Here is a 55,932-nt window from a genome sequence, read left to right as displayed (position 1 = left end):
TGCTCGGGCCGAACGGGGCGGGCAAGACCACCACCATCGAGATCATGGAAGGGTTCCGGATGCGCTCGGCGGGCCGGGTCCGGGTGCTCGGAACGGACCCGGCGCTCGGCACGGAGGCCTGGCGTGCGCGCATCGGGGTCGTCCTGCAGTCCTGGCGCGACCACGGCAAGTGGCGGGTGCGGGAGCTGCTCGCGCACCTCGGGACGTACTACGCGCCCTACTCCACCGGCACGGTCCGGCGGCCGTGGGACACCGATGAGCTCATCGCGGCGGTCGGCCTGACCGCCCAAGCGAGCCAGAAGATCAAGACGTTGTCCGGCGGACAGCGGCGCAGGCTGGACGTGGCGATCGGCATCGTGGGCCGTCCAGAACTGCTGTTCCTGGACGAGCCCACGGCGGGCTTCGATCCGGAGGCCCGGCAGGAGTTCCATGCACTCGTCCGCCGTCTCGCCGGTGAACACGAGACCACGATCCTGCTCACCACGCACGACCTGGACGAGGCGGGCAAGCTCGCCGACCGCATGATGATCCTCGCCGGGGGACGGATCATCGCGGACGGTTCGCCGGACGACCTGGCACGACGGATCGCGGGGGAGGACGAGGTGCGCTGGACGTGCGGCGGGCGGCACTTCGTGAAGACGACCCCCGAATCGACGGCGTTCGTCCGCGGGTTGTTCTGCGAGTACGGCGACGCGGTGGGCCAACTGGAGGTGCGCAGAGCGTCGTTGCAGGACACCTACCTGGCGCTGGTACGGCGCCAGGATGAGGCCCGGACGTGCGGGACCGCGAAGGTGGTGGCCCTGTGAACGCGACGGGCGTGGCGCTCCGGGCGGGCTGGGCCCGCGGCCTCATCGAACTGCGGCAGTCGTTCACCAACGGCGGCGACGTGCTCTCCCACCTGCTGTGGCCGGTCCTGATGCTGACCGTCCTGTTCTTCATGCGGGACACGGCCTTCGGTGGAAGCGGACTTCTGCTCGGGACCCTGGCCCTGCCGAGCATCCTCGGCATGAACGCGGCGATGGGCATGGTCAGCATGAGCCAGGCGCTCACCGCCGAGCGCGAGGACGGCACCCTGCTGCGTGCCAAGGCCACGCCGAACGGGATGCCGGGTTATCTCGTCGGCAAGGTCGTCTCCGTGGCCGGCGGCCTGCTCGCCGACCTCGCGATCCTGCTGATCCCGGGGGTTCTGCTCATCGGGGGCCTCGCGGTCGGCGGCCCCGGCTCGTGGCTGACGCTGACCTGGGTGCTCGTCCTCGGCATGGTCGCGACCCTGCCCATCGGCGCGGTCCTCGGCTCGCTGTTCACCAGCGCGCGCAGCCAGGGGCTCATTCAGCTGCCGGTCCTCGGCATGATCGCGATCTCCGGCATCTTCTACCCGATCACGGCCCTGCCGGACTGGCTGCAATGGGTCGCCCAGGCGTTTCCCATCTACTGGCTCGGACTCGGCATGCGCTCGGCCCTGCTCCCGGACAGTGCGGTCGCCATCGAGATCGCCGAATCCTGGCGCCACTGGGAGACGGCCGGAGCGCTGGGGGCGTGGGCCGTGCTCGGGCTGCTGGTGGCTCCGGTCGTGCTGCGCCGAACGGCCCGCAGGGAGTCGGGCTCCAGCGTGGCGCGTCGGCGGGAGCGGGCGCTGCGGCGGGTGGGCTGAGCGCCCCGCGCCCCGAGGGCCGCGGGGAACCGACCGGCCGGCCCCTGCCGGGCCGGCCGGTCGGCAATCGCCCCGAGGCGGCGCTAAAGCATCGGCAGTTCGATCGCCGGGCAGCGGTCCATCACCATCTCAAGGCCCGCTGCCCGCGTCCGCTCGTACGCCGCCTCGTCGATGACGCCGAGCTGGAACCAGACCGCCTGCGCCCCGATCGCGACGGCTTCCTCGGCGGCCTGGCCCGCCAGAGCGCTGTTGAGGAAGACGTCGACGACGTCGATCTTGAAAGGCACCGCGGAGAGGGACGGGTAGCCCTTCTCGCCGTGCACGGTCTCGGCCTTCGGGTGGATCGGGACGACGCGCTTCCCGTACCGCTGCAGGACGCCGGCGACCCCGTACGCCGCCCGTTCCTCGTTGGTGGACAGGCCCACGACCGCCCAGGTGTCCCCGAGCTCCGTCAGGATCTTGCGCACTGTTGCCGGATCGCCGTACACGTCCCGCTCCTTCTGCCGCCGATGGTCGGATGACTGCGCCACGCGCGCGTGCCGGACGCGTGCTTCAAACACGTACGTCAGACGCGTACGTCAGACATTCACGCCGAAGTCCGACGCGATACCGCGCAGTCCACTGGCATAACCCTGGCCGACCGCCCGGAATTTCCACTCCGCGCCGTGGCGGTAGAGCTCGCCGAAGACCATGGCGGTCTCGGTCGAGGCGTCCTCGGAGAGGTCGTAGCGGGCGATCTCCACGTTGTCGGCCTGGTTGACGACGCGGATGAAGGCGTTGCGGACCTGGCCGAAGCTCTGGCCGCGGTTCTCCGCGTCATGGATCGACACGGGGAAGACGATCTTCGTGATCGTGGCGGGCACCGAGGCGAGGTTCACCTTCACGGCCTCGTCGTCGCCCTCGCCCTCACCGGTGAGGTTGTCGCCGGTGTGCTCGACGGAGCCGTCGGGGCTCTTGAGCTGGTTGTAGAAGATGAAGTGCTGGTCGGACACGACCTTGCCCGAGTCGTCGCAGAGCAACGCGCTCGCGTCCAGGTCGTAGTCCGTGCCGGTGGTCGTGCGGACGTCCCAGCCCAGGCCGACCAGGACGGCGGTGAGGCCGGGGGCCTCCTTGCTGAGCGAGACGTTGCCGCCCTTGGCCAGGGAAACTCCCACGATGTCCTCCTGAAGTCCTGAGGTGAAGTGCGTACCGGCCGTGGTCAGGGCCGGAACTAAAAACTACAACACTGTAGAAACAGCCGGGACGCGGCGCCCCCTGTACCGCGCCCCGTTACGATGTGGCGCTCCTTGAGGGGCCGTCAAGAGAGCCGTCAGGGAGCGATGGGGAAAGTCCTCGTATTTCGGCGGCGGGGAAGTTCCGCACCACCTCGCGGATTCCTTGACGCGGCCCCAAAGGGCCACGAGGCTCCATGCGTTGTCGAGGAGTTCCGCCGAAGGTAGGGAGGACGGACGATGACTCGGACCGCACAGGAGTTGCTCGACGGTGTGGCGGCGCGGCTCGCGCCCGACCCGGCGGACAATCCGCTCGTCCCGCGCCTCGCCGACGGCACCGCGAACCGTTCCGCGATCACCGCTCTCGCTCTGGAGCAGCGCTCCGTGATCCCCGCCGACCGCCGCTCCTTCCTGCATCTGGCCACACGCTCGGCCGACGCGGGAGAAACCGAGTGCGCGGCCTTCTTCCGCACCCTCGCCGAGGGCGAGACGCTCGCCTTCGACCGCCTCGGTGCTCTGGTCGCGGCGTGCGGCGTGGACAAGGCCGACGCCGAGGCGTACGAGCCGCGCGCGGGCTGCCAGGCCTATCCGGCGTACGTGGCCTGGCTCGCCCTGAACGCCGCCCCCGTCGACGTCGTTCTCGCCCTGACCGCCAACTTCGCCTCCTGGGGCGCCTATTGCGCGACGCTCGCCGAGGCGCTGCCGGCGCACTACGGCTTCACCGAGGAGGCCTGTGCCTTCTTCGCCTTCTTCGCCGAGCCCGCGCCCGACCTGGAGCGGCAGGCGCTCGCCGCGGTGCGCGCGGGCATGGACCGGGGTCTCGACGCGACCGGGTCCGCTCTGCGCCACGGGAAGCTGCTCCAGCGCTACGAGGCGATGTTCTGGGAGACGCTCGCCGACCCGGCACACGGCGTCTGACCGCCTTCGCCCGCGGCCTGAGACGCCTTACTGGTCGCGGGACTTGGGCAGCGACTGGCCCGTCAGCACGTACGTACCGCTGGAGGCATCGTCCGCCTCGTACGGGCGCTGGGCACGTGGCTCGGCGGGGTCCCTACGTACCCGGCGCGGGAGGAGTGACCGGCAGGACGACGGCGGTGACGGCGATGCCGTCACGTATCAGCCAGGTGCCCGCGAAGCCCGTCAGCTCGCGCCCCGCCACCGTCGGCCCGGGGACGAGAAGCGCCGCGGTGAACGTGCCGTCCGGGTGCAGGAACAGCCGCGCGTCCTCGAAGCCGAGCCAGCGGCCGGTCAGCGGGAACCACGCCTTGTAGACGGATTCCTTGGCGCTGAAGAGGAGCCGGTCCCAGGGGACCTCCGGGTGCCGGCCGCCGAGCTCGGCCAGGGCCGAGCGCTCCGTCTCGTCGCTGACCAGATCGAGGACGTCGCCATTGTCGAGCGGAGCGGCTGGTTCCGCGTCGATGCCGAGGGAGAGGACGTCCGACGCGCGGGCCAGGGCGGCGGCGCGGTAGCCCGTGCAGTGCGTCATGCTGCCGACGATGCCGTCGGGCCAGCGCGGTTCGCCCTTGGGGCCGGGCAGGATCGGCACGGGCGGCAGGCCGAGCTCGGCCAGGGCGCTGCGGGCGCACTGCCGGACGGTGGTGAATTCCTTGCGCCGCTTGTCCACGGCCCGCGCCACGACCTGCTCCTCCTCGGGGAACAGGAACGGATCGGCCGGGTCCTCGCGGACCTCCACGACGGTGACGGGTGCGGCGGCGAGCAACGACCCCAACACATCGGTCCCGCTCAGGAATTGGCGTACGCGATTCGTAGGTGACGTCACAACGGATCACCGTACCGGGGCCGCTCCCCGAGCGGGGGCCTACTCTGGCGGGATGCACGACGAGTACCGCACAGTGGCCCGCGAGGCCGTGCACGAGACCGAGATCAACCGCTCGCGCTTCCTGTGCGCCCTCGCGCCCGCGGCCACCGAGGAGGAGGCCCAGGAGTTCGTCGCGCGCGTCCGCAAGGAGCACCCGTCCGCCTCGCACAACTGCTTCGCGTACGTCATCGGGGCCGACGCCGGAGTGCAGAAGGCGAGCGACGACGGGGAGCCCGGCGGCACCGCCGGTGTGCCGATGCTCCAGATGCTGCTGCGCCGCGACATGCGGTACGTCGTCGCCGTCGTGACCCGCTACTACGGCGGGGTCAAGCTCGGCGCCGGCGGGCTGATCAGGGCCTACGGAGGGGCGGTCGGTGAGGCGCTCGACGCGGTCGGCACGCTGACCCGCAGGCGCTTCAGGCTCGCCACCGTCACGGTCGACCACCAGCGCGCCGGGAAGATCCAGAACGATCTGCGGTCGGCGGGGCGCGAGGTGCGTGACGTGCGGTACGGGGACGCGGTGACGATCGAGATCGGCCTGCCCGACGCCGACGTCGAGGCGTTCACGGCCTGGCTGGCGGACGCGACGGCGGGCGCCGCGGTCTTCGAACTCGGCGGAGAGGCGTACGGGGACGCCTGACGGCCGCTGAGCCGGGCAGGCCGCCCGAGCCCAGGCGCGGATAGGTGCGAATGGGTAGAATTCGGGGCATGGGAGAGCGGTCCGCAGCTCCGTCTGCGCCCGAACTCGTCCTGGAGACCGACAGCGGCTCCACGGTGATGAGTCCGAGCCGGGACTATCACGTCGGACGCGACCCGTTGAGCGACATCGTCATCGACGACGCCCGCGTCTCCTGGCACCACGCCGTCCTGCACGCCGAGCGCGACCACTGGACGATCGAGGACGAGCACAGCACGAACGGCACCTACGCCGACGGTCAGCGCGTCCAGGAGTGGGATGTCGGCGCCGGCAGCGTCCTGCGCTTCGGCCATGTCACGGACGGCCCGCGCGCGGTGCTCGTCGGCCGCCCGCCGCCCCCGCCCGCCGCCCCCGAGCGCCCCTCCGCCGTCCGCACCCCCTCGGCCACCGGCACCTTCCGGCAGCCGACGACCGTGCGCCCGCTGCCCGCCCGCACCGTCCGCATCGGCCGAGCCGCCGACAACGACCTGGTCATCGACGATCTGGTCGTCTCACGCCGCCACGCCGAGCTGCGAGTCCTCGCGGACGGCACGTACGAGATCGTCGACCTCGGCAGCCACAACGGGACCTACCTCAACGGCCAGCCGGTCGACCGGGCCCGGATCGCGGCAGGGGACATCGTCGGCGTGGGCCACCGCGCGTACTGCCTCGTCGGCGACCAGCTCCAGGAGTACGTCGACACCGGCGAGGTGTCGCTCGACGTGCAGGAGCTGACGGTCGCCGTCGACCGGGGGCGCAAGACACTCCTCGACCGCATCTCCTTCCCCGTCGGCGAGAAGTGCCTGCTCGCCGTCGTCGGGCCGAGCGGCGCGGGGAAGTCCACCCTCCTCAACGCCCTCACCGGTCTGCGCCCCGCCGACGAAGGCACGGTCCTCTACGACGGCCGCGACCTCTACCGCGACTACGCCGAACTGCGTCAGCGCATCGGACTCGTGCCGCAGGACGACATCCTGCACGCCCAGCTCACCGTGCGCCGGGCCCTCGGATACGCCGCCGAACTGCGCTTCCCCCAGGACACCGAGAAGGCGGAACGCAGGGCCAGGGTCGACGAGGTCATCCGGGAGCTGGGCCTTGAGCAGCGCGTCGACCAGCCCATCCACAGCCTCTCCGGAGGGCAGCGCAAGCGCGTGAGCGTCGCCCTCGAACTGCTGACCAAGCCCTCCCTGCTCTTCCTCGACGAACCGACGTCCGGGCTCGACCCGGGCATGGACCGCTCGGTGATGCACATGCTGCGCGGCCTCGCCGACGACGGCCGGACGGTCATCGTCGTCACTCACAGCGTGCTCAGCCTCGACGGGTGCGACCGGCTCCTGGTGCTCGCCGCGGGCGGCAGAATCGCCTATTACGGGCCGCCGCAGGACGCGCTCCCGTTCTTCGGCTTCGAGGAGTGGCCCGAGGCGTTCGAGGCCTTCGAGGGGGATCGCGACCGGGACTGGGCGGGCGAGTACCGGCGTTCGCCCTTCCACCAGCGGTACATCGTCAACTCCTCGGCGCAGCCGCCCCTGCCGCAGGGCGGCGCGGGCCCGGCCGCCGCGTTCGCGGCGCCGCCGAAGGCGCAGAGCTGGGGGTCCCAGCTGCGGACCCTGGTACGGCGGTACGCGGCAGCCCTCGTCGCCGACCGGACCTTCCTCGCGATCATGATCGCGCTGCCCTTCGTGATGGGCGCCATGGCCCGCGCGCTGGCCGGGAGCAGGCTGACGCAGGAGACGGCGATGAACGCGCTGCTCATCCTCTGCGTGGGCGGAGTCCTGACCGGCGCGGCCAACGCCGTGCGGGAACTGGTCAAGGAACGGGTCATCTACCGCCGTGAGAGGGCCGTGGGGCTCTCCAGATCGGCGTATCTGATGTCCAAGGTCGTCGTACTCGGAACGATCACCGTCCTGCAGGCCGTCGTGCTGACCCTGGTGGCGCTGCTCGGCGTCGATCTCAACGCGCCGGGCGGCGAGGGCGTGCTGCTGTCCCCCCTGGTCGAGATCACCGTGGCGGTGGCCCTGCTGGCGTTCACGGCCATGATGCTGGGGCTCCTGGTCTCGGCGCTCGTGCGCAAGGAAGAAGTGACGATGCCGCTGCTCGTGCTGCTCGCCATCGTCCAGGTGGTGTTCTGCGGCGCCCTCCTGAAACTCCACGGGGTGCCCGGCGTGGAGCAGCTCGCGTGGCTCGTGCCGTCGCGGTGGGCGCTGGGCGCGATGGCGGGCACCATCGGCCTCGGCAGGATCGTGCCGGGGGAGCTGACCGCCGATCCGCTGTTCCGTCACTCCGCGGGGATCTGGCTGATCAACATGGGCATGCTGGTGGCCCTCTGTGTCGTGTTCGGCTACGTCGTCGCAAGGCTGCTGAGACGACACGAACCCGCGGTGATGCGGAAGTAGACCAGGAGCAGGACCAGGACCAGGAGCAGACGAGATGACCACAGCGGACTTCCGCCCCACACATGTGGTCCCCCAGGACGGTCTTTCCGCCTGGGAGGCGCCGGACGTGAACCGCCCGACGACGCCGCTCGACGCGCTCCTGCCCGTCCAGCTCGCCGACCGCCTCGGTGACTGGGCCCGGATCGTCTGCGCGAACGACTGGTCGGCCTGGGTCGACGGCCGCCTCCTGATCGCCGTACCGAAGGACCCGCCCGCCGCCGGCCACCCCCTGACCCGCACCGGGGACCCGGGCCCGCTGCTGGCGCGAACCGAGGAGGCGCTGAGCCGCTACCGCCGCGCGAGCGAGGAACTGGCGGCCGGCGAAACCAACGGCGAGTCCTTCCGCGACCGGACGCACGGTCTACGCGTCGGCGTGGTCGTCGACGGCGAGTCGATGTGGCTCTACGACGCCGAACACGAGCGCTGGGTGTACTGCGAGGGCACCCGGCTCAACACGTACGCGGCCGGGGAGGCCCCGAGCGTCCACGGAGCGGCCGGGGAAGCCGCGGGCCTGGAGCCGCCACGGGCCGTGGGCCCAGTGTCCCCGAACCAGGCCGGCGGTCCGGACGGCGACGACAGCACTGGGCGGGTGCCACCCGTGAGCGACGGGGCGCCCGTGAGCGGCGGGGGCGTGGGTTCGGGCGGTGCGGCGGGCCCGGAACCGACGCAGGTCGTTGAGGCCGCTGGTGGTTCGGGTCGGGCTTCCGTGCGGGGCGGCGAGTCTGGCGCCGGTCGCGTGTCCGCGGGTGAGCGGGCCGTGGGCCCTGGTGGCGTGGCGGGTCCGGAATCGACGCAGGTGGTCGAGGCCGCTGGTGGTTCGGGTCGGGCTTCCGTGCGGGATGGCGAGTCTGGCGCCGGTCGCGGGTCCGCGGGTGAGCGGGCCGTGCGTCCTGGTGGCGCTGCGGGCTCTCCCGAACCGACACAGGTCGTCGAGGCCCTGTCCGGCGCGGGGCCGGTCCGAGCTGCGGACAGTGAGCGCGGCGAGGGGCTCGCCCCCGATCCGGCCGCCGAGGAACCCACTCGTCGCATCCCTCCCGTCACGGTCGACCCGGGCCCCGCGGTCCGGTCCGGTGACGCGTGATGGGGGCCGTGCCGCGCGACGACGAACCGGCGAGCCCGAGCACCGCTCACGGACGGCCGTCCGAGCTGATCGGACAGCAGATCGCGGGCTACCGCGTCGAGCGGGAGATCGGGCGCGGGGGAATGGCCGTCGTCTACCGCGCCAGGGACCTGCGCCTGGACCGGACCGTCGCCCTGAAGCTGCTCGCCCCCGAGCTGGCCCGCAACGACACCTTCCGGCAGCGCTTCACGCACGAGTCACGCGTGGCCGCCGCGATCGAGCACCCGCACATCGTGCCGGTCTTCGAGGCGGGCGAGACCGACGGCGTGCTCTACATCGCCATGCGGTACGTTCCCGGGCTCGACCTGCGCCACCTGCTCGACGACTCGGGCCCCCTCCCCGTCAAAGCCGCCCTTCGCATCGCCGCGCAGGTCGCGTCCGCGCTCGACGCGGCCCACGATCACGGCCTGGTCCACCGTGACGTCAAACCCGGCAACATACTCGTGGCCAAGGGCACGGACAGCGACCACCCGGAGCACGTCTACCTCACGGACTTCGGTCTGACGAAGAAGTCGCTCTCGCTGACCGGGTTCACGACCGTCGGCCAGTTCGTGGGGACCCTCGACTACGTGGCGCCGGAGCAGATCTCCGGACGCCCGGTGGACGGCCGGTGCGACGTCTACAGCCTCGCCTGCGTCGTCCACGAGACGATGGCCGGCGGGCCGCCCTTCCAGCGCGACGACGACATGGCCCTGCTCTGGGCCCATCAGTACGACCAGCCGCCCCGCCTGACGGAAAAGCGCCCCGAGATTCCCGCCGCCCTCGACGGCGTCCTCGCGAAGGCGCTGGCCAAGAGCCCGGAGGACCGGTACGGCTGCTGCCTCGAATTCGCGGCCGCACTGCGCGCCGCGGCCACGGGAAGCGCGCGGGGTCATGCCCCCACGCGGGTGGACCCGCGGGTCGTAGGAGCACCGGCGGACCCGGGAGCGCCCCCGGAGCCGCCGAGCTGGGCGCGCCCGGTCTTTCGGCGGCTGCCCGGCTAGGACGGTGAGCGGCCGTCCTTCTCCACCTCACCGCGCCGGTGCACCCCACGCGCGAGCAGGCCACCGATGAAGCCGGTGACCAGACCCCACGCCACGGCGAGGATCAGCGCGGTCCCCAGTTCCGGGTCCAGCTTCACCAGCCCCGACAGGCCGCCGCCCAGGTCGCCGATGCCCAGGAGCGACAGGCCGTAGTGGGCGGACACGCGGGCGAGCAGGCAGACGGCGAGCACCGTCGAAGTCAGCGCCACCGCCATGTGCACCGCGTGCTGCCAGGCCGGCATCCGGGCCGGTGAGCGTGCCGCCATGAGGAACGCGGCGCCGAGCACCAGGGCCGCCGCGACCACCAGCAGCCACCACACCCGCCCGTCGTGCTCGGCGAGTGTGCGCAGGTTGAGCGTGGAGTCGTCCGGAGTGCGCAGTACGTCGTCCAGGACCTTCGGCATGGGCAGCCCGAAAGGCCCGTCCACGCGGCCCTCCCAGGACGCGCCGAGCCCGAGGGTGAAGGCGAGCCAGACGAGGTTGGGCAGCCCGAGCAGGAGCACCGCGAACGTCTCGGCCGCGTGGCCCTTGGTCGCCGCCACGACCACGCCGACGACGAATCCCAGGGCGGCGTAGGCGAGCAGCAGGGCCACCATCGCGTACGCCGCGGGCCGCACCGACTCCTGGAAGCGCAACAGGCGGGCCGGGAGCGGCGCCCCGCGCGAGACCAGCAGCGCCAAGGCCAGGACACCCGCCAGCCACAGCAGCCCGAAGAGCAGGGTCAGCGGGACATCCGTCTCGAAGCCGACCTCGGGCGAGGCGCCCAGCAGATCACCGATGTCGGCAGCGGCCCCCTCCCCGAGCGTGATCGTGAACCGGTGGCGGGCCAGCAGGCCGAGGCCGATGAGGAGCAGCACCCACAGTGCGGCGAGCCGCCCGGCCCAGCCGGCCAGTTCCCTGGTGTCGGCGACGGCCCGGTGCCGCAGCGGCCTGAGAAACCCGGCCGCGACCACCAGGGCCCCGGCGAGGGTGACCGAGAGGGGGAGCACCGAGAGCCCGGCGTTCGTCTCGGCGATCGCCCCTGCGTCGCCGGAGAGCCCGACGGAGCCGCCGACCGCCATCACGACGACGGCCGCGACGACACTGGGAAAAGCGCCGCCGGGGAGGTCCGCGGCCCCGGCGGCCCACAGGCCGAGCGCGGCGACGACGGCCATGGCCACCAGCGCGGCGAGCACGGCGAGGAGGGCGTGGATCCAGCCGTGGGGGGCCCGCCGGTTCTCGGACGCGCGCCGCGCGCCTGCCCGTCCGGGCGGTGTCTGGTCGCTCACGTTGTCACGCTATGCAGCGCCGCGGCGGTCCGCCCCTCGGGAGGGCCGACCGCGTCGGCTTGCGGGACCCGGGGAAGCGGGACACACAATAGGCGCATAACGGAATCAGGCGTGCGGATCGCATGAAGCGTCGCTTACTGGGTCTGAGCGCCATATATCCCCTACGCAGGGAAGAAGTGCTCGTGAGCGCCGAACCGCCGTCGTCAGGACGCCCCACAGGACCCCCGTCCGGCCCGCTCTCGGGGCCTTCGCAGCCCGGCCCTTCGCAGCCCGGTGGCACCCCGAGCGGCCCACCGGGCGGCCCACCGGACCCTCCGGGCCCGCCCGGCGGCGCGAGCCCCGAGCAGGGCCCCGGCAGGGGTCCGGAGCAGGGCCGCCCCTGGTGGAAGTCGGCGCCGCGCGTGGCGGCGATCTCCCTCGTGCTGGTGGCAGCCGTGGTGCTGACCGTCGTCCTCACGCGGCCGGACAAGGCCTCTGAATCCGGTGGCGAGGTCGCCCTGCAGCCTGCCGGGAAGCAGGGCCCCGATCCCTTCACCGAGTCGACGGCCCGGGACGACCCGACGCCGCCGTCACCCAGCGCCCTGCCGAGCTCCTCGGCGTCGGCCAACGTGACGCGCGCCGTCGACGGCGCCGCCCCCGGCCTCTACGGCGGGACGCGCAAGGTCGGCAGCTGCGACGTGGAGAAGCAGGTCGGCGCCCTGGAGAACGACCCGGCGAAGAACAAGGCGTTCGCCTCGGTGCTCGACATCGAGGCGTCCGCCGTCCCCGCGTACCTGCGGGCGCTCACACCCGTACGGCTGCGCATGGACACCCGCGTCACCAACCACGGCTACCGCGACGGCGCCCCCACCGCCTATCAGGCGGTCCTGCAGGCCGGGACCGCCGTCCTCGTCGACGACCGGGGCGTGCCGCGCGTGCGCTGTGCCTGCGGCAATCCGCTGCTGCCCCCTGTCGCGCAGAAGAGCACCCCGAAGCCGACGGGTGACGCGTGGCCCGGCTATCGGTCCTCCAACGTGGTGGTCGTGGCGCCGGCCACCCAGGTCGTGAATGAATTCGTCATGTACGACCCGGAAAGCGGCGACTGGTTCGAACGTGACAAGGGCGACACGGGCGCCGGTGACACGAAGACCGCGCCGCCGGTGAAGCAGCCCTCCCCGTCCCCGTCCACGTCGACCCCGCCCTCTTCCTCCCCTGCGCCCCCTTCGGTGTCCCCTTCCACCGGTGAACCCTCCTCGCCGCCCGCCTCGTCCGCACCGCGGACGCCCTCCTCGGAGCAGGAGGAGCCGCCCGCGTCGCAGCCCGCGCAGCCGCCGTCCTCTCCGTGACAGATCGAGGTTCGTGATCGAGCAGGGGCCGACAGGCGCTAGCGTGGTGGGTGCTGTCGGCGGGGCCCGTGCTGGGGCGGTCCTCGAGCCGGGGCGTAGGAGGGGAAAGTGAGCATGCGGGCCGGAGTGGCGTCTTGAGAATTCTGCACACGTCCGACTGGCATCTGGGCCGGGCGTTCCACCGCGTGAGCATGCTCGGCGCCCAGGCCGATTTCATCGGCCACCTCGTCGCGACGGCGCGCGAGCGCCAGGCGGACGCCGTCGTCGTGTCCGGCGACGTGTACGACAGAGCGGTACCTCCGCTCGCCGCCGTGGAGCTCTTCGACGACGCGCTGCACCGGCTCGCGGACCTCGGCATCCCGACGGTGATGATCTCCGGCAACCACGACTCGGCGCGCCGCCTCGGCGTCGGCGCCGGGCTCATCGGCCGCGCGGGCATCCACCTGCGCACCGCCCCCGCCGCCTGCGCGGACCCGGTGGTCTTGGCCGACGATCACGGGGACGTGGCGTTCTACGGCCTTCCCTATCTCGAACCCGCCCTGGTCAAGGACGAGTTCGGGGTGGCGAGGGCCGGGCACGAGGCGGTGCTCGGCGCCGCCATGGACCGGGTCCGCGCCGACCTGGCGGCCCGGACTCCGGGTACTCGTTCCGTGGTCCTCGCCCACGCCTTCGTCACCGGCGGCGAGGCGAGCGACAGTGAGCGGGACATCACCATCGGCGGGGTCGCCGCCGTACCGTCCGGGGTCTTCGACGGCGTCGACTATGTGGCGCTCGGCCACCTGCACGGCAGCCAGACCATCAGCGAGCGCGTGCGCTACTCGGGCTCCCCGCTGCCGTACTCGTTCTCCGAATCCAAGCACCGCAAGAGCATGTGGCTCGTCGACCTGGGAGCCGCGGGCGAGATCGCGGCCGAGCGGATCGACTGTCCGGTGCCGCGCCCGCTCGCCCGCATCCGCGGCGACATCGAGACGCTGCTCGCCGACCCTGACCTCGCCCGCCACGAGGGCGCCTGGGTCGAGGCGACGCTCACCGATCCGGTACGCCCCGACGAGCCCATGGCCCGCCTCTGCGAGCGCTTCCCGCACACCCTCAGCCTCGTCTTCGATCCCGAACGCGCCCCCGAGGACCCGGACGTCTCGTACGCCCAGCGCCTGAAGGGCCGCAGCGACCAGCAGATCGCGGAGGACTTCGTGACCCATGTGCGAGGAGCGGGGCCCGACGTACGCGAACAGGAGGTGCTGCGAGCGGCGTTCGACACCGTCCGCAGCGACGACACGCTGCGCGAGGTGGCGCGATGAGGCTGCACCGGCTGAGGATCACCGCGTTCGGCCCCTTCGGCACCACCCAGGACATCGACTTCGACGACCTCTCCGCCGCCGGGCTCTTCCTGCTGCACGGGCCGACCGGCGCGGGAAAGACATCCGTCCTGGACGCCGTCTGCTACGGCCTGTACGGCTCCGTGCCGGGGCCCCGGCAGGGCAGCGGCCAGGGCGTGACGCTGCGCAGCGACCACGCGCAGCCCGGCGTGCGGACGGAGGTGTGCCTCGAACTCACCGTCGCCGGGCGCCGGTTGGAGGTCACCCGGCAGCCGCCGTGGGAGCGTCCGAAGAAGCGCGGCACCGGCACCACCATGGAGAAGGCGCAGAGCTGGCTCCGGGAGTACGAGGCCGGGGAATCCGGGCACGGTGGCGGGTGGAAGGACCTCAGCCGCTCCCACCAGGAGATCGGCGAGGAGATCACGCAGCTGCTCGGCATGAGCAAGGAGCAGTTCTGCCAAGTCGTGCTGCTGCCGCAGGGTGACTTCGCGCGCTTCCTGCGGGCCGACGCCGAAGCCCGCGGCAAACTGCTCGGGCGGCTCTTCGACACGCACAGGTTCGCGGCGGTCGAGCAGCGGCTCGCCGAGCAGCGGCGCGAGGCCGAGGGCGCGGTGCGGGAAGGCGACAAGGAGCTCCTCGCCGACGCGCATCGGATGCAGCAGGCCGCCGAGGGCGGCCTTGAGGGCGCCGAGCCGCCGCTGCCCGATCTCTCACCCGGCGATCCGGGGCTCGCCGAGTCCGTCCTGACCTGGGCCGCCGTCGCCCGTACCAGCGCCCGTGAGCGGCGCACGATCGCCGGGTGCGCCCTCACGGCCGCCGAGTCGGCGCAGGCCGCCGCGGGGCGCCGCCTTGAGGACGTACGTGAACTCGACCGGCTGCAGAGGCGGTTCGCCCAGGCGCGGGAGCGGGCCGGGCGCCTGCGGGAGCGCGCCGAGGAACACCGGCAGCGGCAGGCCCGGATGGAGCGCGCCCGCAAGGCCGAGAGGGTCGCCCCCGCGCTCGGCCTGCGCCGGGCCACCGAGGAGGAGCACCGCCGCGCGAGCGCCGAAGCGGCACGAGCGCGCGGGCAGCTGCCCGCCACGTTCGCCGACTCCGGTGCGGCGGGGCTCGCCGCCGCCGCGCGCAAGGCAGCCGAAGAACTCGGCGGTCTCGAATCCGCCCGGCGCGCCGAGCGGCGTCTGACCGAACTCGGTACCGAGCGCGCTTCCCTGGAGCGCGAGGAGCGAGCCGACGACGAGCTCCTGCGCGAGGCCGCGGGCTGGCTCGACGGCTGGGACGCGACCCGCAGCGCGCTCCAGGAGCGCATCGAGTCCGCTCAGGACGCGGCGACGCGTGCGGAGCACCTCGCGGCCCAACTGGAGTCCACCCAGGGCAGGCTGGCCGCGGCGCGCCGCCGCGACCGCCTCGCCGGGGAAGCGACCGTCGCGTACGAGCGCACCCTCGCGGCCCGTGAGCGTGCCACCACGGCCCACGAACACTGGCTCACCCTGAAGGAACAGCGCCTCACCGGCATCGCGGCGGAACTGGCCGCCACTTTGGCCGACGGCGCCCCCTGCGCGGTCTGCGGAGCCACCGAACACCCCGCGCCCGCATCGAAGACCGCCGGGCACGTCGACCGAACCACGGAGGAGTCGGCGCTCGCCGCCTACCGGCAGGCCGAAGAGGCGCGCACGCGGGAGGAACGACACCTCGGCGAGGTGCGCGAGTCGTTGGCGGCGGCCGGTGCCGCGGCCCTCGGATCGTCCGGCGGGGAGAGGGGCGATGAAGAGGCGGAGACCGCACCCCAGGGGCCATCGGCCGAGCGACTCGCCGCGCTGGCCGACGAGTTGGGAAGGGAACACGCCGAGGCGCGCGGTCGCGCCTCCGAGCTGCACGCCGCCAAGGAAGCCCTCGCCCACGCCGAGCGCGAGCACGACCGCAGGGTTGCCGTGCGGCAAGAAGCCGCCGTGCGGGCCGCGTCCCGCGCCACCCTCCGGGACACCCTGGAGCGCGAACAGTCGGGGCTGGAAGCCGAGTTGGTCCGCGCACGCGGCGCCAGCGGCAGCGTCGCCGCCCGAGCCGACCAGCTGGAGCGGCAGGCCGCCCGCCTGACCGAGGCTTCGGAAGCCGTACGCGTCGCCGACGACACCGCCGAGCGGCTCAAGGACGCCGACGCGCGACTCGCCGACGCCGCCTTCCGCGCCGGGTTCGACACGCCCGGGGAGGCGGCAGAGGCCCTGCTGGACGACGCGGGCCACCGCGAACTGCAGCACCGTATCGACGAGTGGCGCAACGAAGAGGCGGCGGTGCGTTCCCTCCTCGCCGAGCCGGACGCGGCCGCCGCCGCCCAGCAGCCACAGGCCGACCTCAGGGCCGCCCAGGAAGCCGCCGACCACGCCGACCAGCGGGCCCGCGTGGCCGCCTCCGCGCTCGACGCGGCCACGCGGCGGTGCGCCGAACTCGACCGGCTCTCCGACCGCTCGGCCGCCGGAGCCCGGCGGCTCGCGCCGCTGCGCGACGCGTACGACCGCGTGGCGCGCCTCGCGGGCCTTGCCGCGGGCACGTCGGCGGACAACGAACGCAAGATGCGCCTGGAGTCCTATGTCCTCGCGGCCCGGCTCGAACAGGTCGCGGCCGCGGCGACCGCGCGGCTGCGGCGCATGTCCTCCGGCCGCTACACCCTCGTCCACTCCGACGACCGTACGGGGCGCGGGCGTTCGGGCCTCGGTCTGCATGTGGTCGACGCGTGGACCGGCCGGGAGCGCGACACGTCCACGCTCTCGGGCGGCGAGACCTTCTTCGCCTCGCTCGCCCTCGCGCTCGGCCTCGCGGACGTCGTCACCGACGAGGCGGGTGGCGTACGGCTCGACACACTCTTCATCGACGAGGGCTTCGGCAGCCTCGACGACCAGACCCTCGACGAGGTCCTCGACGTCCTCGACTCCCTGCGCGAGCGGGACCGCAGCGTCGGCATCGTGAGCCACGTCGCGGACCTGCGGCGACGCGTCCACGCCCAGCTGGAGGTCGAGAAGGGGCGCGCCGGGTCGGTCGTACGGCAGCGGGGCGGGGTGTGAGGGACGCCCCGGACTCGACGGCTCAGCGGCCCAGCGGGCGCCTCGGCAGGGGAGAGGAGTAGACGATGCTGGTGGTCACCGATCCCAGCGCGCCGATCTTCCCCGCGACCTCCTCCAGGTGACCCATCGAGCGGGCGGCGACCTTGATCACGAAGCAGTCGTCGCCGGTGACGTGGTGCGCCTCCAGGATCTCCGGGGTCACCTCGACGAGGTCGTGGAACGGCTTGTAGTTTCCGTTCGGGTAGCGAAGGCGTACGAACGCCAGGATGGGCAGGCCAAGACGCTCCGGGTCGACCACGGCCGCGTACCCCTGGATCACGCCCGCCTCCTCCAGGCGGCGGACCCGTTCGGTGACGGCGCTCGGGGACATGGCGACGGCGCGCGCCAGCTCCGCGTAGCTTGCGCGGCCCTCGCGCTGGAGGACATCGAGGATGCGCCAATCGGTGGCGTCCGTGGAATAACCGGTCATGCTTGAGAGGTAACAGGGGAATCCCCGGCTGATCAAGAGGTACGCCGGTGATCATCCCTTCTGGATCGCTGGTTTCGCCCGTAGATTTCTGGCCATGAGCACAGTGACGAACACCGAGGCGACGACCTCCACGAGCACTCCGGCCGACGCGGCCGCCGGCCCCAATGCCGTCCTGCGGGTGGCTCCCGCTTCCCCGGCTGCCGCCGCCGCGTTCTTCGGGGCGAGCCTCGCCTTCCACGCCGACGTGTCGGACGTCGCCTCGGCGCTCGCCGCCGACGGCGACCCCGGCTTCGTCGTGGTCGACTCCCGATCGACGGCGTCCTGGGACCAGGGCCACATCCCCGGAGCGATCCACCTTCCCACCGCCCTCGTCCCCGAGCAGGCGGAGCAACTCCTCGACAAGTCCGTCCCGGTCGTCACGTACTGCTGGGGTCCCGGCTGCAACGGCGCGACCCGCGCCGCCCTCGCCCTGGCCCAACTCGGCTACCAGGTGAAGGAGATGCTGGGCGGCTTCGAGTACTGGGCCCGCGAGGGCTTCGAGTTCGAGACCTGGGAGGGCAACGAGCGCCGCGCCCCCGACACCCTGACGGCCCCGGCGGACGCGGCGGACTGCGGCTGCTGAGGACTCAGAGCGCGGACAGTTCGTCCACCAGGTCGTCGAGCCCCAGCGACCCCTGCGACAACGCGGCCATGTGCCACGCCTTCGCGTCGAACGCCTCGCCGAGCCGCCGCCGCGCGTTCTCGCGTCCGAGCAGCCAGGCCCGCTCGCCCAGCTTGTAGCCGATGGCCTGGCCGGGGATGGAGAGATAGCGGGTCATCTCGCTCGCCACGTAATCCGTGGGACGGCTGCAGTGCGCGTCGTAGAACTCCTGCGCGAGGTCAGGCGTCCAGCGCTCACCCGGGCGGAAGGGCGAGTCAGCCGGGATCTCCAGCTCCAGGTGCATGCCGATGTCGACGATGACACGCAGCGCCCGCATCATCTGGGCGTCCAGATATCCGAGCCTGCGCTCGGCGTCCTCGAGGAAGCCGAGCTCGTCCATGAGCCGCTCCGCGTACAGCGCCCAGCCCTCCGCGTTGGCGCTGACGATGCCGATGGTCGCCTGGTAGCGGGAGAGGTTCTCCGCGACGTGCGCCCACTGCGCGAGCTGGAGGTGATGGCCGGGCACACCCTCGTGGTACCAGGTGGAGACCAGGTCGTAGACGGGGAAGCGGGTCTCGCCCATCGTGGGCAGCCACGTCCGCCCGGGGCGCGAGAAGTCCTCCGAGGGGCCCGAGTAGTACGGGGCCGCCGCGCCGCCCGGCGGGGCGATGCGGGACTCCACCTTCCGTACGCGCTCGGCGAGTTCGAAGTGCGTGCCGTCCAGCGCCTCGATCGCCTGGTCCATCAGCTCCTGGAGCCAGACCCGCACCTCCTCCACGCCTTCGATGTGCGTGCCGTGCTCGTCGAGATGGGCGAGCGCCACCCACGGTGTGTCCGCGCCGGGCAGGATCTTCTCGGCCTCGGCGCGCATCTCGCCGAGCAGCCGGTGGAACTCGGACCAGCCGTACGCGTACGCCTCGTCGAGGTCCAGGTCGGCGCCGTTGAAGTAGCGGGACCAGCGGGCGTAGCGCTCACGGCCCACCGTGTCGGGGGCGCCCTCGATCGCGGGCGCGTACACGTCACGCAGCCAGTCGCGCAGCGCCACGACAGAGGCGGTGGCCTCGCGTGCCGCGGCGTCCAGCTCGGCCCTGAGCGAGTCCGGCCCGTCCGCGGCGAACTCCTCGAACCAGCCGCGGCCCTCGTCACCGCCGGGGCCCGCCCACTCGCCGAGCTGCCCGATGAAGACGGCTGTCGGCCGGGGAGCCGCGAACAGCTTGCGTTCCAGGCCGAGTTCGAGCGACGCCCGGTACCCCTCGTACGCGGCAGGCACGGCACGCAGCCGTTCGGCTATCGCCGCCCAGTCCTCTTCCGTCTCCATCGGAGTCACGGTGAAGACCTCGCGCACCGCGTGCGGGATGGTGTGCAGATTGCCGACCGCACGCAGTCCCTCGTCGGCATCGTGGACGGCGAGTTCCGCGGTGAGCCGCTCCCGCAGAAGCCGCGCGCACCGCCGCTCGGCGTCGCTGTCGGCGCCGGGCCTGCGCTCCGCTTCGTCGAGCCGGGCGAGCGTCGCGCGGGCGAGCTCCGCGACGGCCTCCTGGCCCTCGGGCGAGGTGTCCGGGAGCTTGCTGTGGCTGGCCTTGACGCCGAGAAACGTGCCGTTGACGGGATCGAGGGCGATGAACTCGTCGACGTAGGCGTCGGCGACCTGGCGAGGCAGCGGGCCGCCGCTTTCGCTCGTGTTCGGGATCTTCGTGGCTGACATGCGGACATCCTCGTACGCGGAACACGCCCCCGTCATCACGATTGGCCGGAGGTCGCCCCTTGGTCAGCGGCCTCCGGGCCCGGCGGCAGGAGCGGGCCGCACTCCCACTGCTGGAAGATCAGCCGCGTCTCCACGCGTGCCACTTCACGGCGCGCCGTGAACTCGTCGAGGACGAGTCGCTGCAGGTCCGCCGTGTCGGCCACCGCCACGTGCACCAGATAGTCGTCGGGGCCCGCGAGATGGAACACCGAACGGGCCTCGGGCAGCGCCCTGATCCGCTCCACGAACGGCCCGACCAGCTCGCGCCGGTGCGGCCGCACCTGCACGGAAAGCAGCGCCTGCAGGCCGCGGCCGAGCTTCGCCGGATCGAGCCGCAGCTGGTGCCCGAGGATCACACCGGAGCGGCGCAAACGGGAGATGCGGTCCAGACAGGTCGACGGCGCGACGCCCACCTGGGCCGCGAGATCGCGGTAGGTGATCCGGGCATCGTTCTGCAGCAGCCGCAGTATGCGGAGATCCACCGGGTCGAGTACGACAGAATCAGCCACTTGCCGAACGTAGCACGGGGTTCAACTACCAGGAGCCGGTCTTTGTTCAGGCTGTCAGGTATGGACACGAACACGGAATGCCGCCCCGGAACCGGCCACCAGGACCCGACTGCGGCGCCACTGCCAGGAGCCCCGGCCCCGACCGTACCGCCCGCACCGCGGGCCCTGGCCACCGAGGCCGTGCACGCCGGACGCGACGACCTCGCCGGGCTCGGCCTGCACGCCGCCCCGATCGACCTGTCCACCACCTACCCCTCGTACGACACCCGTGGCGAGGCGGCCCGCATCGACACCTTCGCCGCCGACGGCAGCCTGGACGGAGGACCGCCCGTCTACGCCCGCCTCGCCAACCCGACCGTGGCCCGCTTCGAGACCGCCCTGGCCCGGCTCGAAGGCACCGAGAGCGCGGTCGCGTTCGCCAGCGGCATGGCGGCGCTGACGGCGGTTCTTCTCGTACGCGGAGCGGCAGGGCTGCGCCATGTCGTCGCGGTCCGCCCGCTGTACGGCTGCAGCGACCACCTGCTCACGGCGGGGCTCCTCGGCTCCGAGGTGTCCTGGGTCGACCCAGCGGGCATCGCCGATGCCATACGGCCGGACACGGGCCTGGTTCTCGTCGAGTCGCCCGCCAATCCGACCCTCGCCGAACTGGATCTGCGTGCCGTGGCCCAGGCCTGCGGGACCGTGCCGCTGCTCGCCGACAACACTTTCGCGACGCCCGTCCTGCAACGGCCGGCCGAGAGCGGGGCGCGGCTCGTGCTGCACAGCGCCACGAAGTACCTGGGCGGCCACGGCGACGTGCTGGGCGGTGTGGTCGCGTGCGACGAGGAGTTCGCGCGGCAGCTGCGGCAGGTCCGGTTCGCCACCGGCGGGGTGCTGCATCCGCTCGCGGGATATCTGCTGCTGCGGGGCCTGTCCACCCTGCCGGTGCGGGTACGTGCCGCCTCCGCCAGCGCGGCGGAGCTGGCCGGGCGGCTGGCTGCCGATCCGCGCGTGAGCCGGGTGCACTATCCGCGGATCGGCGGCGCCATGGTCGCCTTCGAGGTCATCGGCGACCCGCACGAGGTGACCGCCGGGGTGCGTCTGATCACCCCGGCGGTCAGCCTCGGCAGCGTCGACACGCTCATCCAGCATCCGGCGTCCATCAGCCACCGCGTCGTGGACCCGGCGGACCGGCGGTCGTCGGGCGTGAGCGACAAGCTGCTGCGCCTTTCCGCCGGGCTCGAGGACGTCGAGGACCTGTGGCAGGACCTCGACCGTGCCCTTGGCCCTCAGCCGTCCGGCATCAGCGTCGGTACCAACGCCGGGGTCAGCGCCGGCACCGGCACCGGCACGTCGGCCGGAGCCCGGGTCAGTGCCGCTCCGCCCGCCCCTGCGGCTGGTCGTACGGCAGTCGCGAACTCACCGGCGTAGCTTCGAGACGCGCGGTGATGACCAGCGTGCCCTCCTCGATCTGGTAGTCGAGGGGCAGCCCGAGGCCGCGCATCGCGGCGACCATGCCCGTGTTGGACGCCTGCGTCACCGCGTACACGCTCTCGCAGCCCGCCTCGACCGCCATCGTCACCAGGCGGCCGAGCAGTTCGCTGCCGATGCCACGGCGCTGCCAGTCGTCCTCGACGAGCAGCGCGATCTCGGTCTCGTCGCCGTCCCAGAGCAGATGGCCGATGCCGACGATGCGCCCGGAAGCGGTCTGCACCGCCAGGGTGCGGCCGAACCGCGGGCTGAGCAGGTGGGTGAGATAGCGGTCGGCGTCCCGTACGGGGCCGTGGTATCGCATGCCGAGGGTCCGCTGCGAGCAGCGCTCGTGCATGGCCTTGGCCGCGTCGACATCGGCGGTGTCGGCCCGGCGCACGGTGATGGAGTTGCCCTCGGCCAGGGTCAGTACGTCGTGGCTGCGCGGGACGCGCGGGCCGAGCCGGGTGTCGAGCTCGACCAGGGCACGCGCGCGGGCGAACTCGGTCGGTGTGAACGGCAGATACGGCCGCTCCACGGTGATCACTTCGCCCTCAGGGGCCTGCAGGCGCAGCACCGTCCCCTCGAGCGCGCCCTCGACGGGGGCGCCGTCGGCGGGCACGTCCGCCCGCGGTCCGGACGCGGCCTTCGCCTGCGCGTTCGCGGGCAGTGACCGGATGGTGCAGCGGCCGAGCAACTGCCGTAGCGCGAGCGGGAGTTCGGCGGCGTCCAGGGCGGTGCGGGTGGCGAGGCCGAGGATGCGGGTGGGGGCGTCCACCAGGTCGTGGGCGTCCGCCCGCTCGATCCAGGTGCTCAAGCCGCCCGCGTGCGCGACGCCCCGGGTGATCTCCGCCGCGGGCACGTCGGCGGGGGCGCGCAGCAGGAACTCGTCGACGGTGCCTTCGGCCAGCGGGTGTGCCTGGAGGCTCAGGATGTCGACCTCGGCGTGGGCCAGGGCCGTGCACAGGGCGGCGAGCGCGCCCGGCTCGTCCCGCACCGTGGTGCGCATCCGCCACAGCGTGGTCTCCCCGGTGGACGACTCGGTCGCGGTGATGCCGGTCCGCTGCCCGGCGGTGTGGGGCCGGGCGTCGGTATCGTCCGCCGTCGGGGGTGCGTGGTTGTGGCGGCGTGCCCACCATGTGTGGAAGCCGACCGTGGCGAGCAGCGCCACGGCCGAGATCACGAGCAGGGCGGGGCCGTCGGGACCGTGCCCGATCATGTTCGCCACCGCGTCCGCCACGGCCACGGCCGTGAAGAGGGCGGCGAGTTCCACCAGGTCCCGCCGCCAGTGGTGCACGGGACGGCCATGTTTGGTTCGCGTCACATCAGACATGTCAGCACTCATACAGCCACTGTGGAGGAAGGGTGTTGCGTGATCACGAACGTTCTGTGACTGATGAGTTAAGACGCCTTCTGTCCGTTTAGTTCAACTTTGGCCTTTCGTGAAGTGCGGACGTGTCCTCTTGGTGCGCGTTCGACGGCGAAATCACTGCTGCCCCACCCGTCCCGGCTGCAGCACCTTCGTGAACAGCACTCCGCCGCCCTCCTGGCGCAGCCGCACGGTCAGCTCCCCGCTGTCGCCGTCGATGTCGACCTCGCCGAAGTGCTGCGGCGTCTCGGCGGGCGAGGTGTTGGAGCGGTTCGGCGCCTTGACGAAACGCTGCTCGGCACCGAAGGTCCCGTCGAGCTTGAGCGCCTGGAAGCCGCCCGCCGCCAGCGGTCCCGACACGAACTCCCAGAAGGGCGCGAAGTCCTTGAACGCCGCACGCGAGGGGTCGTAGTGCTGTGCCGACGTGTAGTGCACGTCGGCGGTGAGCCACACCGTCCCGGTGACCTTGCGGTGCTTGATGTGCCGCAGCAGTTCGGCGATCTGCAGCTCGCGGCCCAGCGGCGCGCCGGGGTCGCCCTGCGCGACCGCCTCGAAGTTCGCCGAACCGTCCGGCACGACGAGGCCCAGCGGCATGTCGGAAGCGATGACCTTCCAGGTGGCACGTGAACGCGACAACTCCCGTTTCAGCCACCGCAGTTGCCGGGCGCCGAGAATGCCGGTGGCGTCGTCGGGCTGCCGACCGGGCGAGTTGGCGTTGCGGTAGGAACGCATGTCCAGGACGAAGACGTCGAGAAGCGGCCCGTGCCGCAGAACGCGGTACACCCGCCCGTCCTCGTCACCCGGCGGGAGCGTCGAGATGGGGTAGTACTCGCTGAACGCGCGCAGGGAGCGCCCGGCGAGGACGTCCACGTTCTTCTCGGTGTAACGGGGGTCGGTCAGGATCTGCCCCGGGTACCAGTTGTTGCGCACCTCGTGGTCGTCCCACTGCACGATGGAGGGCACCTGGGCGTTGAAGCGCCGCAGGTTCTCGTCGAGCAGGTTGTAGCGGAAGGCGCCCCGGAACTCCGCGAGCGACTCGGCGACCTTCGACTTCTCCTCCGTCGTCACGTTCCGCCATACCGTGCCGTCGGGCAGGGTGACGCTCGGCAGGATGGGCCCGTCGGCGTAGATGTTGTCGCCGCTGCACAGGAAGAAGTCCGGGTCCCTGCGGCGCATCTCGTCGAAGACGCGCCAGCCGCCACGGTCCGGGTTGATGCCCCACCCCTGGCCCGCGATGTCACCCGACCACAGGAAGCGCACTCCTTCCTTGCGCCCCTTCGGCGTCGTACGGAACGTGCCGGTGACCGGCTCTCCGGTGCGTCTGGGGTCGTCCGGGTCGGCCAGGATCACGCGGTAGTGGATCTGCTCGCCCGCGGGCAGCCCCCGCAGCCGCGTCGTCCCGGTGAAGTCGGTGTCCGGACCGAGCACCGGGCCCTTCCACCGGGTGGGGTTACGGAACGACTCCGTTGCGGACGTCTCCACGATCATGCGGGCCGGACGGTCGGAACGCACCCACACCAGACCCGCGTGCGACGTCACGTCACCGGCCTGCACACCCCACTCGGCCCGCGGGCGCCCTGACCGGGCGAACGCCGGAGCGGCCCCGGTGATGGACGGCACGGCGAGCGCCGCCGGCACGGCGAGCGAGCCGCGCAGCACACTGCGGCGGCGAGGGGACGGGCTCGGCTGTGGGTGTGACATGAATGCGCCTCCAGTGACAGGTGCGACCAGTGTGCAGGGCAAGAACTAGTGGTACGCGGCGGCGCACACACGAACCACAAGTGAACAACTGCCAACAGGCGCAAGGGAACCGGTGTGCGAAGGGCATGTCCTCCCATCGCCGCCCTCGTACGCGGCCTCGGGTCTGGGGCCCCGGGGCACCCGTCCTGCGTCGCAGGTCGCACGTCGCGGGGGGTCGGTCGTTCGTCCCAGGCCGGGCGGCCGATGCCGGGAGATCGTCAGCTGTCTAGGCTCGGCGGCAGAGGCGCGCGGCCGAGCGCGCCCACCGGAGGGGGACCCATGCCTGTCAACGGTCAGAGCCACATCCGCATCGCCCGCCCGTCCCGCGACCTCGCTGCGGCGGAGCGTTTCTGGGTCGAGGGCCTCGGCCTGGACGTCGTCTGGCGTTCGCAGGGCGATGGCGCTCCTGGGGAGCACGACCTGCTCATGGTGGGTTGGCCGGAGGCCCCATGGCATCTCGAACTCGTCCACGAGGCCGACAAGCCGGTCCTGCCCCGCCCCACGGAGGAGGATCTGCTCGTCATCTACCTGGACGAGCCCGTCCCCGACGACCTGGTGGCCCGCTTGGAGGCGCACGGCGGAACCCGCGTCGTTTCGCCCAACCCGTACTGGAACGAGTGGGGCGTCACCATCGAGGACCCCGACGGCTACCGCCTGGTGCTCTGCACGCGCGCGTGGTCCAACTCCTGATACGGCCAACTCCTGATACGGCCCGCTCCTGCCTCAGCGCCGGTCGCCGGCCTCGGCGAGGAGCCGCACCCCCTCGGCGATCCGGGCAGGCGTGAGGTGGGCGTAGCCGAGCACGAGACGCACACCTGAGCCGTCCGCCGAGCCGTAGTCGCTCAGCGGGCGGACCGCGACCCCGGCCTCCGATGCCCGCCGCAGGAAGTCCGCCTGCGATCCCCGTTGTCCGGGCAGCCCGGCGATGACGTGCAGCCCGGCGGCGATGCCGGACACCTCCGTGCCGGGAAAGTGCTCGTCGAGCGCCGCGACGAGCGTGTCCCTGCGTTCCCGGTAGGCACGCTGACAGCGGCGCAGCTGGCGGTCGTAGTCACCGCGTTCGACGAAGCGCGCGAGGAGCGCCTGGTCGAGTGCCGGATTGCCCAGGTCCATCATGCGTTTGCGGGCGACCACCTCATCGGTCATCGACTCCGGGACGAGCAGCCAGCCGAGGCGCAGCCCCGGAGCGAGTGACTTGCTGACCGAGCCCGTGTAGGCGACGCGTTCGGGGTCGAGTCCTTGCAGCGCGCCCACCGGGGCGCGGTCGTAGCGGAAGTCCCCGTCGTAGTCGTCCTCGATGACCAGCCCGTCCACGGCCCGGGCCCAGTCGAGGAGTTCGGTGCGTCGCCGTGCCGAATAGCCGATGCCCAGGGGGAACTGATGCGCGGGTGTGGTGACGATCGCACGCAGGTTCCGTTCCCGCAGTACGCCGGTGACGACACCCTCGTCGTCCATGGGCACCGGCACCGTGGCGACGTCCGCCGAAGCGAACAGCTCGCCGTGCTGCGGGCTTCCGGGGTCCTCGACGCCGACGGTACGCACCCCGCGCGCGTGCAGCACGAAGCCGACCAGGGCCATGGCCTGCGCCACGCCGGAACAGACGACGATCGTCTCGGGGTTCGCGACCACGCCCCGGCGGCGTACGAGCAGTTCGGCGAGGGCCGTACGCAGCCGGGGCAGGCCACGCGGGTCCGGGTACCCGAGGGCGTGGTGGGGGAGTTCGGCCATGACGCCGCGGTGCGCGGCCGCCCACGCGGCGCGCGGGAACAGGGAGAGGTCGGGGGTGCCCGCGATGAAGTCCACGCGCGCGTGGACGGGACGCGGCGCCAGATCGCGGGCGCCGCGCGCGGCCTTCCGCGCCGCGCCGCCCACCCAGGTGCCCGCGCCCCGGTCGCTGCGCAGATAACCCTCGGCCGTCAACTGCTCGTACGCCTCCGTGACAAGGCCACGGGAGACGCCCAGGTCGGCGGCGAGCTCACGGCTGGAGGGCAACCGTGTCCCCGACGCGAGGCGACCGGACCTGACGGCCTCGCGCAGCGCCGACTGCAGGCTGCGGCCACGGCTGCGGGCGGGGGCCGAGGCGGCGGGGAGCAGCAGCTCCCAGGCGGCGGTCGCGGGCGCTCGGTCCGAACTCGATGACACCGGGACGCGCCTCCTTGGTGTGACGGCGATGGCCGGGCGCGTCACGGGATCCCGAAGTGGTCCCCGAAACGGTCCCGGAAGTGGACCTTAAACCGGTCCGCGTCCGTTCCTAACGTCGGGGACATGAACGCGAACCTCACACGCGGGTCTCTCCTCGCGGCCCTCGCCTGCCTCCTCGTCGGAGGCTCCTTCACCGCCAACAGCCTCCTCGGCGACTACCCGTACGCGGGCGGCCAGTTCCTCCGCTACGCCCTGGCCTTCCTGCTGCTCCTGCCGCTGCTCGGACGGGGCGACGCGGCGCCGCTGGGTCGCCTGACGCGCCGCCGGTGGGGGCGGCTCGCGATGCTCGCCGCCGTCGGCATGGTCGGCTTCAACCTGGCGATCCTCGCCGCGGAACGCTCGGCGGAACCTGCCGTACCGGGTGTCTTCGTAGGATGCGCCCCGGTCGTCGTGGCCGTCATCGTGCCGCTCCTGGAGGGGCGGCAGCCGCAGCGCCTGGTGATGTACGGGGCCTTGATCGTGGCCGCCGGAGCCTTCACCGTGCAGGGGTGGGGCCGTACGGACGGGCTCGGCATCTTCTTCTCCGTGTGCGCGCTCGCGGGCGAGGTCGGCTTCGCGGTCCTCGCCGTCCCCGTGCTGCGCCCGCTCGGCCCGAAGCTGCTCTCCGCCACGGTCTGCGGAATCGCCGCCGTCGAGTCCGCCCTCATCGGCGTCGTGGTCGACGGCGGTGACTGGCTGCCGGTGCCCGGCACCACCGAGGCGGCGGCCCTGCTCTGGCAGGCGGCGATCGTCACCGTCATCGGGTTCGTCTGCTGGTACTCGGGCATCCAGCGCATCGGCGCCGAGCGGGCCACCCTCTTCTCCGGTCTCATTCCCGTCGCGGCGGCCTTCACCGCCCCTTTGGTCGGCACCGGCAGCTACGGCGTCCCGCAGGCCGTGGGCAGCGCGCTCGTCGGCGCCGGAGTGGCCATCGGCTCCGGCGTGCTACGCGGCCGGCGTGCGGCGGCAGGTGTCGAGGACGACGCGCGAGACGAGGGCCGGGTCGTCGTTCATCGGGACGTGACCACAGCCGGGAAGCCGCACCAGACGCGCCTCGGGGACGGCGTGCTTGGCACGGACGCCCTGGCGGCGCAGCAGAATCCGGTCGCGCGAGCCCCACGCGACGGTGACGGCGATGTCGGGCAGGTCAGCGCCGAAGAGCACGTCACGTCCGGCTGCGAGGGTCTGCTCGAACCCCTTGGCGTCGCGCAACGCGAGCGTCTCGGCGACGACGGCCTCGGGTGAACGGCGGCCGGGGCGGGCGTAGATGGTGCTGGTCAGCGCCGCACGCCCGGCCGCGGTCCGCGAGAGCCGTTCGATCAGAGGCAGCGGAAGCAGCCGTGCGCCGTGCCGCATGGCGAGCAGGGTGGTGAACGCGTACCGCCGCTCACCGGGTGTCCAGAAACCCGCGGGGGACAGTGCGGTGACCGAGCGCACGAGCTTTTCCCGGCCGAGCTCCAGGGCGAGCAGGCCGCCCAGCGAGTTGCCCGCCACGTGCGGACGCTCGATCTCCAGGGCCTCGCACAGCGCCCCGAGCACGGACACCACCGTCGTGATGTCGTAGGGCAGCCCCTCGGGCAGGGCGTGGGACTCCCCGAAGCCCGGCAGGTCCACGGCTATCACGTCGTACCGCGCGGCCAGGATGCCGAACACCGGGTCCCATGCCTGGCGGTGGTGCCCGATGCCGTGCAGCAGGAGCAGCGGCTCGCCCTCGCCCGCGCGTTCGTAGGCCAGGGTCAGCGTCCGCGGGCCGCCGGGCGATTCGACGCTGAAGGACACCTCTGCGGCCATTTGCTGCTCCAGTCCCCGCCGCCCAGCGACGGTCCTCAGACACCTTAGACACCTTGTCAGCAACAATTACCGCTCAGTAGCCTTTAGTTCAAGAGGGTGAGGGCAACGGCCGCCGGACCGATGTGGGGCGCGACGCACCCAATTCGTCTGGACACCAGGTGGTTTCGTCGGCTGGGATGGAGGAGTGGCGACCGACACCGTGACCGACGTCTTCGAAGAGCACCGATCCGTCCTGATGGGCGTGGCCTACCGCATGCTCGGCCGGGTGGCCGACGCCGAGGACATCGTCCAGGAGTCCTGGCTGCGCTGGTCGGCGGCCGACCGGTCCCAAGTGCGCGAGCCACGCGGTTACTTGGTGCGCGTCACCACCCGGCTGGCCATCGACCGACTGCGCCACGTGCAGTCACGCCGCGAGTCGTACGTGGGTCAGTGGCTGCCCGAACCCCTCGTCACGGACTACGGGCCGACCGTCCCCGACACCGCCGAGCAGGCGGTGCTCGCCGACTCCGTGTCCATCGCCGTCCTGGTCGTCCTGGAGTCCCTCTCGCCTCTGGAGCGCGCGGTGTTCGTGCTGCGGGAGGCCTTCGGGTTCCCGTTCTCGGAGATCGCCCTCACGCTGGACCGGGGCGAGCCCGCCGTGCGCCAGCTCGCGGCGCGGGCCCGCAAGCACGTCGACGAGGGAAGGCCGCGTTATGAGGTGGATCCGGACGAGCGCAGGGACCTGACCGAGCGGTTCCTCGCCGCGGCGGCCGGTGGGGACCTGGGTGGCCTGATGGCCTTGCTCGCACCGGACGTACGCCTCGTCGGCGACAGCGGCGGCAAGGCCAAGGCCCCGCTGCGCGTCATCGAGTCGGCCGACAAGGTGGGCCGTTTCCTCAGCGGCGCGGCGCGCAAGGGCGTGCCGGCCGGGGCGGAGCTGGAGGCCCGGTTCCTGGAGATCAACGGCGCGAGCTCCGTCCTCTTCCTGGTCGACGGCAAGCCGCACTCCCTCTTTCAACTGGACGTCGCCGACGGACAGATCACATGCGTCTACATCATCCGCAACCCGGACAAGCTGGTCGGGCTCGCCTCCTAGGCCCCGGATGACGGACCCCCGCCCGCTCAGGGCGGGGGTTTTTGTCTTGTTCGCCATGCGTATGTGGCCCCACGCCAACAACGCGTGAATGCTCTGTGGCATCGTCCCTGTGCGCGCTGTAACGGATCCAGGATTGGTCTTGACCAAGGGTGGGGGCCGCTCTATCGTCGCAGAGATAGTGCAGGAACCTTTAATAAACAAGGGCGCTAAAAAGCCGCCGGCACACGGCGATTGCGGAGGACAGGGTGGGGACCACGCAGCTGGAAACGGCACCGGAGCCGAAGTACTGGCACCTCAAGACCGTGCTCAGCGAGGCACTCGACTCCGAGTTCGCCGTCGGGGAGATCCTGCCCAACGAGCGTGATCTCGCGGCCCGGTTCGGCGTCGCCCGCGCCACGCTCCGTCAGGCACTCGAACAGCTCGAGCTCGAAGGCAGGCTGCAGCGCCGCCGCGGGGTCGGCACGACCGTCGCCCCGCCGCGGATGGGTGTGGCCGTCGGATCCGCACAAGGCACCTGGCCGGGCGAGGTCGGCGACGCCTGGCAGCCCGCCGACTGCGCACCGGCGGTCCCGCCCGCCGCCGTGGCCCGCATGCTGGCGGCAGACCCCGACGAGCAGGTGCACGTGGTGCGTCGCACGCGCGTCTCGCACGGCCAGCCCGTGGCCGCCGAGCTGCTGTACGTGCCGATGTCATCCGTCGCGGAGCCCTCCGGCGTGGACGCCCCGTCGGGACCGTCGCGCGCGCGTGGCGTGCTGCGTGAGCTGCACCGGCTCGGCCTCGAAGGACAGGACCGCGCCGTCGAGCTCGGCTCGGCCCGCGCGGACGACGCCAAGGCGCTCGACCGGCTGCCCGGAGCGCCGGTCCTCGTCGTGACGACCCGCTTCTTCGCCGAGGGACGCACCGCGGCGGTATCCGTGGCGACCTACCGCGCCGACACCTGCCGCCTCACGTTCGGCGACGCGGGCGGCGTCGAGATCCACCACGGCCCCGAGCGCCGGGCGTCCTGACGCTCAGGTCGGCGTGGCGGCTCAGCGCCGCGCGGTGACTGTCCCCTCGACGGCGAACAGCTGCTCTTCGACATGGTCGAGGGCGCGGCGGAGAGTGCCTGTCGCGTCGGCCGGGGTGCCGAGCGTGCGTGGGCGCCTGCCGCCTCACGTTCGGCGACGCGGGCGGCGTCGAGATCCACCACGGCCCCGAGCGCCGGGCGTCCTGACGTTCAGGTCGGCGCGGCGGCTCAGCGCCGCGCGGTGACCGTCCCCTCGACGGCGAACAGCTGCTCCTCGACATGGTCGAGGGCCAGGCGCAGCGCGCCCGTCGCGACGGCCGAGTCGCCGAGCATCGACAGGGCGACCCGGGGCGGCCGCAGGCAGTAACGGGCCAACTCGCGGCGCAGCGGCTCCAGTACGCCGTCCAGACCCGCCGCCCAGCCGCCCACGACGACCAGCTCGGGGTCCAGGGCGAGCACCAGCGCCGCCACGTCGTGCACCAGGCGCTGAATGAACCGCTCCACGGCCTGCTGCGCCCGCTCGTCGCCTTCGCGCGCGTGGGCGAACACCTCCGCCACCGCCTGCTCGTCGAGCGGGTGCAGCGGCTCGTCGGTGGTCGAGAGCAGCGTCTCCGGGGTCACGTCGCGGCCCAGCAGATGCAGCGCGCCGATCTCCCCGGCTGCGCCGCCGTAGCCGCGGTGCAGCCGCCCGCCGATCAGCGCCCCGGCCCCCGGGCTGAGCCCCGCGAGGACGAACACCACGTCGTCGGACTCGGTCGCCGCGCCCTTCCAGTGCTCGGCCACGGCCGCCGTGTTCGCGTCGTTCTCCACCAGCACCGGGCACTTGAACGACCGGCGAAGGCGCTCGCCCAGCGGGAGCCCCGTCCACTCGGGCAGCGCGGTGCCGAGCCGGACCGTGCCGTCCGCCTCCACGATGCCGGGGCTGCCCACGCCCACCGCGCGCAGGGAGCTGCGGGCGATCCCGCCACGGCGCAGCAGATCGGCGACCGCCGTGCGCAGCCGCTCGATGCGTTCGTCGGCCGGAGCCGTCTCGGCCACGTCCTTGGCGGCCGTGCCCATCACCCGGCCGTCCAGGTCCGAGAGGACCGCGGCGACCCGGTGCGGGCCGATCTCCAGGCCGAGCAGATGCCCCGCCTCGGCCCGGAAGCGGAACCTCCGGGCAGGCCGTCCCTGGCGTCTGGCCGCGCCTTCCTCGGCGGCGGTCTCCACCACGAGCCCGGCCTCGATGAGCCCCTCGACCACGCCCTCGACGGTCGGCCTGGAAAGCCCCGTCACGCGGGTGATCTCGGTGAGTGTCGCGAAGTCCGCCGCACGCAGCGCGTGCAGCACCACCGCGGAGTTGATCCGCCGCAGCAGAGAGGGATCCCCGCCGGTCAGCCGCCCCAACGTACGTCCTCCCAGCTCGTGCGCATGATGGGCGGATCGTACTCGCCGGGGCCGACCGCTGCGAGTGCCGGGCCCACCTGTGACACAGAGTGCCGATCGGCCGTCGCCCTCACCCCGGCGCCACGAAACCGGATTCGTACGCGGTGATGACCGCCTGTGTCCGGTCGCGGGCCCCCAGCTTCGACAGAACGGCACTCACATGCGACTTGACCGTCTCGGCGCCGACGATCAGCTCCCTCGCGATCTCCGCGTTCGACAGGCCGCGCGTCATGAGGCGCAGCACGTCCGCCTCGCGTTCGGTGAGCGCGGCCCGGTCCAGGGTGGCCCTGGCCGCCGCGTTGCCGGGCCGCTGTCCGTACGCGCCCGCCAGCTGCCGCACCGCAGCGGGGAACAGCAGCGACTCGCCCTCCGCGACCAGCCGGACGGCGTTCACGATCTCTGTGGGACGGGCCCGCTTCAGGAGAAATCCGTCGGCGCCCGCGCGCAGCGCCTCGTACACGTACTCGTCGTTCTCGAAGGTCGTCACGACGAGGATCTTCGGCGGGTCCTGCACCGTGCGCAGGACCGCGCGGGTGGCCTCGATGCCGTCCATGAGCGGCATGCGGACGTCCATGGCGACCACGTCGGGCCGCAGTTGACGCACGAGCGGAATCACCGCGGCGCCGTCGGCGGCCTCGCCGACCACCTCGATGTCGGGCTGCGCCTCCAGGACGGCGCGCAGACCCGCACGTACGAGGGGTTCGTCGTCGACGAGGAGGACGGTGACCGGCATCCGGCCAGCGTAGATCACCCCAGGGGCAACTCGACGTGCACCTGCCACTCGCCCTCACGCGGACCCGTGGTGGCCCGGCCGCCGAGCAGCGTGGCCCGCTCCCGGATGCCGCGCAGCCCGCTGCCGCCACGCCCGGTGACCTCGCCTCCCGTGGGCAGCCCGTTGCGTACGTCGAGCTCCAGGGCCTTCTCGCCGACCGTGAGCCGCACCTGTACCGGGACGGGCCCGGAGTGGCGCAGCACGTTCGTGAGGGCCTCCTGAAGCATGCGGTAGGCCTCGCGGGAGACCGGCCCCGGCAGCTGCTCCAAGGGGCCCGTCACCTCGGTGTCGACCTTCGCTCCCGAAGCGCGCGCGGAGTCGAGGAGTTGGCCGGCGTCGGCGAGCGTGGGGCGCCGGCTCGCCGGCTGCCCGTCCTCCCGGAGCACGCGCAGGACGCGCTCCAGGTCCTCCAGGGCCGCCCGGCCCGTCTCCTCGATCGCGCCGAGCGCCCGGTCGGTGAACGCCGGGTCGGCCGCAGCCCGAGCGGCGCCCGCCTGAACGACCGCGACGGTCAGCGCGTGCCCGATGGAGTCGTGCAGTTCGCGGGCGATGCGATTGCGTTCGAGGAGTTGCTCGGTGCGCTCCTCCAGGGCGGCGAGGCGCTCCGTGGGGGAGGGGCCGAGCAGCCGCCGGGCTGCCGTCGCCATCAGCCGGCCGGCCACCACGGCCAGTGCGAGGAGGAGCAGCAGCGGAAGCGGCGCGAGCAGCGCGTTGGTCCAACTCGGGGCGGGAACGGGGAGGAGCACACCGGGATCCTCATTGGGCTCCGTCACCGATCCCAACAGGGCCAGCATGGTCCCCAGCAACTGCACCGTGCAGAACGCCGCCACGGCCCCGGCCTCAAGACGCAGCACGAGCCAGACCGCCGTCCTGCCCCGGTCCCGCCAGGACGCGGAGGGAGCGACGGAGACACCGGGGTCCTCGTCAGCACCGGGCACGCGCGCGTGCTGCCCCGGAAACAGCATCAGCCGGGCCTGCAGCCCCTCCGCCCGGCGGATCGACGGCAGGACGGCGAACGCCGCGACCAGCGGAACCGGCTGGACCGCGATCAGCACCCAGTCGGCGGGCGAGGGCTCGCTGACCCCGGGATGGATGAACGCGACCATCAAGGGGACAGCCGCGCCTATGAGCAGGTGCAGCCAGCGCGTATAGGTCACCGCGCGAACGAGCGGCCTGAGGAAGCGGGGCATCACGTCATCGTGCCAGCCCACCGCCGCCGCACGGCTCCCCCGCGAGGGGGAGACGGACTCCCCGGGCGGGGGAAGCCCAACCACCCTGCCGACCGCCAGTCTGGGGCCATGACCAGCATCGACGTCCAAGACCTCACCAAGGAGTACGGCACCACCCGCGCGGTGGACGGACTGACCTTCACCGTCCGCCCGGGGAAGGTCACCGGGTTCCTCGGCCCCAACGGCGCCGGCAAGTCCACCACCATGCGGCTCGTCCTCGGCCTGGACCGGCCCACTTCGGGCACGGCGACAGTGGGTGGCCGCCCCTATGCGGCCATCGACGAACCCCTGCACCACGTGGGGGCCCTGCTCGACGCCCAGGCCGCGCACGGATCGCGCAGCGCGCGCAACCACCTCCTCGCCCTCGCCGCCAGCAACCGCATCCCCGCGAGCCGCGTGGACGACGTCCTCGAAGAGGCGGGGCTCGCCTCCGTGGCGGGGCGCCGGATCAAGACGTTCTCCCTCGGCATGCGCCAGCGCCTGGGCATCGCGGCCGCGCTGCTCGGCGACCCGCGCGTCGTCATGCTCGACGAGCCGTCCAACGGCCTCGACCCCGAAGGCATCATCTGGATCCGCGAGCTGCTGCGGCGCCTCGCCCGCGAGGGCCGGACGGTCCTCGTCTCCAGCCACCTCATGAACGAGACCGCCACGTTCGCCGACCACCTGGTGGTCCTCGGCCGGGGCAAGCTGCTCGCGGACACCTCGATGGCGGACTTCATCGCGGCGCACAGCAGCCCGCGGGTACGGCTGCGCACTCCGGAGAGCGACCGTCTGCGGGGCCTCCTGAGGGACAAGGGGTACGCGATGGCGGCGGGGGACGACGGCCGCTGGACGGTGGACGGCGCGCAGGCCGAGGAGATCGGGGCCGTCGCCGCCGGTCATGGCATTCCTTTACTCGAACTCTCCGACGAGCGGGCCTCCTTGGAGCAGGCCTACCTCGCCCTCACAGCCGGCGAGACCGAGTTCGCCGCCGCCACCCCGACGCCCCGCCAGGAGGTCTGACCATGTCGACGTCTGCCGTGCTCCGCTCGGAGTGGATCAAAATCAAGTCGGTGCGTGCCAGCCTCGGTTCGCTCATCGCCGTCTTCGTGGCCACCGTCGCCATCACCGTGCTCGCGTTCGCGGCGGTCGGCACGGCGGAAGCGGACAACGCCGGTTACGAGCCGCTCTTCAGCGCCTTCTACGCACTCAACTTCGGCCAGATCGCCGCCATCAGCTTCGGTACGACAGCGATGTCCTCCGAGTACCTGAACGGCGCGCTGCGGATCTCCCTCTCCGCGGTGCCCCGCAGAGGGCTCTTCTACGGGGCCAAGGCCGCGGTGGTGGGCGCCCTGGCCCTCGGCGTGGGGATCCTCACCAGCTTCGTGGGCTTCCTGTCCGGTCAGGCCTTTCTGGGGGAGTACGCCATCGGCCTCGGCCACGCGGGTGCCGTCCGGGCCTGCGTCGGCGGAGGCGTCTACCTCGCGCTCATGGCGCTGCTCGCCGCGGGCCTGACCACGCTGCTGCGCAGTGGGGTCGCCGTACTGAGCATCCTCATTCCGTTCACGCTGATCGTGTCCTTCGTGGTCGGGGACGTGGCGAGCGGCGTCGCGGAGTTCCTGCCGGACCGGGCGGGGCAGCAGGTGCTCCACGAGAACCCGTCCGGAACTCTGGGTCCTTGGGCGGGACTTGCCGTCACCGCGGCGTGGGCGGCCGCCGCACTGCTCGCGGGCTGGTGGGCGGTGCGCAGGCGCGACGCGTGAGGCAGGTGTCCGGATGGTGACGCCGGCGGCCTGACGGTCGGCCAGTTGTCAGTGGCGGCCGCTTTACTGGATGTCATGAGTACCGCAGAGCATCTCGCCGCGATCGACCTGCTGCGCCCACGGGACTTCCCCGCTGAGCACGGCAGGTCGCCGTCCGGCGTCGGCGGTCCGGGCTATCACATCGCCGAGTTACTGACGAGTGGCGATTTCTGGGAGGACGACGGCACGCAGTGGGAGGCGACAGCGGATCAGTACGACGCCGAGCGCGACGGCCTGAGCGTCCTGCTCGCCGAGCGCTGGGGGGCGCCCCAGATATTCAGCCTGGCGAGCCTCTTCGAACGGGCGCAGGGCGACGATTTTGGTGACGGCGACGGCGGTTTTGGTGACGGTGACGGTGACGACGACTCGGGCGAGGACATACCGGAGCCGTGGGGCTCGCTGAGCTCCTCGGTGCCTGACCTCCATCTGTGGCAGGTGGACGGGCGGTGGATCGCCCTCGGCGTCTCCCAGTGGGACAAGGAGCTGCCGTTCCAGCTCCTCGCCGTCGTCACGGAGATCGATCCGCCGTAGCGGGCGCGTCGAGGGCGTGGACGCGCAGGGCGCGGCCGCAGGAGGGGTCGAAGACGCGCCGCTCCACATGCATGCCGAGCTTGTTCATGATCCGCTCCGAGGCCTCGTTGCCCACCTGGGCGATGCTGACGATCCGCTCCAGACCGCGGTCGGTGAAGCCGAAATCGAGGACGGCCCGCGCCGCCTCGGTGGCAAGGCCCCGCCCCCAGAAGGAGCGTCCCAGGCGCCAGCCGACCTCCACGGCGGGCAGCACCTCGGGGAGGTAGTGCGGCACGGAAAGACCGGTGAATCCGGCGAGTTCACCCGTGGCGCGGACCTCCACGGCGAAGAGACCGAAGCCCTCGGTCTCCCAGCCGCGCTCCCACCTCGCCAGGGTGGACCGGGTCCATTCCTCCGCTTCGTGGACGGAGCCGTCGCGAATCCAGCGCATCACCTCGGGGTCGGAGTGGATGGCGGTCATCGGGGTGACGTCCGCCTCGCGCCAGCGCCGCAGCACGAGGCGGGGCGTCTCGAGCAGGGTCACCGCGGGTCCGTCCCGGTGGCGAGGCCGAGCTCGTCGCCGTCGCGCCGGGCGAAGTGCCGGGCCACCTGCGCGTCGGTCACGTGCGTGAGTTCGGCGGGAGACCAGTGCGGATGGCGGTCCTTGTCGACGACCTGGGCGCGGATGCCCTCGACCATGTCCGGGGCGGTGATCGCGGTGGCCGACACACGGTACTCCTGATCGAGCACCTGCTCGAGCGATGCGAGGTCGCGGGCCCGGCGCAGGGCGGCGAGGGTGACCTTCAGGGAGGTCGGTGACTTGCCGAGAATGGTCTCGGCCGTCTCCTTGGCCGCCGGGTCGCCGGAGTGGTAGAGCCGGTCCACGATCTCCTCCACGGAGTCGGCGCGGTAGCAGGCGTCGATCCACTCGCGGTGGGCGGCGAGTTCCCCCTCGGGCGCGGCGGCGGCGTACTCCGCGACCACCTCGCCCGCGTCGGCGCCGGCCAGCGCGGCGGTGAACTCCGGCAGGCGTTCCGACGGTACGTAATGGTCGGCGAGGCCGCACAGGAGCGCGTCGCCCGCACCCACCGCCGAGCCGGTCAGCGCGAGGTGGGTGCCGAGCTCGCCGGGCGTCCGCGTCAGGAGATACGTACCGCCGACGTCCGGCACGAAGCCGATCCCCGTCTCCGGCATGGCGATCCGGGAGCGCTCCGTGACGATCCGCACGCTGCCGTGCGCGGAGAGGCCGACCCCACCGCCCATCACGATGCCGTCCATGACGGCGACGTACGGCTTCGGGAAGCGGGCGATGCGGGCGTTGAGCCGGTATTCGTCACGCCAGAAGGCCACGGACGCGGCGCCGCCGCCCGCGCGGATGTCGTCATGGATGGACCGGATGTCGCCCCCGGCGCACAGCCCGCGTTCACCTGCGCCGGTGAGGACGACGGTGGCGATGTCGTCGTCCCGCCCCCACTCCTTCAGGGCGTCGTCCATCAGGCGGACCATGGTGTGGTTGAGGGCGTTGATGGCACGGGGGCGGTTGAGTACGAGGTGGCCCGCGTGGCCGTGGGTGCGCAGGAGGACGGGAGCTTCGTCGGAGTCAGCGGTGGTCATGGGGCGGGTGGCTCCTTCGACGACGGGTGATGCGCTCGGCGACACGTGAGGGCTGCGCCCGCACAGATCGAATCTACGTCGTGGGTCCGGCGGGTGGCGGCGGGGGTCTCCTGATTGCGTCAGGGCGAGTGGAAGGCGACCTCCGGGTTGGCTTTCGAGGGGCCGTCCAGCAACGGGCGGCGCTGGTTGTCGAGGTGCTTGTCGAAGAAGGCCGTGACGTAGGCCGTGGTGATCTGTCCGGAGCGTTCGCCGGAGAGCGGGGCCGACGGGTCGGTCATGTTGAGCTGACCGCCGAGTATCGGCAGGTCGGTGAAGGTGAGGTGCCCGGAGTCCGCGACGGTGAGCCAGCGCTTCCAGCCGTGCAGGCGGTCCCACTGCCGCGGCCAAGTGGCGTCTTCGGCCGAGGGGTTGTGGTCCTTGCGGGTGCCGAGCATGAGGACGGGGCGGTCGGTGCCGGCCGAGGGGACCGGGGCGAAGAACGAGCCGTCGAGGTTGGCCGCGGCGCGGACGCGGTGGTCCGTGCCGGTGGCCACGGCCGCGGCGTTGCCGCCGAGGGAGTGACCGGCTGCCCCGATCCGCCGGGTGTCGATGAGCGCCGCGTAGTCATGGCGCCGCCTGTCACCGGGCCGGGCCCTTTCGGTCAACTCGTCGATGACGAAGGAGATGTCCGCTGCCCGGTTCCGCGCCGCCTTGGCCAGCATCTTCTTCTCCCCGGCGTCACCGCCCGGCGCCTCCTCGACCTTCTCGCAGGCGACACAGGTGCGTATACGAGAGGATCCCTCCCGGCCCGGGAACGCGGTTCCGAAGGACTCGTACGCGTGGTCGACGAGAGCGACCAGGTAGCCGTGGGACGCCAGTGTCTCCGCGAGTGCGGTGAGGGTGGCGCGATGCAGCGTGAAGCCCGGGGAGAGGACGACCAGCGGGTGCTTGCCCTTGGCGGGGCGGGCGGTGGAGTGGGCGTTCGTGCGGACGGAGGTCAGCTGCTCGGCCTGGTACACCTTGTCCAGGTTCTGCCCCTTCAGGAGCAGTTCGGCCTCTTTGGTCGCCAGGTACGGAGCGCGGTCACCGTCAGCCGTGCCCCGCGGGGCCGGGTAGAAGACGGACACCATCAGCTCCCGGGACCCCGCTGAGGGCACCCACGGGTCGCGGCGCTCGTCGTCCACGAGGTGGAGGGTGTCCCGCCCGATCCCGTAGGGCCCGGAAGGGCGTGGCAGGGAGAGCGGTGCTTTTGTCGCCGACGAAGAAGCGCGTCCCACCGACGTCGCACCGCCCTCCTCGGCGCAGGCCGCGACGGCGGGGGTGAGAAGGGAGAGGGTCAACAGAGCGGTGACGGCGTTGCGCTGTGCGCGGATTCGGATCATGCAAGGGAGACTACGAACCGCGGAGAGCCTCCGGCAGCGACGAAGGTGTGGAGCGACCCCCTACTTTCGTAAGGGAGTTCGGGGGCTCACTCCGCACTGCCACCGTTTGCCTGAAACGCCTCCAGAATCCGCTCGGCCGCCGACGTGGCCGTCAACGTGCCCTCCCGCACCCGCTGTTCGAGGCCAGGGGCCAGATCCCGTACGGCCCCGTGCCCCCGCAGCCGGTCCAGCAGCTCGTCCCGCACCATCGTCCACGTCCAGTCGACCTGCTGGTCGCGTCGTTTCGCGGCGAGGCGGCCCGTGGAGTCGAGGAGCGTCCGGTGCTGTTCCAGGCGGTCCCAGACCTCGTCCAGGCCACTGGATTCCCGGGCGCTACAGCTGAGAACGGGCGGAGTCCACGCCGCGTCAGCCGGGTGCATCAGGCGCAGGGCGCCCGCGAGTTCACGCGCCGCCGAGCGCGCGTCGCGTTCGTGCGGGCCGTCCGCCTTGTTGATGGCGAGAACGTCCGCCAGTTCCAGGACGCCCTTCTTGATGCCCTGGAGCTGGTCGCCGGTGCGGGCCAGGCTGAGCAGCAGGAACGAGTCGACCATGTTCGCGACCGCCGTCTCCGACTGGCCCACGCCCACCGTCTCCACGAGCACCACGTCGTAACCCGCCGCCTCCATCACCACGATCGACTCGCGCGTCGCCTTGGCGACCCCGCCGAGCGTCCCGGCGGTGGGCGAGGGGCGCACGAACGCCGCCGGGTCGACCGCGAGGCGTTCCATCCTTGTCTTGTCGCCGAGGATCGAACCTCCCGTCCGTGTCGAGGACGGGTCGACGGCGAGGACCGCGACCCGGTGCCCGAGCCCGGTCAGCATCGTGCCGAGCGCGTCGATGAACGTCGACTTGCCGACGCCTGGCACGCCGCTGATGCCGATCCGTCGCGCCCGGCCGCTGTGCGGAAGCAGCTGGGTCAGCAACTCCTGGGCCTGGGCGCGGTGTTGCGGCCTGGTCGACTCGACGAGCGTGATGGCGCGCGCGATCTGCGCCCGCTTTCCGTCGAGTACACCCTTGACGTACGCGTCGATGTCGATCCGCGGCGCCGCCATGCTCACAGCTCGTGGCCGAGGTCGGCCGCCAGCCGCTTCACCAGGTCGAACGCGGCGTCCGGGATGACCGTGCCGGGCGGGAAGACGGCAGCGGCGCCCATCTCCAGGAGCGTCGGCACGTCCTGCGGCGGGATCACACCTCCCACCACGATCATGATGTCCTCGCGGCCCTCGGCGGCGAGCTCCGCACGCAGCGCCGGCACGAGGGTCAGGTGCCCGGCGGCCAGCGATGAGACACCCACGATGTGCACGTCCGCCTCGACGGCCTGGCGTGCGACCTCCGCCGGGGTCTGGAAGAGCGGGCCGACGTCCACGTCGAATCCGAGGTCGGCGAAGGCCGTGGCGATGACCTTCTGGCCGCGGTCGTGGCCGTCCTGGCCCATCTTGGCGACCAGGATGCGCGGACGGCGCCCCTCGGCCTCCTCGAACGACTCGACGAGCGTGCGGGTGCGTTCCACGGACGGGGACGAGCCTGCTTCGGTGCGGTACACACCGGAGATCGTACGGATCTGCCCCGCGTGCCGCCCGTACGAGGCTTCCAGGGCGTCCGAGATCTCGCCCACAGTGGCTTTCGCGCGCGCCGCGTCCACCGCGAGCGCCAGGAGGTTGCCCTCCAGACCCGGGCCCGGGTCCCGCTCGGCCGCCGCCGTCAGCGCCCGCAGCGCGTCCTGACAGGCCGCCTCGTCGCGCTCCTCGCGCAGCCGCTTCAGCTTGGCGATCTGCTGGTTGCGTACGGAGGAGTTGTCGACCGCTCGGACGTCGATCCGCTCGTCGGTCTCCACGCGGTACTTGTTGACGCCGATGACGGGCTGGCGCCCCGAGTCGATCCGCGCCTGCGTACGCGCCGCGGCCTCCTCGACGCGCAGCTTCGGGATGCCCGCGTCGATGGCCTGCGCCATGCCGCCCGCCGCCTCGACCTCCTCGATGTGCTGCCAGGCGCGCCGGGCCAGGTCGTGCGTCAGCTTCTCGACGTACGCGCTGCCGCCCCACGGGTCGATCGTCCGCGTCGTGCCCGACTCCTGCTGGATGAGCAGCTGGGTGTTGCGGGCGATGCGCGCGGAGAAGTCGGTCGGCAGGGCGAGCGCCTCGTCGAGGGCGTTCGTGTGCAGCGACTGGGTGTGGCCCTGCGTCGCCGCCATCGCTTCTACGCACGTCCGCGTGACGTTGTTGAACACGTCCTGCGCGGTGAGCGACCAGCCCGAAGTCTGCGAATGGGTGCGCAGGGACAGCGACTTGGGGTTCTTCGGGTCGAACTGCTTGACCAGCTTCGCCCAAAGGAGGCGCGCCGCACGGAGCTTGGCCACCTCCATGAAGAAGTTCATGCCGATCGCCCAGAAGAAGGAGAGCCGCGGCGCGAACGCGTCCACGTCCAGGCCGGCTTCCTGACCGGCCCGCAGGTACTCCACACCGTCGGCGAGCGTGTACGCCAGCTCCAGGTCGGCTGTCGCGCCCGCCTCTTGGATGTGGTAGCCGGAGATCGAGATGGAGTTGTAGCGCGGCATCTTCTGCGAGGTGTACGCGAAGATGTCGGAGATGATCCGCATCGAGGGCTTGGGCGGATAGATGTAGGTGTTGCGGACCATGAACTCTTTGAGGATGTCGTTCTGAATGGTCCCGGCCAGCTTCTCGGGCGGCACGCCCTGCTCCTCGGCGGCCACGATGTACAGCGCGAGTACGGGGAGCACGGCGCCGTTCATCGTCATCGACACCGTCATCTTGTCCAGCGGGATGCCGTCGAAGAGCTGACGCATGTCGTAGATCGAGTCGATGGCGACGCCCGCCATGCCGACGTCACCGGTGACGCGCGGGTGGTCACTGTCGTACCCGCGGTGGGTCGGCAGGTCGAACGCGACCGAGAGGCCCTTCTGACCGGCCGCGAGGTTGCGGCGGTAGAAGGCGTTGGACTCCTCGGCGGTGGAGAACCCGGCGTACTGCCGGATCGTCCAGGGCTGGTTGACGTACATCGTCGGGTAGGGGCCGCGCAGATACGGCGCGACACCGGGGTACGTCTCCAGGAAGTCGAGGCCTTCGAGGTCGGCGCCCGTGTAGAGGGGCTTGACCGCGATGCCTTCGGGCGTCTCCCACAGGAGATCGTCGTCGGCCTTGCCGGTGGACTCCTTGACGGCGCTGCGCCACTGGTCCTTCGAGACGTCGGCGGTGGCGTCGGACGCCAGGCCGACGCCGGAGAAGTCGGGGATCGCCATTACGCCACTCCCATGTGGTCGAGGGTGGAGGAGAGTACGGACACCGCGTCGCAGCCCGCGAAGACGTACGCGTCCACGGCTGTGCACTCGGTGGCCTCGGCGGGGCGCCCGGCGAGGAACACCCGCCGCGCGCCCGCCGATTTCAGCGCGTCGGCGACCGCTTCGGCCTGCTCCTCGTACAGCGCGTCGCTGGAGCAGAGGCACGCCACCGTGGCACCGCTGGCCTTGAACGCCTCGGCGGCCGTCGTCGCGTCCACCGTCACCGGGTCGTGCACGGCCTCGATGCCGCCCGCCTGGAACAGGTTCGACGCGAAGGAGGCACGCGCGGTGTGCGCGGCGGCGGGGCCGAGCGCGGCGATGAACACCCGGGGGCGGGCGCCCGTGGAGGCGAGGTGGGCGTCCGACCGCGAACGCAGGACCTCGTACGCCTCGTCGCGGCGGATGCGCGGCAGGCCGCCCGACGCCTCGGCGGGAGAGACCTCGCGCTCGACCGGACGCTCCGTCAGGTTCGGGAACTCGCTGACACCGGTGATGGGTTCACGCCGCTTGGCCAGCTTCTCACTGCGCTTCGCCCAGGTGGCGGCGAGACGTTCACCGATCAGACCGGAGCGCAGGGCCGCGGCCTGGCCGCCCGCGCGCTCGATCTCCTGGAAGAACTCCCAGCCCGCGTGGGCCAGTTCGTCCGTGAGCCGCTCCACGTACCAGGAACCGCCCGCCGGGTCGATGACGCGGGCGAGGTGCGACTCCTCCAGGAGGATCGTCGAGGTGTTGCGGGCGATGCGGCGCGCGAACGCGTCCGGCAGGCCGAGCGAATGGTCGAAGGGCAGCACGGTGACGGAGTCGGCGCCGCCGACACCCGCGCCGAGGCAGGCCACCGTCGTGCGCAGCATGTTCACCCAGGGGTCGCGGCGCGACATCATCACCGGTGACGTCACGGCGTGCTGGCGCTGCGCCCCCGCGTCCGGGGCGCCGCAGACCTCCGCCACGCGGGCCCAGAGCCGCCGGGCCGCCCGCAGCTTGGCGATGGTCAGGAACTGGTCGGCGGTGGCCGCGTAACGGAACTCCAGCTGGGCGCAGGCCGCCTCGACCGAGAGCCCCGCCTCGGTCAGCTCGCGCAGGTAGGCGACCGCCGTGGCGAGGGAGACGCCGAGCTCCTGCCCGGCCGAGCCGCCCGCCTCGTGGTACGGCAGGGCGTCGACCGTCAGCGCGCGGAGATTCGGGTACTCCTGCCCGCACAGCCGGGCCAGTTCGGTCGCGGCGGCCGGGTCGAGCCGCTCGCCGGTGCGGGCCTCGTGGCCGAGGGGGTCCGCGCCGAGGGTGCCGCGCGCCGCGTCCTTCGGGACGCCCCGCTCCTCGTAGAGACGGAACAACTCGCGCGCGGCGGGTTCGTATGCGGCGCCCGCGTCCAGGGCGACGGGCGCGAGGTCGAGATAGACGCCGTCCAGGGCGCGCGCGATGCCGGACACCGGCAGTGCGCCGGGGCCGATGCCGAGCCACAGCGAGGTGACGCCGTTCTCCAGGTCCGCGAGCACGGTCTCGTTCGAGCCCGCGGGGTCCGTGGCCACGTGCCGCTGCCGTACGTCCCAGCCGCCCGCGGCACTGCCCGCGGCGGTACCACCCCTGACAAAGGGGGCGAAACCCGGATAGCCGGCGTCGGGCGCGGCGTCTCGGGCGGTGTACAGGGGGCGGGTGCTGAGCCCGTCCTCGAGTGCGGTGGACAGCGCTTCCTCCGCGGCCGGCCCCGATACGTCCTTACCCGATTTGCGCAGCACGCCTTCCACCAGGCGCTGCCACTGCTCATGGGTCGCATCAGGGAACTCGGCGGCCAGGGAAAGCCCGTCGTCAGGCAGGACCGTCATGGGCATGATGCTAGGGCGGAACCCCTGGCACTCGGTGCCGTACAGGGCTGTGACCTTGACCTCTTCCGAACGCTCTTGATCTCAAACGAGCGGACGGCTACGGCGGGGCGGCCCTTCAGGACCCCAGATAGCGCAGGACGGCGAGCACACGGCGGCTGTAACCGGTCGTCCCCGCCAGTTCCAGCTTGTCGAAGATCGCGTTGATGTACTTCTCGACGGCGCTCAGCGAGACGTACAACTGCCCGGCGATCGCCGCGTTCGTGTGCCCCTGCGCCATCTTGCCGAGCACCTCGCGCTCGCGCGCGCTCAGCCGTTGGAGCGGGTCGGTGTGGCTGCTGAGGGTCAGCAACTGCCGTACGACCTCGGGGTCGAAGGCGGTCTGGCCGGACGCCACCCGCTCCAAGGCGTCCAGGAACTCGTCGACCTGGACGACCCGGTCCTTGAGCAGATACCCGACGCCTTCGGTCGCTGTGGTCAACAGCTCGGTGGCATAACGCCGTTCGACGTACTGCGACAGGACGAGGACGCTCGTCCGCGGCCACTCCTTGCGGATCTCGAGGGCGGCCCGCAGCCCCTCGTCCGTATGGGTGGGCGGCATGCGTACGTCGATCACGGCGGCGTCGGGCGGGTCCTGGGCCACGGCGGCGAGCAGCGCCTGCGCGTCACCGACCGAGGCCGTGACGGTATGGCCCTCGTCCGCGAGAAGCCGGGCCAGGCCCTCCCGCAGCAGCGTCGAGTCGTCGGCGAGCATTACGCGCATGGCAGCTCCGCGGTGATGAGGGTGGGCCCACCGGCGGGACTCTCCACGGTGAGGGTGCCGTCCAGGGCGGCCACGCGCCGGGCGAGCCCGAGCAGACCGCTGCCGGACGGGTCGGCGCCACCCCGCCCGTTGTCCTCGACGCGCAGGTGAAGCACGGCGGTTCGCCGCTCGGCGAGGACCGTGACGAGAGTGGCGCCGGAATGCTTGACGGCGTTCGTGACGGCTTCGGCGGCGACGAAGTACGCCACTGCCTGCGCGGTCGGGGGCGGGGTCTCGTGCAGGGCGCAGTCGAGACGTACGGGGATGGCGGCCCGCTCGGCGACCGTGGCCAGGGCCGCGGCGAGCCCGCCCTCGTCGAGGGCGGCGGGGTAGATCCGCCAGGCGACGTCGCGCAGTTCGACGAGGGCCCGCTGTGACTCCTCGTGCGCCTGGGCGAGGAGCCGGGCGGACTTCTCCGGCTCGGAGGAGCGGCGGGCCCTGCCGAGCAGCATGCCGAGGGCGACGATGCGCTGCTGTACGCCGTCGTGCAGATCCCGTTCGATGCGGCGCCGCTCGTCGTGCACGGCCACCACCACACCGGCGCGACTCGCGACGAGTTCGCCGATCCTGCGCTCCATGAGCTGCCCGTCGTTCGGGCCGAGGAAGCGGCGCGCGTGACGCTCGTCCGCGAGCGCGACGCCGTACGTGCCCTGCACACAGAGATAGAACAGGAAGAGGCCGCCGACCGAGGAGAGAATCAGGGTGCCGGGAGCACGGATGTCGGCGACGAACCAGCCCCACACCGCCAGTGAGGCATAACCCGCCCCGAGCAGCGCGAAGGCGAGCACGACACCGCCGAGCAGACCGAACGCCCACCGCGACGCGATGTAGTTCACGGCGGGCAGGCCGGTCGGCGGCGTGGCCAGCTCGGTGCCGAAGAACGCGGCCATGCGCCGCCGCTCCAGTTCGGCCAGGCGCCGGGCTCCGTCCACGATCCGGGCCTCGGCGCCGCGCCCGGTGCGCCGTCCGAGGGTGGCGAGCAGCCACACCCCGGCCACCAGGGCGAACGCCATCTCGACGAGTCCGGTGAGGGCCCCGGCGAGGACACCGACGGTCACCCTGAACCAGCGCTGTAGATGCGTACGCATGATCGGTCACGCTAGTCCAACGGATGGGGCACCAGTACTGCGGAAAACCGCAAGGCTGCCCTGCGGTGCACCGCACATGACGTCTGTGGCCGCCCTCATACCGGCCCGAGTCGCCGTTCCCTAGCGTCGAATACATGATCCTCACTGCCGCGCACACAGCGTCCGCCGCCGCGAACGAAGCCCCCACCGGCGGCATCGCGGGCTGGGCGACCGACCTCATGGACTCGCTCGGCGCCGTCGGTGCAGGGGTGGCCATCGCCCTGGAGAACCTGTTTCCGCCGTTGCCCAGCGAGGTGATCCTGCCCCTTGCCGGTTTCGCGGCGAGTCAGGGCAGGTTCGGTCTGATCACGGTCCTGCTCTGGACCACGGCCGGTTCCGTTGTGGGCGCGCTCGCGCTCTACGCGGTCGGCGCGCTGCTCGGCCGGGACCGCACGGTGGCCATCGCGGCCCGGCTTCCGCTCGTGAAGGCGTCCGACATCCACCGCACGGAGGAGTGGTTCGCCCGGCACGGCACCAAGGCGGTCTTCTTCGGCCGGATGATGCCGATCTTCCGCAGCATGATCTCGGTGCCGGCGGGCGTCGAGCGGATGCCTCTGCCCGTCTTCCTTGCCCTGACGACCGCGGGCAGTCTCATCTGGAACGCGGTGTTCATCCTGATCGGCCACGCACTCGGCACCCGCTGGCACCAGGTCAGCGAGGTGGTCGGCCTTTATTCCAAGGGCGTGATCGCCGTGGTCGCGCTGGCGGTGCTCACCTTTGTGGTGGTGCGGGTGCGCAGGGCCGGCAAGGGCGAGCACCGCTCGACGCGCTGAGCGCTAGGCGCTCAGAGGATCGCCCCGGGCGCGTAGGCCGCGGCCTCGGGGTGCTCCTTGAGCACGGCCTCGATCTGCGCGACGACGGCGGCGACCTGGTCGCTCGCCGCGCCCGTGAACGACAGCTTGTCGGCCATCAGGGCGTCGAGCTCCGCGCGGTCCAGCGGGATGCGGGAGTCCGCGGCGAGCTTGTCGAGGAGTTCGTTGCGCTCGGCGCCCTGCTCGCGCATGGCCAGCGCCGACGCGACGGCGTTCTCCTTGATGGCCTCGTGGGCCTCCTCGCGGCCGACGCCCGCCCGCACCGAGGCCATCAGGACCTTGGTCGTGGCGAGGAAGGGGAGGTAGCGGTCCAGCTCACGTGCGACGACGGCCGGGAAGGCGCCGAACTCGTCGAGCACCGTGAGGAACGTCTCCAGGAGCCCGTCCAGCGCGAAGAACGCGTCCGGCAGGGCGACGCGGCGTACGACCGAGCAGGAGACGTCGCCCTCGTTCCACTGGTCGCCCGCCAGCTCACCGGTCATCGACGCGTAGCCGCGCAGGATGACGGTGAGGCCGTTGACGCGCTCGCAGGAGCGGGTGTTCATCTTGTGCGGCATCGCGGACGAGCCGACCTGGCCGGGCTTGAAGCCCTCCGTGACGAGCTCGTGCCCGGCCATCAGACGGATGGTCTTGGCCAGCGACGAGGGGCCCGAGGCGAGCTGCACCAGGGCGGTGACGACCTCGTAGTCGAGGGAGCGCGGGTAGACCTGGCCGACCGAGGTGAAGGCGCGGTCGAAACCGAGGTGACCGGCGATCCGCTGCTCGAGGTCGGTGAGCTTGTCGGCGTCGCCGCCGAGCAGGTCGAGCATGTCCTGGGCCGTGCCGACGGGGCCCTTGATGCCGCGCAGTGGGTAGCGGCGCAGCAGGTCGTCGACGCGGCGGTACGCGACGAGCAGCTCGTCGGCGGTCGTCGCGAAGCGCTTGCCGAGCGTCGTCGCCTGCGCGGCGACGTTGTGGGAACGGCCGGCCATGACCAGTTCCGCGTACTCGCCCGACAGCTTCCCCAGCCGGGCGAGCACCGCGACGGTGCGGTCGCGCACCAGCTCCAGGGAGAGGCGGACCTGCAGCTGCTCCACGTTCTCGGTCAGGTCGCGGGAGGTCATGCCCTTGTGGACCTGCTCGTGCCCGGCGAGCGCGTTGAACTCCTCGATGCGGGCCTTCACGTCGTGGCGCGTGACCTTCTCGCGCTCGGCGATCGAGGCGAGGTCGACGTCGTCGAGGACCCGCTCGTAGTCGGCGAGGGCGGCGTCCGGCACCTCGATCCCCAGGTCCTTCTGCGCCCGCAGGACGGCGAGCCAGAGCTGACGCTCCAGTTTGACCTTCTGCTCGGGCGACCAGAGGGTGGCGAGCTCGGCGGAGGCATAACGCCCGGCGAGGACGTTCGGGATACGGGGCTTTGCAGGCGCGACAGTCACGTGAACGGAGTTTACCGGGCGTCCATACAGGCTCCGAACCATCCTGGTGATGTAGGAACCTCCAGGTCACACGTCACAGGCCGCAGGCCGCAGTCATCGGCCCGGCGGCCGGGGCGAGACCTTCGTGCCGACGGGGCAGAGGGCCGGCCGCGCGGACCGCTCGGGGGAAGCGGAGCCGCACGGCCGGGGCAGGGGGTGTCAGCTGGTGGCGCGGACGGCGTCGAGGATGAGGGTGGCGACGTCCTTGGGACGGGAGACGGCGACGGCGTGGGAGGCGCCGTCGAGTTCGACGACGGCTCTGCAGTTCCGTGATGACTCCGGACCAGCTGGCGGCGTCGGCGAACGCGCCGTGCACCAGGACGACGGTGGGGGTGGCTTTCGTGGCCATGAGGGTTGCTTCTCCCGGGAGTGGGGCAGGGCGGCGCGTCAGCGCGCGTCGAGCGTCGAGCGCAGGGTGGAGACGGCCAAGGCGATGGCCGTCTCCGCGGCGTGGGTGTCGCGCAGGGCGTTGAGCATCACGAAGTCGTGGATGACGCCCTGGAAACGGACCGCGGTGACCGGGACCCCGGCCTGGCGCAGCTTGTTCGCGTACGCCTCGCCCTCGTCGCGCAGCACGTCGGCCTCACCGGTGATGACCAGGGCCGGCGGCAGCCCGGTCAGCTGCTCGGTGGTGGCCCGCAGCGGCGACGCCGTGATCTGCGCGCGCTCGCTCTCGTCGGTCGTGTACTGGTCCCAGAACCACTGCATGCCGTCCCGACGCAGGAAGTAGCCCTCGGCGAACTGGCGGTAGGAACCGGTGTCGAAGCTCGCGTCGGTGACCGGGTAGAACAGCACCTGCCCCAGCAGCGGAACGTCGCCGCGCTCCTTGGCCATGAGCGTCAGTGCCGCGCTCATGTTCCCGCCCACCGAGTCCCCGGCCACCGCGAGGCGTGCCCCGTCCAGACCGTGCGACGCCCCCTGGGCGACGATCCACCGGGCGACCGCGTAGTTCTGCTCGATCGCCACCGGGTAGTGCGCCTCCGGCGAGAGGTCGTACTCCGGGAACACCACGGCGGCGCCCACGCCCACGGACAGCTCGCGCACCAGGCGGTCGTGGGTGTGCGCGTTGCCGAACACCCAGCCCGCGCCGTGAATGTAGAGGATCACCGGCAGCGAACCGGACACTCCCGCGGGACGCACGATCCGCGCCCGCACACTTCCCGTCGGGCCGCCCGGAACCGTCACCCACTCCTCGTCCACCTCCGGCAGCTCCACCGGACCGGACTGCACCTCGTCGACCGCCTTGCGCCCTTCCTCGGGCGCCAGGTCGAACAGGAACGGGGGACGTGACGTCGCCTCCGCGAACGCGGCGGCCGCCGGCTCCAGTACCGGCACGACCGGCTCAACAACATCCGACAAGACGGACTCCTCAGAATTCAGCCACGCACCGGACTGTCCGGCGGGCAACCCCGTTCGGGACACCAGGCCCTGTGGGGTTGTGCCGTAAAGCTAAAGGCGGAAGAGCGGGCCGAATCGCCCGCCAGCGCATTCCCTGTGACCTGGGAGCGCACTGCGCCGACCGCTTCCCAAGTGCCCATGCACGCTCCCGGCTCTGCTGAGATGGGCGCATCGTGACACCGGGCACTGACAACGGCCGGTTGCGGCCGGTCGTCCCGGCTGTGCCGCAACTCCTGGTGATCCGCCTACGTCTAGGCTGCACCACATGGAGCAGCGCGAGATCATCCAAAGAGTCGTCGGCATCCTGACCGAGGCGATCGAGATGCGCAGACAGGTACGGGAGAACCCGGACGGCGAGGTCGAACCCAGCGGCGCGGTCGGCGCGATGCTGGAGGAGATGCTGCCGCGGATCGAGATCCCCGCCGACGCCACCGCCATCGAGGTCGCCGAGGTCGTGGGCCGGGAACTGAGCCCGGTCATCGAGCAGATCACGTCGGCCTTCGCCTTCTCCTTCGCACAGTTGGCCGAGGCGCACGACGAAGGACGCACCGATGTGACGTCGGCGGACGTACTGCAGTCCATCGCGCTGCACTTCGAGGACGAGGTGGAGGAGTAGGCCGCGCGACGACCGACGGCGCGGGTGAGCCGCCCCCGGGGGCAGCTCACCCGCGCCGCTCTATGCTGTGACGCCAGATTCACGCGGGGCGTCACCAGACCGTCACGGGGGCGAGGATGGATCAAGGACTGGCGGCGATTCTCGGCGCGGCCGTGGGGGCGATCGCCACCGGGACGGCGGCGCTCGTCACGGCGATGTCGGCGTCACGCCTGAACAAGAACAAGGCGAGGCAGGAAGCGTGTCTCGCCTATCTCACCCTGGTGGCCCGGATTCGCGTGGCGCTGGTCGACCTCAGCCGCCACTTCCGACCGGACCTGACCGACCTCTACGAGCCGCTCGACGCAGCGACAGCCCGTGCCCGCACCGCGGACATCGACGCCCAGTACCACGAGCTCATCACGGAGCACGCGGTCCTGATGCTGGCCGGACCCCGCCGGGTCTACAGACAGGCGGTACGGACGACGGACCTGGTCGCCGAACCACTGACCCTCGCCACCCGCTGGAGCGCGAGCCAGGAACCGTCACCAGCAGCGTCACCAGCCCCGTCAGCCGTCACGAGCGAGCAGCTACAAGCTTTCGACCGGGCCATGGCAGCCCTGGCCCAGGGCCTCGCCCAGTTCGCCGACACGGCGAGGGAGAGCACGTAGCACGAAGCGGCGGTCGGCAGCGGCCGACAGCGCTTACGACCGCGGGTCCTCGAAAGGCAGAAGTTCAGGCCGCTTGGCCGGGAGGCCGTCGCCCGAGGAGCGGCCCGTGAGGCGGCGGACGATCCAAGGGGCCAGGTGCTGTCTGGCGAAGCGGATGTCGGCCACGCGGCGGGCCGCCCAGTTCGGTGGGGCCGTGGCCGGGAGCAGGGCCTGCCAGTCGTCCTCGGGGGCGTAGCCGAGGGACTGCCACACCGCTTCGGCGACCCTGCGGTGGCCCTCGGCCGTCAGGTGGAGCCGGTCCACGTCCCAGAGGCGCTGGTCGCCGAGCGCGGCCGATCCGTACAGGTCCACGACCGTGGCGCCGTGCCGTGCCGCCAACGAGTCGATGTGGACGAAGAGCTCTTCCATGCGGGGACGGAAACGCTCCATCACGGGGCCGTTCCTGCCGGGGCTGCGCATCAGGACCAGCTGCTTGCAGGCGGGGGCGAGGCGTTCGACCGCCTCCTCCAGGAGGTCGCGGACGCGGACCATGTCGCACTTGGGGCGCAGCGTGTCGTTGAGGCCGCCCACCAGGGTGATCACATCGGGCTGCATGGCGGCCGCCACGTCCACCTGCTCGGCCACGATCTGTCCGATGAGTTTCCCGCGTACGGCGAGGTTCGCGTACCGGAATCCGGGGGAGGCCGCAGCCATCCGGGCGGCGAGCAGATCTGCCCAGCCGCGGTAGCTGCCGTCGGGCAGCAGGTCCGACATGCCCTCGGTGAAGGAGTCGCCGACCGCGACGAGACTGGTGTAGTTGGCATTCATCTGCATGGCGGGAGCGATCGTACATGGAGCTTCGGCCCTTTGCCGTGGCGGATGCGGGCACGGTGGCGCGCTGGCCGTCCTCCGCCGCCGAGGTGGCCCTGTGGTGTGGGCGAAACGACTTTCCCGTGGCTGCGCAGGTGGTCGCCGGGTGGCAGCTGGACTCGGATGTGCGAGGCCATGTGCTGCGCGAGGGGTTGACGCTCCTCGGTTACGGGGAGGTGTGGCGCGACGACGAGGAGGGCGAGGCGGAACTCGCCCGGATCATCGTCGCGCCGGGCGCCCGTGGGCGGGGCAACGGGCGAAGGCTGGTGCGGGGGCTGGCCGAGCAGGCCCTGCGGGCCGGGTACGCGAAGATCTTCCTGCGCGTCCATCCCGGGAACACCGCCGCCCTGCGCTGCTATCAAAGGGCCGGATTCGTGCCGGTGGACCCGGCCCTCGCCGCGGAGTGGAACGCCCCGCAGCCCGTCAGCTATGTCTGGCTGCGGCATGCGGGCGCGGGGGCCTGAAGCAGCAGCAGCCACGGGCTCGGAGCGGTCGCCGTTCCGGGTTCCGGGTTCCGGGTTCCGGGTTCCGGGTCCCTGAGCCGTGGTCGTCATGGGCTCGGGGGAGTGGCTTCCGTGTCGGCGACCGTCGTACGGCCTACCAGCCGTTCGTAGCGCTGCCTGGCCGCCTGCGGCGTGCCGAGGCCGAGTCCGAAGGCGATCTCCGGCCAGGTCATGCCGCGACCGCGGGCCATCTGCAGGAGCCCGGCCTCCACTTCGTCCATCTCGGTGCGCGCCATCGGCATGAGCGTCAGCGCCGCGGTGATGTCCGCGTGGTCCACCTCCGGCTCGCCGTCCGTGGGATCCGCGACGCCGGTGAGCAGGAACGTCACGAGCCGTGCCGCCTCGTACGGGCCGACGACCGTGGCGTGGACCTGCCGACGCCGCTGTTCGTCGGTGACCGCGTGACGTTCGGCGATGCGGAACAGGGCGGCGGGGGCGCGGCCCGCGCGCACCTGGTCCGGGTGCGTGGGGCTGAAGGGGTCGGTCTCGGCGGGCCGCTGCTCGGGAGTGGAGGTCATGGGCTCAGCATGAGGGGCACACGTAATGTTGTCAACGCTTCGTTGTGAACGCTTTGTTTGCATGCGCAGCGTCTGATTGCGCACTCGTCCAGTCGCCGGGCGACGTGCCGTATGGAACGGTGGAAAACACCTGAAATGCCACTCATGATGAACCCGGTGAGAGGGGAATCGCATGTCATCGAAGCGACGCCGCAAGAAGAAGGCACGCCGTAAGCACGCGGCCAACCACGGCAGCCGTCCTCAGTCCTGACCGCCGCTGACCAGCACCCGTGCAACCGGTTTCCGTGTGATCTCGTCAACAGCCTTGCCACCTGGGTCAACTGGTGAACAATGGTGCAATGTTGGAGTTGTTGCGAGAAGTCGGCGTGGAACTGCCGGGCGGAGCAGGGCTGTTGAAGTTCGGGATGACACCCGGCGAGGTCCTGGAGTTGTTGCCGCCCGACAGGGTCAAGCGGCACCGGCAGTGCATGGGGCTGACCCTGGGCCAGTACGCGGAGCTCCGGCACGCGCACGACGCCTGGCTCGGCGGCCTCCTCTTCGAGCCCGAGTGGAACTTCGACGCCGAGCTGGACGGCATCGTCCTCGGCTTCGGCGGCGGCGGCCCCGGGGCCACGGACCGGCTCGCCCGCGTGGAGATCCAGGCGCCGGCCCGGTCGGACCGCGCCGAGCCGACTCCGGTGGCCTGGGACGACATCGACCTCTTCGGCTATCCCGCCGCGGAGATCGTGGCCGTACTGCCAGGGGCCGCCGCATCACCCGCCGGGCCGCCGCCCGCCGAGGTGGCCGTGGGCGAACTCGGCCTTCGCCTCTCACGGGCCAGGCCGACGGCGGAGCACTGGGAGCGGGTGACCCTCTTCGGGCCCGGCTCCGGCAGCTGGGGCGCCTGTTGCGCGGGCGGACTCGTCTGCGCCGAGCAGGGGGACGGCCTCGTGGGGATCATGTACTGACCGGGCCATCGTGTACTGACCTGGCCACCATGTACTGACCAGCCCCGCGGGCCGCCTGTCGGTACGCCGTGGCTCCGAGGGGAGGGGGCTGAAGGCGGACGCGGGCCGGGAGTTGCTCACGGACGTGGCCCGCCCGCCCCTTCCAGCGCGGCCAGAATCCAGCTCCGGGACTCCGCGGGGTCGATGACCGCGTCGATCTCCAGCGCGGCCGCGGCATTCACCGCCTTGCCGTGCTCGTACAGCTCCGCGACATGGGCATCGAACACCCGCTGCCGCTCCCCGGGATCGGCTATCGCGGCCAGCTCCTTGCGGTAGCCCAGTCGGACGGCGCCTTCGAGCCCCATCCCGCCGAACTCGCCGCTCGGCCACGCCGCCGTGGCCACGGGAGCACGCGTGGAGCCGCCCATCATGGCCATCGCGCCGAGTCCGTACGCCTTGCGCAGGACCAGGCTCACCAGCGGGACGCGAAGCTGAGCGCCGGTCACGAAGAGCCGGGCGAAGTGCCGTACGGTCGCGGTCCGTTCGGCCTCCGGCCCGACCATGAAGCCCGGCGTGTCGCAGAGGGAGACGACGGGGAGCCCGAACGCGTCGCACAGCCGCAGGAAGCGTTCCGCCTTGTCCGCCGCGTCGCGGTCGATCGCGCCGCCCAGATGCCCGGGGTTGTTGGCGAGCAGACCCATCGGCCGGCCCTCTACGCGGACGAGAGCCGTGAGGATGCCGACGCCGAAACCGCGCCGCAGTTCCAGGACCGAGCCCGTGTCGGCGATGCCCTCGATCGCGGCCCGCACGTCATAGGCGCGGCGCCGGTTCTCCGGGACCGCGTGCCGCAGGAGCCGTGGGTCCGGCGCGTCCCAACCGCCGTCCGGTCCACGGTGGGCCGACGCGTCGCGGAAGTAGGACAGGTACTTCCGCGCCACCCGCACGGCCTCCGCCTCGTCGGCGACCGCGATGTCCACCACGCCGTTCGGCACCTGGACGGAGAGGGGGCCGACCTCCTCGGGGCGGTACACGCCGAGGCCGCCCCCCTCGATCATCGCCGGGCCGCCCATGCCGATACTGGCCTCCGGCGTCGCGATCACCACGTCACAGGTGCCGAGCAGGGCCGCGTTTCCCGCGAAACACCGCCCCGACGCGACGCCCACCAGCGGTACCCGGCCGCTCAGCCGCCCCATCCGATGGAACGTCGTCACGTCGAGCCCGGCGACCGACGTCGAGTCGGTGTCGCCGGGACGCCCGCCGCCGCCCTCCGCGAACAGCACCACGGGCAACCGCCGTTCCTCGGCCAGTTGGAGCATGCGGTCCGTCTTGCGGTGGTTCTGCAGGCCCTGGGTACCGGCGAGGACGGTGTAGTCGTACGACATCGCCACGCACCGCACGCCGTCGATCCGCCCCGTACCGGTGACCATGCCGTCGGCGGGCGTCGTGGCGATCAGGTCGTCGAGGGAGCGGCGGCGGCGCTGGGCGGCGATCGCGAGCGCGCCGTACTCCGTGAAGGTGCCGTCGTCGCACAGGTCCCCGATGTTCTCGCGGGCCGTGCGGCGCCCGATGCGGTG

The 55,932-nt window shown here is 72.0% G+C and carries 50 protein-coding genes and 2 pseudogenes (2 of these 52 only partly in view); 24 read left to right on the top strand and 28 right to left on the bottom strand.

Annotated features, from left to right (window positions below):
• Positions 1–806 carry the 3' portion of an ABC transporter ATP-binding protein gene (locus AB0I94_RS31850; protein ID WP_363313228.1) on the top strand. Its footprint begins 70 nt before the window's first position, so 806 of the gene's 876 nt are visible here — the last part of the coding sequence; its start codon lies beyond the left edge, outside the window; its stop codon occupies positions 804–806.
• The gene (locus AB0I94_RS31845; RefSeq protein ID WP_363313173.1) at positions 803–1,651 is read left to right on the top strand and encodes an ABC transporter permease; all 849 of its coding nucleotides are present in this window, start codon (positions 803–805) and stop codon (positions 1,649–1,651) included. Before AB0I94_RS31850 ends, AB0I94_RS31845 begins: the two co-directional genes overlap by 4 nt.
• An 83-nt stretch (positions 1,652–1,734) precedes the next feature.
• Here AB0I94_RS31845 and AB0I94_RS31840 read toward each other — a convergent pair whose 3' ends face one another.
• The gene (locus AB0I94_RS31840; protein ID WP_363313172.1) at positions 1,735–2,139 is read right to left on the bottom strand and encodes a CoA-binding protein; all 405 of its coding nucleotides are present in this window, start codon (positions 2,137–2,139) and stop codon (positions 1,735–1,737) included.
• A gap of 90 nt (positions 2,140–2,229) precedes the next feature.
• Positions 2,230–2,805 (bottom strand): TerD family protein, encoded by a 576-nt coding sequence (locus AB0I94_RS31835; protein WP_363313171.1) that lies wholly within the window; start codon positions 2,803–2,805, stop codon positions 2,230–2,232.
• A gap of 297 nt (positions 2,806–3,102) precedes the next feature.
• On the opposite strand from AB0I94_RS31835, the gene AB0I94_RS31830 reads away from it, so the two are divergent.
• Positions 3,103–3,780, top strand: coding sequence for a transcriptional regulator (locus AB0I94_RS31830; RefSeq protein ID WP_363313170.1), 678 nt, complete (start codon positions 3,103–3,105; stop codon positions 3,778–3,780).
• 133 nt (positions 3,781–3,913) lie between these two features.
• On the opposite strand, the gene AB0I94_RS31825 is transcribed toward AB0I94_RS31830, so the two are convergent.
• Entirely contained in the window at positions 3,914–4,582 is a 669-nt protein-coding gene (locus AB0I94_RS31825; RefSeq protein WP_363313227.1) for a 4'-phosphopantetheinyl transferase superfamily protein, read from the bottom strand.
• Positions 4,583–4,694: 112 nt separating this feature from the next.
• On the opposite strand from AB0I94_RS31825, the gene AB0I94_RS31820 reads away from it, so the two are divergent.
• The 4 genes from AB0I94_RS31820 to AB0I94_RS31805 all read left to right on the top strand — a co-directional run bounded on the left by AB0I94_RS31820 (position 4,695) and on the right by AB0I94_RS31805 (position 9,889).
• A complete protein-coding gene (locus tag AB0I94_RS31820) occupies positions 4,695–5,321 on the top strand; it encodes a YigZ family protein (protein ID WP_363313169.1) in 627 nt (208 codons plus the stop codon).
• Positions 5,322–5,389: 68 nt separating this feature from the next.
• On the top strand, positions 5,390–7,747 hold the full coding sequence (locus AB0I94_RS31815) for an FHA domain-containing protein (RefSeq protein WP_363313168.1): 2,358 nt from the start codon (positions 5,390–5,392) through the stop codon (positions 7,745–7,747).
• 34 nt (positions 7,748–7,781) lie between these two features.
• Positions 7,782–8,867, top strand: coding sequence for a hypothetical protein (locus AB0I94_RS31810; RefSeq protein WP_363313167.1), 1,086 nt, complete (start codon positions 7,782–7,784; stop codon positions 8,865–8,867).
• On the top strand, positions 8,867–9,889 hold the full coding sequence (locus tag AB0I94_RS31805; protein ID WP_363313166.1) for a serine/threonine-protein kinase: 1,023 nt from the start codon (positions 8,867–8,869) through the stop codon (positions 9,887–9,889). Before AB0I94_RS31810 ends, AB0I94_RS31805 begins: the two co-directional genes overlap by 1 nt.
• Here the strand turns inward: AB0I94_RS31805 and AB0I94_RS31800 are convergent.
• Positions 9,886–11,082, bottom strand: a complete 1,197-nt coding sequence (locus tag AB0I94_RS31800) for a streptophobe family protein (protein WP_363313226.1) — start codon at positions 11,080–11,082, stop codon at positions 9,886–9,888. The genes AB0I94_RS31805 and AB0I94_RS31800 overlap by 4 nt on opposite strands.
• 296 nt (positions 11,083–11,378) lie before the next feature.
• Between AB0I94_RS31800 and AB0I94_RS31795 the strand changes: the two genes are divergently transcribed.
• From AB0I94_RS31795 to AB0I94_RS31785, 3 genes are all read left to right on the top strand, one after another.
• Complete coding sequence (locus AB0I94_RS31795; RefSeq protein WP_363313165.1) at positions 11,379–12,521, top strand: DUF6777 domain-containing protein; 1,143 nt, start codon at positions 11,379–11,381, stop codon at positions 12,519–12,521.
• A 134-nt stretch (positions 12,522–12,655) separates the two neighbouring features.
• The gene (locus AB0I94_RS31790) at positions 12,656–13,819 is read left to right on the top strand and encodes an exonuclease SbcCD subunit D (RefSeq protein WP_363313164.1); all 1,164 of its coding nucleotides are present in this window, start codon (positions 12,656–12,658) and stop codon (positions 13,817–13,819) included.
• Complete coding sequence (locus AB0I94_RS31785) at positions 13,816–16,890, top strand: SMC family ATPase (protein WP_363313163.1); 3,075 nt, start codon at positions 13,816–13,818, stop codon at positions 16,888–16,890. Before AB0I94_RS31790 ends, AB0I94_RS31785 begins: the two co-directional genes overlap by 4 nt.
• Positions 16,891–16,912: 22 nt before the next feature.
• Here the strand turns inward: AB0I94_RS31785 and AB0I94_RS31780 are convergent, their stop codons facing one another.
• Positions 16,913–17,359, bottom strand: coding sequence for an Lrp/AsnC family transcriptional regulator (locus tag AB0I94_RS31780; protein WP_363206589.1), 447 nt, complete (start codon positions 17,357–17,359; stop codon positions 16,913–16,915).
• 94 nt (positions 17,360–17,453) lie between these two features.
• Here AB0I94_RS31780 and AB0I94_RS31775 point away from each other — a divergent pair, with 94 nt between their 5' ends.
• Complete coding sequence (locus AB0I94_RS31775; protein WP_363313162.1) at positions 17,454–17,981, top strand: rhodanese-like domain-containing protein; 528 nt, start codon at positions 17,454–17,456, stop codon at positions 17,979–17,981.
• A 4-nt stretch (positions 17,982–17,985) separates the two neighbouring features.
• Here the strand turns inward: AB0I94_RS31775 and AB0I94_RS31770 are convergent, their stop codons facing one another.
• Both AB0I94_RS31770 and AB0I94_RS31765 read right to left on the bottom strand, forming a co-directional pair.
• Positions 17,986–19,704 (bottom strand): DUF885 domain-containing protein, encoded by a 1,719-nt coding sequence (locus tag AB0I94_RS31770; protein ID WP_363313161.1) that lies wholly within the window; start codon positions 19,702–19,704, stop codon positions 17,986–17,988.
• A gap of 35 nt (positions 19,705–19,739) precedes the next feature.
• Complete coding sequence (locus tag AB0I94_RS31765; RefSeq protein WP_363313160.1) at positions 19,740–20,252, bottom strand: Lrp/AsnC family transcriptional regulator; 513 nt, start codon at positions 20,250–20,252, stop codon at positions 19,740–19,742.
• A gap of 60 nt (positions 20,253–20,312) precedes the next feature.
• Between AB0I94_RS31765 and AB0I94_RS31760 the strand changes: the two genes are divergently transcribed.
• On the top strand, positions 20,313–21,662 hold the full coding sequence (locus tag AB0I94_RS31760; RefSeq protein WP_363313159.1) for a PLP-dependent transferase: 1,350 nt from the start codon (positions 20,313–20,315) through the stop codon (positions 21,660–21,662).
• On the opposite strand, the gene AB0I94_RS31755 is transcribed toward AB0I94_RS31760, so the two are convergent.
• Both AB0I94_RS31755 and AB0I94_RS31750 read right to left on the bottom strand, forming a co-directional pair.
• Positions 21,601–23,034, bottom strand: coding sequence for a GNAT family N-acetyltransferase (locus tag AB0I94_RS31755; RefSeq protein WP_363313158.1), 1,434 nt, complete (start codon positions 23,032–23,034; stop codon positions 21,601–21,603). The two genes, AB0I94_RS31760 and AB0I94_RS31755, sit on opposite strands and share 62 nt — an antisense overlap.
• 153 nt (positions 23,035–23,187) lie before the next feature.
• On the bottom strand, positions 23,188–24,771 hold the full coding sequence (locus tag AB0I94_RS31750; RefSeq protein ID WP_363313157.1) for an alkaline phosphatase D family protein: 1,584 nt from the start codon (positions 24,769–24,771) through the stop codon (positions 23,188–23,190).
• A 318-nt stretch (positions 24,772–25,089) separates the two neighbouring features.
• Here AB0I94_RS31750 and AB0I94_RS31745 point away from each other — a divergent pair, with 318 nt between their 5' ends.
• A complete protein-coding gene (locus AB0I94_RS31745; RefSeq protein ID WP_363313156.1) occupies positions 25,090–25,500 on the top strand; it encodes a VOC family protein in 411 nt (136 codons plus the stop codon).
• Positions 25,501–25,533: 33 nt separating this feature from the next.
• Here the strand turns inward: AB0I94_RS31745 and AB0I94_RS31740 are convergent, their stop codons facing one another.
• Positions 25,534–26,952 carry a PLP-dependent aminotransferase family protein gene (locus AB0I94_RS31740; protein ID WP_363313155.1) on the bottom strand — a complete coding sequence of 473 codons (1,419 nt, stop codon included), beginning with the start codon at positions 26,950–26,952 and terminating at the stop codon, positions 25,534–25,536.
• 123 nt (positions 26,953–27,075) lie between these two features.
• Between AB0I94_RS31740 and AB0I94_RS31735 the strand changes: the two are divergent.
• Positions 27,076–27,912: pseudogene (locus AB0I94_RS31735) on the top strand (EamA family transporter); the annotation flags it as partial.
• A 24-nt stretch (positions 27,913–27,936) separates the two neighbouring features.
• On the opposite strand, the gene AB0I94_RS31730 reads toward AB0I94_RS31735, so the two are convergent.
• Positions 27,937–28,782 (bottom strand): alpha/beta hydrolase, encoded by an 846-nt coding sequence (locus tag AB0I94_RS31730; protein WP_363313154.1) that lies wholly within the window; start codon positions 28,780–28,782, stop codon positions 27,937–27,939.
• Between the two features lie 184 nt (positions 28,783–28,966).
• Here AB0I94_RS31730 and sigJ point away from each other — a divergent pair, with 184 nt between their 5' ends.
• Positions 28,967–29,857, top strand: coding sequence for an RNA polymerase sigma factor SigJ (gene sigJ / locus AB0I94_RS31725; protein ID WP_363313153.1), 891 nt, complete (start codon positions 28,967–28,969; stop codon positions 29,855–29,857).
• 245 nt (positions 29,858–30,102) lie between these two features.
• Positions 30,103–30,864, top strand: coding sequence for a GntR family transcriptional regulator (locus AB0I94_RS31720; protein ID WP_363313152.1), 762 nt, complete (start codon positions 30,103–30,105; stop codon positions 30,862–30,864).
• Positions 30,865–31,091: 227 nt separating this feature from the next.
• Here AB0I94_RS31720 and AB0I94_RS31715 read toward each other — a convergent pair whose 3' ends face one another.
• From AB0I94_RS31715 to AB0I94_RS31705, 3 genes are all read right to left on the bottom strand, one after another.
• Positions 31,092–32,240, bottom strand: a complete 1,149-nt coding sequence (locus AB0I94_RS31715; protein ID WP_363313225.1) for an ROK family transcriptional regulator — start codon at positions 32,238–32,240, stop codon at positions 31,092–31,094.
• A gap of 118 nt (positions 32,241–32,358) precedes the next feature.
• Positions 32,359–33,021: a response regulator transcription factor gene (locus AB0I94_RS31710; protein ID WP_363313151.1), complete on the bottom strand. Its 663-nt coding sequence runs from the start codon at positions 33,019–33,021 to the stop codon at positions 32,359–32,361.
• Between the two features lie 14 nt (positions 33,022–33,035).
• Entirely contained in the window at positions 33,036–34,250 is a 1,215-nt protein-coding gene (locus AB0I94_RS31705; protein ID WP_363313150.1) for a histidine kinase, read from the bottom strand.
• Between the two features lie 108 nt (positions 34,251–34,358).
• Between AB0I94_RS31705 and AB0I94_RS31700 the strand changes: the two genes are divergently transcribed.
• From AB0I94_RS31700 to AB0I94_RS31690, 3 genes are all read left to right on the top strand, one after another.
• Positions 34,359–35,291 (top strand): ATP-binding cassette domain-containing protein, encoded by a 933-nt coding sequence (locus AB0I94_RS31700; RefSeq protein ID WP_363313149.1) that lies wholly within the window; start codon positions 34,359–34,361, stop codon positions 35,289–35,291.
• Between the two features lie 2 nt (positions 35,292–35,293).
• Entirely contained in the window at positions 35,294–36,031 is a 738-nt protein-coding gene (locus AB0I94_RS31695; RefSeq protein WP_363313148.1) for an ABC transporter permease, read from the top strand.
• A 75-nt stretch (positions 36,032–36,106) separates the two neighbouring features.
• A complete protein-coding gene (locus AB0I94_RS31690; protein ID WP_363313147.1) occupies positions 36,107–36,601 on the top strand; it encodes a hypothetical protein in 495 nt (164 codons plus the stop codon).
• Here the strand turns inward: AB0I94_RS31690 and AB0I94_RS31685 are convergent.
• The 8 genes from AB0I94_RS31685 to AB0I94_RS31650 all read right to left on the bottom strand — a co-directional run bounded on the left by AB0I94_RS31685 (position 36,579) and on the right by AB0I94_RS31650 (position 46,596).
• On the bottom strand, positions 36,579–37,124 hold the full coding sequence (locus AB0I94_RS31685) for a GNAT family N-acetyltransferase (RefSeq protein WP_363313146.1): 546 nt from the start codon (positions 37,122–37,124) through the stop codon (positions 36,579–36,581). The two genes, AB0I94_RS31690 and AB0I94_RS31685, sit on opposite strands and share 23 nt — an antisense overlap.
• Positions 37,121–38,194, bottom strand: coding sequence for an enoyl-CoA hydratase/isomerase family protein (locus AB0I94_RS31680; protein WP_363313145.1), 1,074 nt, complete (start codon positions 38,192–38,194; stop codon positions 37,121–37,123). The genes AB0I94_RS31685 and AB0I94_RS31680 overlap by 4 nt, the downstream gene beginning before the upstream one ends.
• A gap of 119 nt (positions 38,195–38,313) precedes the next feature.
• On the bottom strand, positions 38,314–39,555 hold the full coding sequence (locus AB0I94_RS31675; protein WP_363313144.1) for an alpha/beta hydrolase: 1,242 nt from the start codon (positions 39,553–39,555) through the stop codon (positions 38,314–38,316).
• Positions 39,556–39,641: 86 nt separating this feature from the next.
• Positions 39,642–40,646, bottom strand: a complete 1,005-nt coding sequence (gene meaB / locus AB0I94_RS31670; protein ID WP_363313143.1) for a methylmalonyl Co-A mutase-associated GTPase MeaB — start codon at positions 40,644–40,646, stop codon at positions 39,642–39,644.
• Between the two features lie 2 nt (positions 40,647–40,648).
• Positions 40,649–42,850, bottom strand: a complete 2,202-nt coding sequence (gene scpA / locus AB0I94_RS31665) for a methylmalonyl-CoA mutase (RefSeq protein WP_363313142.1) — start codon at positions 42,848–42,850, stop codon at positions 40,649–40,651.
• On the bottom strand, positions 42,850–44,709 hold the full coding sequence (gene mutA / locus AB0I94_RS31660; RefSeq protein ID WP_363313141.1) for a methylmalonyl-CoA mutase small subunit: 1,860 nt from the start codon (positions 44,707–44,709) through the stop codon (positions 42,850–42,852). Before mutA ends, scpA begins: the two co-directional genes overlap by 1 nt.
• A 115-nt stretch (positions 44,710–44,824) precedes the next feature.
• Positions 44,825–45,460 carry a response regulator transcription factor gene (locus AB0I94_RS31655; protein ID WP_363313224.1) on the bottom strand — a complete coding sequence of 212 codons (636 nt, stop codon included), beginning with the start codon at positions 45,458–45,460 and terminating at the stop codon, positions 44,825–44,827.
• Positions 45,460–46,596, bottom strand: coding sequence for a sensor histidine kinase (locus AB0I94_RS31650; RefSeq protein WP_363313140.1), 1,137 nt, complete (start codon positions 46,594–46,596; stop codon positions 45,460–45,462). The genes AB0I94_RS31655 and AB0I94_RS31650 overlap by 1 nt, the downstream gene beginning before the upstream one ends.
• 134 nt (positions 46,597–46,730) lie before the next feature.
• Here AB0I94_RS31650 and AB0I94_RS31645 point away from each other — a divergent pair, with 134 nt between their 5' ends.
• Positions 46,731–47,408 carry a DedA family protein gene (locus tag AB0I94_RS31645; RefSeq protein ID WP_363313139.1) on the top strand — a complete coding sequence of 226 codons (678 nt, stop codon included), beginning with the start codon at positions 46,731–46,733 and terminating at the stop codon, positions 47,406–47,408.
• An 11-nt stretch (positions 47,409–47,419) separates the two neighbouring features.
• On the opposite strand, the gene purB is transcribed toward AB0I94_RS31645, so the two are convergent.
• The 3 genes and pseudogenes from purB to AB0I94_RS31630 all read right to left on the bottom strand — a co-directional run bounded on the left by purB (position 47,420) and on the right by AB0I94_RS31630 (position 50,260).
• The gene (gene purB, locus AB0I94_RS31640; protein WP_363313138.1) at positions 47,420–48,862 is read right to left on the bottom strand and encodes an adenylosuccinate lyase; all 1,443 of its coding nucleotides are present in this window, start codon (positions 48,860–48,862) and stop codon (positions 47,420–47,422) included.
• 198 nt (positions 48,863–49,060) lie between these two features.
• A pseudogene (locus AB0I94_RS31635) lies at positions 49,061–49,156 on the bottom strand (alpha/beta hydrolase); the annotation flags it as partial.
• 132 nt (positions 49,157–49,288) lie between these two features.
• Positions 49,289–50,260, bottom strand: coding sequence for an alpha/beta hydrolase (locus tag AB0I94_RS31630; protein WP_363313137.1), 972 nt, complete (start codon positions 50,258–50,260; stop codon positions 49,289–49,291).
• A gap of 304 nt (positions 50,261–50,564) precedes the next feature.
• On the opposite strand from AB0I94_RS31630, the gene AB0I94_RS31625 reads away from it, so the two are divergent.
• Complete coding sequence (locus AB0I94_RS31625) at positions 50,565–50,915, top strand: hypothetical protein (protein WP_363206557.1); 351 nt, start codon at positions 50,565–50,567, stop codon at positions 50,913–50,915.
• Positions 50,916–51,031: 116 nt separating this feature from the next.
• Positions 51,032–51,562 carry a hypothetical protein gene (locus tag AB0I94_RS31620; protein ID WP_363313136.1) on the top strand — a complete coding sequence of 177 codons (531 nt, stop codon included), beginning with the start codon at positions 51,032–51,034 and terminating at the stop codon, positions 51,560–51,562.
• A 33-nt stretch (positions 51,563–51,595) separates the two neighbouring features.
• On the opposite strand, the gene AB0I94_RS31615 is transcribed toward AB0I94_RS31620, so the two are convergent.
• A complete protein-coding gene (locus AB0I94_RS31615) occupies positions 51,596–52,375 on the bottom strand; it encodes an SGNH/GDSL hydrolase family protein (protein ID WP_363313135.1) in 780 nt (259 codons plus the stop codon).
• Positions 52,376–52,392: 17 nt separating this feature from the next.
• On the opposite strand from AB0I94_RS31615, the gene AB0I94_RS31610 reads away from it, so the two are divergent.
• Complete coding sequence (locus AB0I94_RS31610) at positions 52,393–52,875, top strand: GNAT family N-acetyltransferase (protein WP_363313134.1); 483 nt, start codon at positions 52,393–52,395, stop codon at positions 52,873–52,875.
• 86 nt (positions 52,876–52,961) lie between these two features.
• Here the strand turns inward: AB0I94_RS31610 and AB0I94_RS31605 are convergent, their stop codons facing one another.
• Positions 52,962–53,432 carry a DNA-binding protein gene (locus tag AB0I94_RS31605; protein ID WP_363313133.1) on the bottom strand — a complete coding sequence of 157 codons (471 nt, stop codon included), beginning with the start codon at positions 53,430–53,432 and terminating at the stop codon, positions 52,962–52,964.
• Between the two features lie 338 nt (positions 53,433–53,770).
• On the opposite strand from AB0I94_RS31605, the gene AB0I94_RS31600 reads away from it, so the two are divergent.
• Positions 53,771–54,379: a hypothetical protein gene (locus tag AB0I94_RS31600; protein ID WP_363313132.1), complete on the top strand. Its 609-nt coding sequence runs from the start codon at positions 53,771–53,773 to the stop codon at positions 54,377–54,379.
• A 116-nt stretch (positions 54,380–54,495) separates the two neighbouring features.
• Here AB0I94_RS31600 and AB0I94_RS31595 read toward each other — a convergent pair whose 3' ends face one another.
• A protein-coding gene (locus AB0I94_RS31595; protein ID WP_363313131.1) for a carboxyl transferase domain-containing protein crosses the window boundary here: on the bottom strand, positions 54,496–55,932 show its end. It continues 1,770 nt past the right edge of the window; the window shows 1,437 of its 3,207 coding nt (coding positions 1,771–3,207); its start codon lies off the right edge, out of view; it ends in the stop codon at positions 54,496–54,498.

It is taken from the genome of Streptomyces sp. NPDC050147 (assembly GCF_040660195.1).
Lineage (GTDB): Bacteria > Actinomycetota > Actinomycetes > Streptomycetales > Streptomycetaceae > Streptomyces.
The sequence above is the reverse complement of the archived record's forward strand: the minus strand, read 5'-3'. Positions and strand labels throughout refer to the sequence as shown.

Excerpts from the sequence above, each read along its gene's own strand:
- AB0I94_RS31815 (WP_363313168.1), top strand. The coding sequence starts at position 5,390 with ATGGGAGAGCGGTCCGCAGCTCCGTCTGCGCCCGAACTCGTCCTGGAG.
- AB0I94_RS31745 (WP_363313156.1), top strand. The coding sequence starts at position 25,090 with ATGCCTGTCAACGGTCAGAGCCACATCCGCATCGCCCGCCCGTCCCGC.
- AB0I94_RS31710 (WP_363313151.1), bottom strand. The coding sequence starts at position 33,021 with ATGCCGGTCACCGTCCTCCTCGTCGACGACGAACCCCTCGTACGTGCG.
- AB0I94_RS31615 (WP_363313135.1), bottom strand. The coding sequence starts at position 52,375 with ATGCAGATGAATGCCAACTACACCAGTCTCGTCGCGGTCGGCGACTCC.
- AB0I94_RS31760 (WP_363313159.1), top strand. The coding sequence starts at position 20,313 with ATGGACACGAACACGGAATGCCGCCCCGGAACCGGCCACCAGGACCCG.
- scpA (WP_363313142.1), bottom strand. The coding sequence starts at position 42,850 with ATGGCGATCCCCGACTTCTCCGGCGTCGGCCTGGCGTCCGACGCCACC.
- AB0I94_RS31655 (WP_363313224.1), bottom strand. The coding sequence starts at position 45,460 with ATGCTCGCCGACGACTCGACGCTGCTGCGGGAGGGCCTGGCCCGGCTT.
- AB0I94_RS31605 (WP_363313133.1), bottom strand. The coding sequence starts at position 53,432 with ATGACCTCCACTCCCGAGCAGCGGCCCGCCGAGACCGACCCCTTCAGC.
- AB0I94_RS31800 (WP_363313226.1), bottom strand. The coding sequence starts at position 11,082 with ATGGCCGTCGTCGCCGCGCTCGGCCTGTGGGCCGCCGGGGCCGCGGAC.
- AB0I94_RS31750 (WP_363313157.1), bottom strand. The coding sequence starts at position 24,771 with ATGTCACACCCACAGCCGAGCCCGTCCCCTCGCCGCCGCAGTGTGCTG.
- AB0I94_RS31775 (WP_363313162.1), top strand. The coding sequence starts at position 17,454 with ATGAGCACAGTGACGAACACCGAGGCGACGACCTCCACGAGCACTCCG.
- AB0I94_RS31780 (WP_363206589.1), bottom strand. The coding sequence starts at position 17,359 with ATGACCGGTTATTCCACGGACGCCACCGATTGGCGCATCCTCGATGTC.
- AB0I94_RS31730 (WP_363313154.1), bottom strand. The coding sequence starts at position 28,782 with ATGGCCGCAGAGGTGTCCTTCAGCGTCGAATCGCCCGGCGGCCCGCGG.
- AB0I94_RS31690 (WP_363313147.1), top strand. The coding sequence starts at position 36,107 with ATGAGTACCGCAGAGCATCTCGCCGCGATCGACCTGCTGCGCCCACGG.
- AB0I94_RS31770 (WP_363313161.1), bottom strand. The coding sequence starts at position 19,704 with ATGTCAGCCACGAAGATCCCGAACACGAGCGAAAGCGGCGGCCCGCTG.
- AB0I94_RS31620 (WP_363313136.1), top strand. The coding sequence starts at position 51,032 with ATGGATCAAGGACTGGCGGCGATTCTCGGCGCGGCCGTGGGGGCGATC.
- meaB (WP_363313143.1), bottom strand. The coding sequence starts at position 40,646 with ATGGCGGCGCCGCGGATCGACATCGACGCGTACGTCAAGGGTGTACTC.
- AB0I94_RS31650 (WP_363313140.1), bottom strand. The coding sequence starts at position 46,596 with ATGCGTACGCATCTACAGCGCTGGTTCAGGGTGACCGTCGGTGTCCTC.
- AB0I94_RS31705 (WP_363313150.1), bottom strand. The coding sequence starts at position 34,250 with ATGCCCCGCTTCCTCAGGCCGCTCGTTCGCGCGGTGACCTATACGCGC.
- AB0I94_RS31625 (WP_363206557.1), top strand. The coding sequence starts at position 50,565 with ATGGAGCAGCGCGAGATCATCCAAAGAGTCGTCGGCATCCTGACCGAG.
- AB0I94_RS31600 (WP_363313132.1), top strand. The coding sequence starts at position 53,771 with ATGTTGGAGTTGTTGCGAGAAGTCGGCGTGGAACTGCCGGGCGGAGCA.
- AB0I94_RS31810 (WP_363313167.1), top strand. The coding sequence starts at position 7,782 with ATGACCACAGCGGACTTCCGCCCCACACATGTGGTCCCCCAGGACGGT.
- AB0I94_RS31700 (WP_363313149.1), top strand. The coding sequence starts at position 34,359 with ATGACCAGCATCGACGTCCAAGACCTCACCAAGGAGTACGGCACCACC.
- mutA (WP_363313141.1), bottom strand. The coding sequence starts at position 44,709 with ATGACGGTCCTGCCTGACGACGGGCTTTCCCTGGCCGCCGAGTTCCCT.
- AB0I94_RS31830 (WP_363313170.1), top strand. The coding sequence starts at position 3,103 with ATGACTCGGACCGCACAGGAGTTGCTCGACGGTGTGGCGGCGCGGCTC.
- AB0I94_RS31695 (WP_363313148.1), top strand. The coding sequence starts at position 35,294 with ATGTCGACGTCTGCCGTGCTCCGCTCGGAGTGGATCAAAATCAAGTCG.
- AB0I94_RS31785 (WP_363313163.1), top strand. The coding sequence starts at position 13,816 with ATGAGGCTGCACCGGCTGAGGATCACCGCGTTCGGCCCCTTCGGCACC.
- AB0I94_RS31680 (WP_363313145.1), bottom strand. The coding sequence starts at position 38,194 with ATGACCACCGCTGACTCCGACGAAGCTCCCGTCCTCCTGCGCACCCAC.
- AB0I94_RS31820 (WP_363313169.1), top strand. The coding sequence starts at position 4,695 with ATGCACGACGAGTACCGCACAGTGGCCCGCGAGGCCGTGCACGAGACC.
- AB0I94_RS31645 (WP_363313139.1), top strand. The coding sequence starts at position 46,731 with ATGATCCTCACTGCCGCGCACACAGCGTCCGCCGCCGCGAACGAAGCC.
- AB0I94_RS31675 (WP_363313144.1), bottom strand. The coding sequence starts at position 39,555 with ATGATCCGAATCCGCGCACAGCGCAACGCCGTCACCGCTCTGTTGACC.
- AB0I94_RS31805 (WP_363313166.1), top strand. The coding sequence starts at position 8,867 with ATGGGGGCCGTGCCGCGCGACGACGAACCGGCGAGCCCGAGCACCGCT.
- AB0I94_RS31755 (WP_363313158.1), bottom strand. The coding sequence starts at position 23,034 with ATGTCTGATGTGACGCGAACCAAACATGGCCGTCCCGTGCACCACTGG.
- AB0I94_RS31610 (WP_363313134.1), top strand. The coding sequence starts at position 52,393 with ATGGAGCTTCGGCCCTTTGCCGTGGCGGATGCGGGCACGGTGGCGCGC.